This is a genomic window from Bhargavaea ullalensis, from assembly GCF_042432615.1.
Taxonomy (GTDB): Bacteria; Bacillota; Bacilli; order Bacillales_A; family Planococcaceae; genus Bhargavaea; species Bhargavaea ullalensis.
In genome coordinates, this window is the sequence record NZ_JBHLWY010000042.1 from 1 (window position 1) to 57,671 (window position 57,671).

General features: G+C 56.6%; 50 protein-coding genes, 1 pseudogene and 1 riboswitch (1 of these 52 running past the window's edge). Of the genes and pseudogenes, 45 read left to right on the forward strand and 6 right to left on the reverse strand.

Annotation, left to right across the window (positions count from 1 at the left end; all coding sequences use genetic code 11):
• Positions 1-508, forward strand: a pseudogene (locus tag ACFFIY_RS10090) (transposase); the annotation flags it as partial.
• Between the two features lie 196 nt (positions 509-704).
• Here the strand turns inward: ACFFIY_RS10090 and ACFFIY_RS10095 are convergent.
• Complete coding sequence (locus ACFFIY_RS10095; RefSeq protein ID WP_354195568.1) at positions 705-1,529, reverse strand: EcsC family protein; 825 nt, start codon at positions 1,527-1,529, stop codon at positions 705-707.
• A gap of 153 nt (positions 1,530-1,682) precedes the next feature.
• Here ACFFIY_RS10095 and ACFFIY_RS10100 point away from each other — a divergent pair, with 153 nt between their 5' ends.
• From ACFFIY_RS10100 to ACFFIY_RS10125, 6 genes are all read left to right on the forward strand, one after another.
• The gene (locus tag ACFFIY_RS10100; protein WP_354195566.1) at positions 1,683-2,804 is read left to right on the forward strand and encodes an NAD(P)/FAD-dependent oxidoreductase; all 1,122 of its coding nucleotides are present in this window, start codon (positions 1,683-1,685) and stop codon (positions 2,802-2,804) included.
• Positions 2,805-2,817: 13 nt separating this feature from the next.
• Positions 2,818-4,035, forward strand: coding sequence for an MFS transporter (locus ACFFIY_RS10105; protein WP_376837255.1), 1,218 nt, complete (start codon positions 2,818-2,820; stop codon positions 4,033-4,035).
• A gap of 88 nt (positions 4,036-4,123) precedes the next feature.
• Positions 4,124-4,225, forward strand: a riboswitch (purine riboswitch).
• Positions 4,226-4,380: 155 nt separating this feature from the next.
• Positions 4,381-4,968: a xanthine phosphoribosyltransferase gene (locus ACFFIY_RS10110; RefSeq protein WP_354195564.1), complete on the forward strand. Its 588-nt coding sequence runs from the start codon at positions 4,381-4,383 to the stop codon at positions 4,966-4,968.
• Entirely contained in the window at positions 4,965-6,296 is a 1,332-nt protein-coding gene (locus ACFFIY_RS10115) for a nucleobase:cation symporter-2 family protein (protein ID WP_354195562.1), read from the forward strand. The genes ACFFIY_RS10110 and ACFFIY_RS10115 overlap by 4 nt, the downstream gene beginning before the upstream one ends.
• Before the next feature lie 151 nt (positions 6,297-6,447).
• Positions 6,448-7,308 carry a YitT family protein gene (locus ACFFIY_RS10120; protein ID WP_354195560.1) on the forward strand — a complete coding sequence of 287 codons (861 nt, stop codon included), beginning with the start codon at positions 6,448-6,450 and terminating at the stop codon, positions 7,306-7,308.
• Between the two features lie 378 nt (positions 7,309-7,686).
• Positions 7,687-8,901 (forward strand): NupC/NupG family nucleoside CNT transporter, encoded by a 1,215-nt coding sequence (locus ACFFIY_RS10125; RefSeq protein ID WP_354195558.1) that lies wholly within the window; start codon positions 7,687-7,689, stop codon positions 8,899-8,901.
• A 345-nt stretch (positions 8,902-9,246) separates the two neighbouring features.
• On the opposite strand, the gene ACFFIY_RS10130 is transcribed toward ACFFIY_RS10125, so the two are convergent.
• Positions 9,247-10,980, reverse strand: coding sequence for an ABC transporter ATP-binding protein (locus ACFFIY_RS10130; RefSeq protein WP_354195556.1), 1,734 nt, complete (start codon positions 10,978-10,980; stop codon positions 9,247-9,249).
• Between the two features lie 164 nt (positions 10,981-11,144).
• Here ACFFIY_RS10130 and ACFFIY_RS10135 point away from each other — a divergent pair, with 164 nt between their 5' ends.
• The 8 genes from ACFFIY_RS10135 (at position 11,145) to ACFFIY_RS10170 (ending at position 21,082) form a co-directional block, all read left to right on the forward strand.
• Entirely contained in the window at positions 11,145-11,780 is a 636-nt protein-coding gene (locus tag ACFFIY_RS10135) for a GGDEF domain-containing protein (protein WP_354195554.1), read from the forward strand.
• An 81-nt stretch (positions 11,781-11,861) separates the two neighbouring features.
• Positions 11,862-12,923, forward strand: coding sequence for a dual-specificity RNA methyltransferase RlmN (gene rlmN, locus ACFFIY_RS10140; protein WP_354195552.1), 1,062 nt, complete (start codon positions 11,862-11,864; stop codon positions 12,921-12,923).
• A gap of 277 nt (positions 12,924-13,200) precedes the next feature.
• Positions 13,201-14,742, forward strand: coding sequence for an aldehyde dehydrogenase (adh, locus tag ACFFIY_RS10145; RefSeq protein WP_354195550.1), 1,542 nt, complete (start codon positions 13,201-13,203; stop codon positions 14,740-14,742).
• 19 nt (positions 14,743-14,761) lie between these two features.
• The gene (locus ACFFIY_RS10150) at positions 14,762-15,118 is read left to right on the forward strand and encodes a DUF779 domain-containing protein (protein ID WP_354195548.1); all 357 of its coding nucleotides are present in this window, start codon (positions 14,762-14,764) and stop codon (positions 15,116-15,118) included.
• Between the two features lie 154 nt (positions 15,119-15,272).
• Positions 15,273-15,725, forward strand: coding sequence for an OsmC family protein (locus ACFFIY_RS10155; RefSeq protein WP_354195546.1), 453 nt, complete (start codon positions 15,273-15,275; stop codon positions 15,723-15,725).
• Complete coding sequence (locus ACFFIY_RS10160) at positions 15,712-16,707, forward strand: helix-turn-helix transcriptional regulator (RefSeq protein WP_354195544.1); 996 nt, start codon at positions 15,712-15,714, stop codon at positions 16,705-16,707. The genes ACFFIY_RS10155 and ACFFIY_RS10160 overlap by 14 nt, the downstream gene beginning before the upstream one ends.
• A 119-nt stretch (positions 16,708-16,826) precedes the next feature.
• Positions 16,827-17,999, forward strand: coding sequence for an exonuclease SbcCD subunit D (locus ACFFIY_RS10165; protein WP_354195542.1), 1,173 nt, complete (start codon positions 16,827-16,829; stop codon positions 17,997-17,999).
• Entirely contained in the window at positions 17,996-21,082 is a 3,087-nt protein-coding gene (locus ACFFIY_RS10170; protein ID WP_354195540.1) for an AAA family ATPase, read from the forward strand. The genes ACFFIY_RS10165 and ACFFIY_RS10170 overlap by 4 nt, the downstream gene beginning before the upstream one ends.
• A 94-nt stretch (positions 21,083-21,176) precedes the next feature.
• Here ACFFIY_RS10170 and ACFFIY_RS10175 read toward each other — a convergent pair whose 3' ends face one another.
• Positions 21,177-23,474, reverse strand: a complete 2,298-nt coding sequence (locus ACFFIY_RS10175; RefSeq protein WP_354195538.1) for a YhgE/Pip domain-containing protein — start codon at positions 23,472-23,474, stop codon at positions 21,177-21,179.
• A gap of 183 nt (positions 23,475-23,657) precedes the next feature.
• Between ACFFIY_RS10175 and ACFFIY_RS10180 the strand changes: the two genes are divergently transcribed.
• Positions 23,658-24,941 carry a serine hydrolase domain-containing protein gene (locus ACFFIY_RS10180; RefSeq protein ID WP_354195536.1) on the forward strand — a complete coding sequence of 428 codons (1,284 nt, stop codon included), beginning with the start codon at positions 23,658-23,660 and terminating at the stop codon, positions 24,939-24,941.
• Positions 24,942-24,997: 56 nt separating this feature from the next.
• Here ACFFIY_RS10180 and ACFFIY_RS10185 read toward each other — a convergent pair whose 3' ends face one another.
• Positions 24,998-26,230, reverse strand: a complete 1,233-nt coding sequence (locus ACFFIY_RS10185) for an MFS transporter (RefSeq protein ID WP_354195598.1) — start codon at positions 26,228-26,230, stop codon at positions 24,998-25,000.
• Positions 26,231-26,455: 225 nt separating this feature from the next.
• Here ACFFIY_RS10185 and ACFFIY_RS10190 point away from each other — a divergent pair, with 225 nt between their 5' ends.
• The 8 genes from ACFFIY_RS10190 to ACFFIY_RS10225 all read left to right on the forward strand — a co-directional run bounded on the left by ACFFIY_RS10190 (position 26,456) and on the right by ACFFIY_RS10225 (position 34,160).
• Positions 26,456-28,342: an ABC-F family ATP-binding cassette domain-containing protein gene (locus ACFFIY_RS10190; protein WP_354195534.1), complete on the forward strand. Its 1,887-nt coding sequence runs from the start codon at positions 26,456-26,458 to the stop codon at positions 28,340-28,342.
• A gap of 22 nt (positions 28,343-28,364) precedes the next feature.
• Positions 28,365-29,498, forward strand: coding sequence for a conserved virulence factor C family protein (locus ACFFIY_RS10195; RefSeq protein ID WP_354195532.1), 1,134 nt, complete (start codon positions 28,365-28,367; stop codon positions 29,496-29,498).
• A gap of 3 nt (positions 29,499-29,501) precedes the next feature.
• Complete coding sequence (locus ACFFIY_RS10200) at positions 29,502-29,936, forward strand: BrxA/BrxB family bacilliredoxin (protein ID WP_354195530.1); 435 nt, start codon at positions 29,502-29,504, stop codon at positions 29,934-29,936.
• Positions 29,933-30,715, forward strand: a complete 783-nt coding sequence (locus ACFFIY_RS10205; RefSeq protein ID WP_354195528.1) for a class I SAM-dependent methyltransferase — start codon at positions 29,933-29,935, stop codon at positions 30,713-30,715. The genes ACFFIY_RS10200 and ACFFIY_RS10205 overlap by 4 nt, the downstream gene beginning before the upstream one ends.
• 483 nt (positions 30,716-31,198) lie before the next feature.
• Complete coding sequence (locus ACFFIY_RS10210) at positions 31,199-31,777, forward strand: YpjP family protein (protein ID WP_354195526.1); 579 nt, start codon at positions 31,199-31,201, stop codon at positions 31,775-31,777.
• A 178-nt stretch (positions 31,778-31,955) separates the two neighbouring features.
• Complete coding sequence (locus ACFFIY_RS10215) at positions 31,956-32,900, forward strand: thymidylate synthase (RefSeq protein WP_354195524.1); 945 nt, start codon at positions 31,956-31,958, stop codon at positions 32,898-32,900.
• Positions 32,901-32,926: 26 nt separating this feature from the next.
• Complete coding sequence (locus ACFFIY_RS10220; RefSeq protein ID WP_354195522.1) at positions 32,927-33,415, forward strand: dihydrofolate reductase; 489 nt, start codon at positions 32,927-32,929, stop codon at positions 33,413-33,415.
• Positions 33,416-33,599: 184 nt separating this feature from the next.
• Complete coding sequence (locus ACFFIY_RS10225; RefSeq protein WP_354195520.1) at positions 33,600-34,160, forward strand: lysophospholipid acyltransferase family protein; 561 nt, start codon at positions 33,600-33,602, stop codon at positions 34,158-34,160.
• Positions 34,161-34,176: 16 nt separating this feature from the next.
• On the opposite strand, the gene trhA is transcribed toward ACFFIY_RS10225, so the two are convergent.
• Entirely contained in the window at positions 34,177-34,806 is a 630-nt protein-coding gene (gene trhA / locus ACFFIY_RS10230; protein WP_354195518.1) for a PAQR family membrane homeostasis protein TrhA, read from the reverse strand.
• A gap of 162 nt (positions 34,807-34,968) precedes the next feature.
• Between trhA and ACFFIY_RS10235 the strand changes: the two genes are divergently transcribed.
• From ACFFIY_RS10235 to ACFFIY_RS10300, 14 genes are all read left to right on the forward strand, one after another.
• Positions 34,969-35,808: a fatty acid kinase binding subunit FakB gene (locus ACFFIY_RS10235; protein ID WP_354195516.1), complete on the forward strand. Its 840-nt coding sequence runs from the start codon at positions 34,969-34,971 to the stop codon at positions 35,806-35,808.
• Positions 35,809-35,871: 63 nt separating this feature from the next.
• Positions 35,872-36,681 (forward strand): SGNH/GDSL hydrolase family protein, encoded by an 810-nt coding sequence (locus tag ACFFIY_RS10240; RefSeq protein WP_354195514.1) that lies wholly within the window; start codon positions 35,872-35,874, stop codon positions 36,679-36,681.
• A 14-nt stretch (positions 36,682-36,695) separates the two neighbouring features.
• A complete protein-coding gene (locus tag ACFFIY_RS10245) occupies positions 36,696-37,271 on the forward strand; it encodes a YpmS family protein (RefSeq protein ID WP_354195512.1) in 576 nt (191 codons plus the stop codon).
• A gap of 11 nt (positions 37,272-37,282) precedes the next feature.
• On the forward strand, positions 37,283-37,810 hold the full coding sequence (msrA, locus tag ACFFIY_RS10250; RefSeq protein WP_354195510.1) for a peptide-methionine (S)-S-oxide reductase MsrA: 528 nt from the start codon (positions 37,283-37,285) through the stop codon (positions 37,808-37,810).
• Positions 37,811-37,812: 2 nt separating this feature from the next.
• Complete coding sequence (msrB, locus tag ACFFIY_RS10255) at positions 37,813-38,250, forward strand: peptide-methionine (R)-S-oxide reductase MsrB (protein ID WP_354195508.1); 438 nt, start codon at positions 37,813-37,815, stop codon at positions 38,248-38,250.
• A gap of 27 nt (positions 38,251-38,277) precedes the next feature.
• Positions 38,278-38,496 (forward strand): YozE family protein, encoded by a 219-nt coding sequence (locus tag ACFFIY_RS10260; RefSeq protein ID WP_354195506.1) that lies wholly within the window; start codon positions 38,278-38,280, stop codon positions 38,494-38,496.
• Between the two features lie 94 nt (positions 38,497-38,590).
• Complete coding sequence (gene deoD, locus ACFFIY_RS10265; RefSeq protein WP_354195504.1) at positions 38,591-39,295, forward strand: purine-nucleoside phosphorylase; 705 nt, start codon at positions 38,591-38,593, stop codon at positions 39,293-39,295.
• 90 nt (positions 39,296-39,385) lie between these two features.
• Positions 39,386-40,879 carry a lmo1851 family serine protease gene (locus tag ACFFIY_RS10270; RefSeq protein ID WP_354195502.1) on the forward strand — a complete coding sequence of 498 codons (1,494 nt, stop codon included), beginning with the start codon at positions 39,386-39,388 and terminating at the stop codon, positions 40,877-40,879.
• A gap of 55 nt (positions 40,880-40,934) precedes the next feature.
• Positions 40,935-41,834 carry a CobW family GTP-binding protein gene (locus tag ACFFIY_RS10275; protein WP_354195500.1) on the forward strand — a complete coding sequence of 300 codons (900 nt, stop codon included), beginning with the start codon at positions 40,935-40,937 and terminating at the stop codon, positions 41,832-41,834.
• On the forward strand, positions 41,827-42,075 hold the full coding sequence (gene yoyC / locus ACFFIY_RS10280) for a protein YoyC (RefSeq protein WP_354195498.1): 249 nt from the start codon (positions 41,827-41,829) through the stop codon (positions 42,073-42,075). Before ACFFIY_RS10275 ends, yoyC begins: the two co-directional genes overlap by 8 nt.
• A gap of 181 nt (positions 42,076-42,256) precedes the next feature.
• Positions 42,257-43,153 carry a CAP domain-containing protein gene (locus ACFFIY_RS10285; RefSeq protein WP_354195496.1) on the forward strand — a complete coding sequence of 299 codons (897 nt, stop codon included), beginning with the start codon at positions 42,257-42,259 and terminating at the stop codon, positions 43,151-43,153.
• Between the two features lie 335 nt (positions 43,154-43,488).
• Positions 43,489-44,892, forward strand: a complete 1,404-nt coding sequence (locus tag ACFFIY_RS10290; protein WP_354195494.1) for a spore germination protein — start codon at positions 43,489-43,491, stop codon at positions 44,890-44,892.
• Positions 44,889-45,920 (forward strand): GerAB/ArcD/ProY family transporter, encoded by a 1,032-nt coding sequence (locus ACFFIY_RS10295; protein WP_354195492.1) that lies wholly within the window; start codon positions 44,889-44,891, stop codon positions 45,918-45,920. Before ACFFIY_RS10290 ends, ACFFIY_RS10295 begins: the two co-directional genes overlap by 4 nt.
• Positions 45,917-47,011 carry a Ger(x)C family spore germination protein gene (locus ACFFIY_RS10300; RefSeq protein WP_354195490.1) on the forward strand — a complete coding sequence of 365 codons (1,095 nt, stop codon included), beginning with the start codon at positions 45,917-45,919 and terminating at the stop codon, positions 47,009-47,011. The genes ACFFIY_RS10295 and ACFFIY_RS10300 overlap by 4 nt, the downstream gene beginning before the upstream one ends.
• A 76-nt stretch (positions 47,012-47,087) precedes the next feature.
• Here the strand turns inward: ACFFIY_RS10300 and ACFFIY_RS10305 are convergent, their stop codons facing one another.
• Positions 47,088-48,467 carry an MATE family efflux transporter gene (locus ACFFIY_RS10305; RefSeq protein ID WP_354195488.1) on the reverse strand — a complete coding sequence of 460 codons (1,380 nt, stop codon included), beginning with the start codon at positions 48,465-48,467 and terminating at the stop codon, positions 47,088-47,090.
• Between the two features lie 114 nt (positions 48,468-48,581).
• Between ACFFIY_RS10305 and murG the strand changes: the two genes are divergently transcribed.
• The 7 genes from murG to ACFFIY_RS14380 all read left to right on the forward strand — a co-directional run.
• On the forward strand, positions 48,582-49,664 hold the full coding sequence (gene murG / locus ACFFIY_RS10310) for an undecaprenyldiphospho-muramoylpentapeptide beta-N-acetylglucosaminyltransferase (RefSeq protein WP_354195486.1): 1,083 nt from the start codon (positions 48,582-48,584) through the stop codon (positions 49,662-49,664).
• Positions 49,665-49,924: 260 nt separating this feature from the next.
• Positions 49,925-52,735, forward strand: coding sequence for a 2-oxoglutarate dehydrogenase E1 component (locus ACFFIY_RS10315; RefSeq protein WP_354195484.1), 2,811 nt, complete (start codon positions 49,925-49,927; stop codon positions 52,733-52,735).
• A 33-nt stretch (positions 52,736-52,768) separates the two neighbouring features.
• On the forward strand, positions 52,769-54,019 hold the full coding sequence (odhB, locus tag ACFFIY_RS10320) for a 2-oxoglutarate dehydrogenase complex dihydrolipoyllysine-residue succinyltransferase (protein WP_354195482.1): 1,251 nt from the start codon (positions 52,769-52,771) through the stop codon (positions 54,017-54,019).
• Between the two features lie 192 nt (positions 54,020-54,211).
• Positions 54,212-54,409, forward strand: coding sequence for a DUF6501 family protein (locus tag ACFFIY_RS10325; RefSeq protein ID WP_354195480.1), 198 nt, complete (start codon positions 54,212-54,214; stop codon positions 54,407-54,409).
• Positions 54,410-54,466: 57 nt separating this feature from the next.
• The gene (locus ACFFIY_RS10330; RefSeq protein WP_354195478.1) at positions 54,467-55,330 is read left to right on the forward strand and encodes an ATP-binding protein; all 864 of its coding nucleotides are present in this window, start codon (positions 54,467-54,469) and stop codon (positions 55,328-55,330) included.
• 7 nt (positions 55,331-55,337) lie between these two features.
• Positions 55,338-57,221, forward strand: a complete 1,884-nt coding sequence (locus ACFFIY_RS10335; protein ID WP_354195476.1) for a vWA domain-containing protein — start codon at positions 55,338-55,340, stop codon at positions 57,219-57,221.
• A gap of 50 nt (positions 57,222-57,271) precedes the next feature.
• A protein-coding gene (locus ACFFIY_RS14380) for a universal stress protein (RefSeq protein ID WP_435521450.1) crosses the window boundary here: on the forward strand, positions 57,272-57,671 show its 5' portion. The gene runs 269 nt beyond the window's last position; only the first 400 of its 669 coding nucleotides appear in the window; it begins with the start codon at positions 57,272-57,274; the stop codon falls past the right edge of the window.

Consider the following 57,671-nt stretch of genomic DNA (forward strand, 5'->3'; position numbering starts at 1 on the left):
TCGACCTTTGGAAAAAACTACGAACGCCGTTTCAAAGACACCGATCTTTTTGAACAGATCTTCTACCAAATCTTGAAACAGGTGGCGGATAAGGGGCTTCTTCGGGCAGAGCATATGTTTATCGACTCCACACACGTCAAGGCCAGCGCAAACAAGCACAAGTTCACCAAAAAGGTGGTCCGCAAGGAAACACGGGCTTACCAGTCCCTGCTTGAAGAGGAAATCAACGCGGATCGTGTAGAGAACGGGAAGAAGCCATTTCCTGAGGATAGAGGGGATCGAGAAGAGGAAAAAGAAATCCAAGAAAGCACGACTGACCCGGAAATCGGTTATTATGTGAAAGACGGGCAGAGAAGAATGTGCGGGATGCCCTCTGTTAGCACAGTGTACACAGAGTCGGAATCATGTAAAGGTCATCACCCGGCATGTCTGGGAAGATTATCTTGACCAAGCGGAAGCACTGAGACTCACTCCGGAAAACAAGGAAATTTACGCAGGGCGGAAAGAGATTTAAAAAGACGGGCCTGCTCGACATGGAAAGCACCAAACCCGGCCAGACGGCCGGTTGCTCATCAGCAACCCGGGGACCCAACGCTAATTTTATTTCCATAAAAGCAGCAAATCAGGTCCGGCAAACACTTCCGGACCTGATTTGTCTGCAGTCTGAAGGGACTGGCAATAGTTGCCGGTCCCTTTTCTGTGATTCAGGCTTCCTGATGCACTTCATACCATCCGAGCCGTTCTTCGATCTTCCGTTTCCGGTAAAAGACTTCAGCAGTTTCCGCCAGTTCCCGGATGACATTCCGGTTGGTGATTGCGCCGAACAACAGCCCGGCGACCGGCACCATCTGGAACAGCTTTTTCCAGCCCCAGCGGTCACGATAAGAGTAGACCACTTCCCGCCATCCCTGCAGTTCGGAAATGACTTCTTGACGGGCGGCCCCGGGGTCTTCCGTGATCTGGCGGGCCTGGCGCAGCACGAGCTTTTTGCCTGATGCATCCGACGAGATGAATTGGAGCACCTTGACGATGAACAGACGTTCCTCCGGCAACTTCGGATCGAACCCGTAACACATGGCGATGTCCTGCACGGTTTTCAGCTGCAGGCCGAGAAGCAGGGGAATGTCGATCGACAGCGTAAAGATTCCGCCGAAACCGGTGGATGCGCCCTGGACGGCGGCCGCTTTTCCCCGGGTCGAAGCGACATGCTCCGCGGCTGCATCCATCTGGCGGACCGGCAGACGGGAGACATCCGACAAAGTGCGGATGCGCTCATCTTTGAAGAAATTGGTCACGGCTTTCTCTGAACTGAGGTAGCCGCCCCCCGTCTGGACGAATTTTCCGAGCTCATCGAGCGCCGTCCCGATTTTTCGGTGGATGAATTCGGGCGTCAGTTTGTCCAAAATCTTAAACGGGATTTTTCCGATGCGCTGCCAAAACCAGCTTCCTCCCTGAGAGCGTTCCCACTTTTGGTTTTTTCGCAGCTCCTGTTCAAGCCAGTCTTTTGTTTCCATGTGAAATGAGTCCATAAACGCGCCTCCTTCCGGCAACTCCTTCTTCTTACGTAATGTTTACCCGAAAAGTTGCACAAGAACGCAGCGGCCGGATATCCTTCTCTTTTCCCAAACTGTCTTGTTCCGATACAATAGGACAGGAATCCACAAAGAAACAGGTGTAGATGAATGAAACCAATATTGATTATCGGCAGCGGGATCCTCGGCGCCTCCGCTGCGTACCACCTTGCGAAATCGGGACAGCCGGTGACAATCATCGACCGGCATGAACCCGGACAGGCAACGGGCGCCGCCGCCGGGATCATCAGCCCATGGCTGTCGCAGCGGCGCAACAAAGCCTGGTATGCACTGGCAAAAGGCGGGGCGGCGTTTTATCCCGAACTGATCCGTTCGCTTGAGAGCGACGGGGAAACCTCGACAGGTTACAAACAAGTCGGGGCACTGAGCGTACATTCCGATCCGGCAGTGCTGGACCTTGCGGAAGAACGGGCGTATGACCGGCGCAAAGAAGCCCCCGAAATCGGAGAAATCCGCCGCTTGACGGAGGAAGAGACGAGAGAGAAGGTGCCGGTTCTTGCCGAAGGATTCGCTTCGGTCTGGATCGGCGGAGCGGCCCGCGTGAACGGCCGCCAGCTCCGCGATTCGCTGTTGTCGGCGGCCGTGAAGCACGGAGCACGGATTTTGAGCGGTTCAGCGGTCGTTTCGGCCGGAGAAGGCCGGGTGAAAGGCGCGGTTGTGGACGGCCGGCTGATTGAAGGGGAGAAAGTTCTTGTGACGGCCGGAGCCTGGGCGCCGGAAGCGCTCGCACCGGCAGGCCTGCAGGTGGAAGTGCAAGCGCAGAAAGCCCAGATTCTCCATCTCGACCTTGGAGACCCGTCAACGGGAGACTGGCCGGTCATCATGCCCCCGCGCCGTCATTATATCGTGCCGTCCGACGGCGGCCGGATCATCGTCGGAACAACACACGAGGACGACCATCATTTCGAGCTGGACGCGACGGCGGGTGGCATTCATGAAATGCTCGACAAAGCGCTCGTGACCGCCCCCGCTCTGTCCAGGGCCGCGTTCTCCTCTGCAAATGTCGGTTATCGGCCCTTTACCGCGGACAACCTGCCGGTGATGGGTCCGCTCGGCGGCATCGACGGGCTTTATTTTGCCAATGGACTCGGTTCAAGCGGGCTGACGGTCGGGCCTTTCCTCGGCACGCAGCTTGCCAAAATGGCGGCGGGAGAGCCGCTGGATATCGACCCGGCGCCGTATGATCCGTCAAAAGTGCTGCTGGGCCACTGATCTGGAAGGAGGGATGCCCTTGGCTACCGCAACTGCCGCCGGGCGGATGCCCGCACCGGTTTATCCGGTCATGTTCGCGATCGGCGCATGCCATCTGTTTAATGACGCCATTTCAGCGGTCGTCCCGGCGATGTACCCGATCCTCAGGGAGGCGAACGGCTATACGTACACCCAGCTCGGGGCCATCACATTCGTCCTTCAGATGCTGTCCTCGGTCATGCAGCCGGTCGTCGGCATCCTGAGCGACCGCAAGCCGAGGCCGGCGATGATGCCGGCTGCAATGGTGCTGGCTTTCGCCGGAGTCGGCCTGCTCGCATTTTCACCGAGCTACTGGCTGCTGCTCGCGGCGGCGGTGTTCCTCGGACTCGGGTCCGCGATTTTCCACCCGGAAGGCTCGAGGGTCGCTTATATGGCGGGCGGCAGCAAGCGGGGAATTTCCCAGTCGATCTTCCAGGTCGGCGGGAATTCCGGCCAGGCGCTCGCCCCGATCATCACCGCGCTCATTTTGATCCCGCTCGGGCAACACGGGGCCGCCTGGTTTCTGATGATCGCGGCAGCCGGAGTGTGGATTCTCCTGATCATCGCCCGCTGGATGAAAAGACGGCTGGCGGAGGAAGCTGCTCTGCCGGGCAAGCGTCCGGCACCTGCGGGGATCGCGTGCCTCACCAAAAAACGGGTCCGTGCAGCGCTTTTGCTTCTCATGCTCGTCATCATCGTCCGTTCGTTCTACGTGGTGAACATGCAGGGGTACTTTGTCTTTCACTTGACGGACAAATATGGACTGACCATCCGGCAGGCACAGTATTTCATTTTCATGTTTCTCGCGCTCGGCGCAGCCGGAACATTTTTCGGAGGGCCGTTCGCGGACAAATATGGCCGCAAGCGGCTGATCGCGGCGTCGGCGCTCATCCCGATCCCGCTTTGCCTCGCCTTGCCGCATCTGCCGATTTACCTGGTGGCACCGGCGCTTGGCATCATCGGGTTTGTTCTCATGTCGAGTTTCTCCGTGGCCGTCGTTTATGCGCAGGAGCTTGTGCCGGGGAAAATCGGGACGATGGCCGGACTGACAACAGGATTCGCGTTTGGAGTCGGCGCGGTCGGCTCTGTCGCAATCGGGGCGTTCATGGACGCGGCGGGGGTGCCAGCGACGATGCTCGTGATCTCCGTTCTCCCGATTCTCGGGATCGCTTCCATCTGGCTGCCCGATGACCGTTCCTCGGCGCTCGGATAGGCCCGCCGGCTGAAACCGCTTCCGGTATTCTACGAATTTCGTCAATTTTCTTCTTTCTTGTTTTCACAAGTCAGCATGTTATACTAGGTCCAATGAAACCATCGACGCTCATATAATCGCAGGGATATGGCCTGCAAGTTTCTACCGGTCCGCCGTAAACGGACCGACTATGAGAGGCAGACAAATGATCGAAACGGCGGGCTTTCCTTCCGTCTTTCTTTCGTTTATTGGCCCGGCATTCATTGCGCCCGGCGGCTGTCCCTCATAACCGGGGGAGGCCGCCGGGCGTTTTTCCGGTCTTGCAGAGCGTACGCAGAGATCATATCGGGAGGAGTCCGTACAAATATGAAAATGCTTCAGGAGAAAATCACCCATGAAGGCATCGTGCTGTCCGAAGAGGTGTTGAAAGTCGATTCGTTCCTGAACCACCAGGTGGATCCGCAGCTGATGCAGGCGATCGGACATGAATTTGCCGAGCGGTTCGGCCAGGAAGGCATCACGAAAATCCTGACGATCGAGTCGTCCGGCATCGCGCCGAGCGTGATGGCGGGACTGACGCTCGGCGTCCCCGTGATCTTTGCCAGAAAGCGGGCATCACTCACACTGAACCAGAATCTTCTGAGCGCCGAAGTGAAGTCGTTCACAAAAAAAGAGACGAACACGATTTCTGTGTCCGGAGACTTTCTCACGGCCGGCGACACGCTCCTGATCATTGATGATTTCCTCGCCAACGGCCAGGCGGCACTCGGTCTTCTGGACATTGCCGAAAAAGCGGGAGCCAAAGTGGCCGGAATCGGAATCGTCATCGAAAAGGGCTTCCAGCCAGGCGGACAACTGCTGCGGAACCGCGGCGTGAGAGTGGAGTCCCTCGCCATCGTCGAGTCTCTCAACGGCGGCCATGTCACCTTCCGCAAGGAGGCTCAACCCAAGTGAAACAGGCACTCCGTGAGACCACGCTCGGCATCCAGCACCTGCTCGCCATGTATGCAGGCGCCATTCTCGTCCCGCTGATTGTCGGCGAAGCACTCGGATTGACGACCGAACAGCTGACTTATCTTGTGGCTGTCGACATCTTCATGTGCGGGGTGGCGACGCTTCTCCAGATCATGACAAACCGGTTTTTCGGCATCGGTCTTCCGGTTGTGCTCGGCTGCACATTCACCGCCGTGGGTCCGATGATTGCGATCAGCGGCGACTACGGGATTTCAGCTCTTTACGGGTCGATCATCCTGTCGGGACTGTTCATTGTTCTCATCAGCCCATTCTTCGGCATGCTCGTGAAATTCTTCCCGCCGGTCGTCACGGGTTCAGTCGTGACGATCATCGGTCTTACCCTGATCCCGGTCGCCATCAACAACATGGCGGGCGGGCAAGGGTCGCCCGACTTCGGCTCCAACACGAATATCATGCTGTCGTTCGGCACATTGCTCATCATTATCCTCGTTTATAAATTCACGACAGGTTTTGTCCGTTCGATCTCGATTCTGATCGGTCTGATCGCGGGAACGGCTGCCGCTGCAGCGATGGGCGCCGTCAGTTTCGGTAACGTCCGCGATGCTTCCCTGTTCCATATGCTGGAGCCGTTCCATCTCGGTACGCCGACGGTCGTCTGGCCGGCCGTCATCACGATGTGCCTCGTCAATATGGTGTCACTTGTTGAATCCACGGGAGTTTACTTCGCGCTCAGCGACATTACGGGCAAAAAGCTCGATCAGCGCGATCTGTCCCGCGGCTACCGGGCGGAAGGGATCGCCGTCATGCTCGGCGGGCTGTTCAACGCCTTCCCTTACACGACCTTCTCCCAGAACGTCGGGCTGATCCAGATGTCCGGCGTGAAATCCCGGCGGATCATCCTGATCACGGCCGGTATGCTCATCACGCTCGGCTTCCTGCCGAAAGTGGCGGCTGTCACGACGATCATCCCGACATCGGTGCTCGGCGGCGCGATGCTGGCGATGTTCGGCATGGTGGCTACGCAAGGCATCAACATGCTGAGCCGCGTAATGGGCGAAAAGCCGGAAAACGCAATGATCGTCGCCTGTGCAATCGGCCTGGGCCTCGGCGTCAGTGTGGTGCCGGATCTGTTCCAGGCGCTTCCTTCCGGCGTCCGCCTTCTGACGAGCAACGGCATTGTCGCGGGAAGCGTCACGGCCATCGTCCTGAACATCGTCTTCAATATGATCCCGGGCAGGCAGGAGCAGGCCGATACGCTGTCTGCTGAGGAGCCGTCCGTAATGGCGGAGCACGCCCGCGAAGCCTGACCTGAAGTAGAATCATCCGAATCCAGCGCCCAGACCGGTCAGTACCGGAGCGGGGCGCTTTTCTTTTTCGGTTCATCAGGCTAAAGGAATTCAGAACTTCCCGTCCGGCGGTGTCTGATAAAATAGGGAAGTCAAACAGGAGGGAATCAACGTGGGAAATCATCCGTTTACAAAATCACCCGCTTATGACTATGTGCTCGTCATATTCGGCGCCGCGCTCGTCGGCCTCAGCTTCAACCTGTTCCTGCTGCCTACACGGATCGCCGCCGGCGGAGTGTCCGGCATCAGCACGATTTTATACGAAATGTACGGATGGAATCCGGCTTTCGTCCAGTGGTCCATCAGCCTGCCGCTGTTCGTGCTGGCCATACTCCTTGTCGGCAAGGAGTTCAGCATGAAGTCGCTCGTCGGCACATTTTTCGTGCCGTTCACGATCTGGGTGACCGGCGGGCTGAAACTGCACGTCGAGAATCCGCTGCTCGGTTCGATCTACGGCGGGATCCTGCTCGGCATCGGCCTCGGGATCGTTTACCGCGGCAACGGGTCGACGGGAGGGACGGCGATGATCGCCCAGATCCTCAAGAAATTCACCGGGATCTCAAGCGGATTCGCACAGCTTCTCGTCGACGGCTTCGTGGTGCTTGCTTCTGCATTCGTATTTGACTTCGAGTTGGCGCTTTATGCGCTCATGTCCATTTACGTGACGAGCAAGGTGATCGACTTTGTCCAGCTCCGGACTTCGCCGACGAAGCTCGTGCTCATCATCACCGACAAGGAAGCCGAAGTGCAGTCGGTCATCCGGGACGAGATTGACCGCGGCCTGACGAAAATGCGGGTGGTCGGCGGCCATTCCGCAAAAGAGCGGACGATGATCCTCTGCGTCGTCGAGCAGTCGGAAGCGGTCTACCTGAAAAAGCTGCTCGAGGAAAAGGAACCGTCCTCGTTCGTCATCTTCCTCAGCGCCTCGGAAATCCTCGGCAGGGGATTCTCGTCGGCGAGAATCTATGAGTGAGGACCCTTCCTTCAGTTGGTGATTTTTTTGTTGCCGGACATTGGGGAGAGGCTGCCTGATATCCGAGGAGGATTGCCCGACGTTCGGTGAGTCTTTCCTGACATTCAAGCAGGTGATCCCGGCATTCGGGCGGGCTTTCCCGACATTCGGAGCTTCCGGAAACGTCCGTTCCGCCATCGGTGGTTTGATTCGTGAAAAAACAGGGGAGAGTCGAAGCAATGCGCTGGCAGATGCTTCGGGCAATTCCGGATATAAGGGCGGCGTGCATTCACTATTGAATTCACCCGCCCTTTTTTGGTACGGTTTAATTTGTCTGATGTCAGACCATCATTGAAATCAACCGCCTTCGGTCGGTATCGGAATGAAGAGGGATCAGCTATGAATAATATCTTGTGGGGTTTGCTTGGAATCGCAGCCGTACTCGGCCTGGCGTTCCTCCTGTCGGACGCCAAGCGGTCGATCAAGCCGAGAACGATAATCGGAGGCCTGGCCATCCAGCTTTTGTTCGCGTTTGCCGTCTTGAAATGGGAAGCGGGAAGAAAAGGGCTGGAATGGTTTTCCGGCGTCGTCCAACAAGTGATCGACTATGCGGGGGAAGGCATTGCATTCGTATTCGGACCTGCGGCGGACGTTGAGAACTTCGGCTTCGTCTTTGCGTTTAACGTCTTGACGATCATCATTTTCTTCTCGTCGCTCATTTCTGTTCTTTATTACCTCGGCATCATGCAATGGGTGATCAAACTCCTCGGCGGCGGGCTGTCCAAACTGCTCGGAACGAGCAAGGCGGAGTCAATCTCGGCCGCGGCGAACATTTTCGTGGGCCAGACGGAAGCGCCGCTCGTCGTCCGTCCGTTCATCTCCGGAATGACACGTTCCGAGCTGTTTGCGGTCATGACCGGGGGACTGGCATCGGTCGCCGGGTCGACTCTCGCCGGATACGCGCTTCTCGGTGTCCCGCTGAAGTATCTGCTCGCGGCCAGCTTCATGGCGGCGCCGGCCGGGCTCATCATGGCGAAAATCATGATTCCGGAGAGGGACAAGCCGAATGAGGAATCATTCGAGATGGAAAAGGACAACGAATCGGCCAACGTCATCGACGCGGCGGCGAAAGGTGCGGGCGACGGGCTCCACCTTGCGCTCAATGTCGGGGCGATGCTGCTCGCCTTCATTGCCCTCATCGCGCTGCTCAACGGGATTCTCGGTTTTGCCGGCTCGTTCCTCGGCTTTGAACACCTGACGCTTGAAGGGATTCTCGGCTATGTGTTCGCCCCGCTTGCGTTCGTGATCGGCGTGCCGTGGGAGGAAGCCATGCAGGCAGGCAGCTTTATCGGCCAAAAGCTCGTACTCAATGAGTTCGTTGCGTATTCGTCGTTCGCGCCGGACATCCCGGATCTTTCGCCGAAGACGGTCATCGTCGTTTCGTTTGCGCTGTGCGGATTCGCCAATCTGAGCTCGCTCGCCATTCTGCTCGGCGGTCTCGGCGGTCTTGCGCCGGACCGGCGGCCGGACATCGCACGCCTCGGCATGCGGGCGGTCGCGGGCGGCGCACTCGCATCGCTCCTGAGCGCGGCCATCGCCGGTATGTTCATCTGAATGAATTGGAAAAGGGATGCGTCCGGCCAAAGCCGGAGCATCCCTTTTTGCGGTAACGTTCTTTTTGAATCAAATCGATTTTCCCTTTTGCCCCGGCATCTGTTTCGCCGGTGGCTTATTTGCCGCGGTGTGATCCATCCACATGACAACTTAAGCAATGCAATCCCTGCCTGCTATTGCATCCTTGCGGCCCTGAAGCCGCGCCAGTGTGAATAAGTCCTCTCCGAATCATCCGGATGGACGCCAATCTCGCCGATTCCGTTCATCATGAAGCATTACATCTAACCATTATACATGGTCTTGGCAGGATTGTAAAGCAATCAGCCCGAATGTGTGGACGATCCGTCATACGAGCTGCTGTTCAGCATACTCCCGGTATACCGGATGGGTACGGAGCAATTCCTGGTGCTTCCCGATCCCGGTCACACGCCCGCCTTCGATGAAGACGATTTTGTCCGCATCCACGATGGTTGAAAGTCGGTGGGCGATTGCAAATGTGGTCCGTCCGGCCATGAGCCGGGAAAGGGCATCCTGGACCATCGCTTCCGAATGGCTGTCCAGGCTGGCCGTCGCTTCGTCCATCATCAGGATGAGCGGGTCGCGGAGAAATGCCCGGGCAATGGCAATCCGTTGCCGCTGGCCGCCCGACAGTTTGATTCCCCGTTCTCCGATCTCCGTGTCCAGGCCATCGGGAAATTCCCGGATGAATCCGTCGGCATATGCCATTTCAGCCGCAAGCCAAAGCTTATCGTCTTCGGGCCGCCCGGTGCTGTCCATCCCGTAAAGCAGATTGTCGCGGATCGTCCCTGACATCATCGAGCTGTCTTGTGCCACATAACCGATCTGCCGGCGCCAGTTTTCCAGAGAAACCCGGGAGATCGGAGTGTCGCCGATGAGGATTCGGCCGCTGTCCGGCTCATAAAAGCGCTCAAGGAGTGCAAACAGCGTGGATTTCCCCCCGCCGCTCGGACCGGCGAACGCGATCATTTCACCGGGATTCGCGGTGAAACTGACTTCATTCAATACCGGTTCTTCCGGGTTGTAGGAGAAGCTCACCCGGTCAAGGGTCACCGGCTTGCCGGCCACGTCCGCACTGATGCCCGTCTGCCCGGGTTCCGGTTCCAGCCCGAGAATATGGATGATTCGTTCTGTCGCACCTTTCGCCTTCTGAAGCTGTGTGAAAAACATCGCGAATGAAGTGACCGGCATGATGATCTGGAACAGATAGAGCAGGAAGGCGACGAGCGTGCCGGTCGACATGGAGCCACCTGCGACCCGGACGCCGCCGTACACGATGATGCAGACGATCACCGTCATGAGGACCAGGTTCATGAGCGGCCCGATCAGGGAAACGACTTTCGCTTCCCGAAGGCCGAACTGCATGAGCCGTCCGATGCCTGCGACACCTTTCTTTTCCTCGTCCGCTTCTGCGTTCGATGCCTTCATGAGCCGGATTTCACTGATTGTCTGCTGGATGCTTCCGCTGAAGGCGGCAGTTTCATCCTGCATGCCCCGGGAAATCTTCGCCATCCGCTTTCCGAGCGGAATCATGATGATCACGGTGACCGGCACTGAAACGAGCATGACGAGCGTCATTTTCCAGTCCATGATCAACAGGAGCGTGACCGCACCGATGATGGAAATAATGCCGCTGACGAACTGGGGCACATGATCGGAAATCAGTTCCCGGACGATGCCGGTGTCATTGACGACCCGGCTGACGGTGCCGCCGCTCGGTTCGGTGTCAAAATGGGACACCGGGAGCCGGAGAAGCTTCCGCCACATCCGTCCGCGCAGTTCGGCCACGACTTTCTGTCCCGAATAGCTGAGCAGGTAGTTCGACACTCCGCTGATGGCTGCCTGCAAAATGAAAGCCGCCGCAATGGCTCCGATGAGCGGCGCACTCAGAGAGGAAACGGAAAATCCGTCCACAAGACTGCGTGTGAGGAGCGGGATGGCCAGTGAGACGAGCGTTGTGATGAGAAATCCCGCCAGTCCGGCGCTCATCGCAGCCTTTGGAAGCCGCGTCGTCTTCATCAGCCGAAGAAACGAACGATTGCTGGTTTTGTTTTCTTTCATGCTTTGAATCCCTTCTTTCTGCACCTGAACGGCCGGATTCCGCCGACGGGAATCAAACGATTCTAAATGGCCTGAATTTCTCCGGTCCGCAATGAAAAACCGGAGACGCGCTCCCGAATATGCTATACTATTTGGCATTGTGATTCCATTAGGGGGACGCACGTGTGGGGATAAAGGGGAGATTGTCGGCAGCCGTCATCGTCGTCCTTTTTAATATTGTTCGCTATTTCTACTATAATGTCCATTTGGGACTGCCGTTTGGTGCGGATTTTTTCATTCTGACGGCGTTTTTCCTTTCGTTCGCCCTGTACGGAGGATACCAATACGACCGTGCGGATTACATGGCCAGGCGGGATCCTCTCACCGGGGCATACAACCGGAGATCACTCGGGGAGCATGTCCGCCGTCTCGCCGGCAGGAGAAAGAGTCAGTTCGCGGTTGTTTTGTTTGATCTGGACGACTTCAAGGAAATCAATGACCGGTTCGGGCACGAGACCGGGGACATGGTCCTGATCACTTTCACAAAGGCACTGAAGTCGTTCCTGGACAAGAGGGGCATCGTCGCAAGATGGGGCGGCGATGAATTCCTTGCCGTGGTGCAAGATCCGCAGGAGAATTTTAAAACGGAATTCCCGATTGAGACAATGAAGCAGATCCATGCCCTCTCATTCAACGGCGGACAGGCGATCGGGGTGTCATTCGGCATCGCGGTTTTTCCGGAAGACGGAAAAGATCTGGAAGCGCTCGTGATTGCAGCGGACCGGGAGATGTACGAAAATAAAGCCATTGCCAAATATTGAAGTCAAGGCTAATTACTTGTCGATACAAACGATATCCTTTACGATAAAATAATGATATTTTATGGAATGAGGCAGAAATCAATGAAACAATCGATCTACGGATTGACATTCGACGCCATGCAGGAATGGATGTCTGCAAACGGCCAGCAGAAGTTCCGCGCCAAACAAGTGTGGGACTGGCTTTATAAGAAGCGCGTCAAAACTTTTGATGAGATGAAGAACGTCAGCAAGGAATGCCGGGGACTTCTTGAAGAACAGTTCGAGATCCGTTCAATGGAAACGGCGGTCAAGCAGGAATCGGCCGACGGGACCGTGAAGTTCCTCTTCCGGCTCCAGGACGGCAACCTGATCGAAACGGTGCTCATGCACTTCAGCTACGGCCACTCGGTCTGCGTCACGACCCAGGTCGGCTGCAACATCGGCTGCAGCTTCTGTGCGAGCGGACTTCTCCGCAAAAGCCGCGACCTGAAGGCAGGCGAGATTGTCGAGCAGATCATGAATGTCCAGGAATACCTTGACGGATTCGGCGAAGGCGGCCGTGTGTCCAATATCGTCGTCATGGGCATCGGCGAGCCGTTCGACAACTACGACAATCTGATGGCGTTTCTGCGGATCGTCAACGACGGCGACGGCCTGTCGATCGGCGCCCGGCACATCACCGTATCCACAAGCGGCCTGGTAAAAGGCATCCGTGCCTTTGCCGATGAAGACTTGCAGGTGAACCTGGCACTGTCGATCCACGCACCGAACAATGAGCTGCGCACGCGCATCATGAAGATCAACAAAGCCTTCCCGCTTGAGCAGGTCATGGAAGCGATCGACTATTTCCTTTCAAAGAAAAACCGCCGCATCACGTTTGAATACATCCTGCTCGATGATGTGAACGACCATCCGGAAGAAGCCCTGCAGCTTGCAAAACTGCTGCAAAACAAGAAACACCTAAGCTACGTGAACCTGATCCCGTACAACCCGGTGGATGAACACGACCAGTACAAGCGGAGTTCGAAAGAATCGATTGAACTGTTTGAGAAAACCCTCAAGCAAAAGGGCATCCAGTGCGGCGTGCGCCTGGAACACGGCACCGACATCGATGCCGCCTGCGGACAGCTGCGCAGCAAGCAAATCAAGAAATCCGTTTCCTGAAGCGGATTCCATACAGACGGCCGGAGCAAACTGCTGCTCCGGCCGTTTTCTTTTTGTCGGTCCGTCGGCGATGAGACGGCCTATTTGACTGAATATATAAACTTCCTCATTTGGCGAATAGCTTTCCGTCCGGCACAATATAGTTTTTAGAGGCTGGAAAAAAACAACCGGCCGGCCTGCTTGAGAAATTAATCAAGTAAAGGTTGAAATGTTCCGTGCTTTCTGACAATATAGAAGGAGAGTCAGATGAAAGCGCATACAATGAGGAGGAATGGAAATGGTAGAAGCGATGAAGTCGCAGGTCTATGCAAATCCGAACACTGACGGGGCAAAGGTGAACTTCAAAGAGCGCTATGACAACTTTATCGGCGGACGGTGGGTTCCTCCCGCAAAGGGCGAGTACTTCGACAACATCACGCCGGTGACAGGGAAAGTCTTTACACAAGTGGCCCGCTCGACGGAAGAAGACATCGAAAAGGCGATTGATGCAGCCCATGAAGCGAAAGAGGCATGGGGCAAGACATCGGTTGCCGAGCGGTCGAACATTCTCCTGAAGATTGCGGACCGGATCGAGGAGAATCTGGAAATGCTTGCAGTTGCCGAGACGTGGGACAACGGAAAGGCCGTCCGCGAAACGCTGAACGCGGACCTGCCGCTTGCTATTGACCATTTCCGCTATTTCGCCGGCGCCCTCCGTGCCCAGGAAGGCGGAATCAGCCAAGTCGACGACAATACCGTCGCCTATCACTTCCATGAACCGATCGGTGTCGTCGGCCAGATCATTCCCTGGAACTTCCCGCTCCTCATGGCGGTCTGGAAGCTTGCGCCGGCACTTGCCGCGGGCAACTGCGTCGTCTTGAAACCGGCCGAACAGACGCCGGCTTCGATCATGGTGCTCGTGGAACTCATTGAAGATCTGCTTCCTGCCGGCGTGCTGAACGTTGTCAACGGATTTGGTCTGGAAGCCGGAAAGCCGCTTGCGTCCAACCCACGCATCGGCAAAATCGCCTTCACGGGCGAAACGACGACCGGCCGCCTGATCATGCAATATGCTTCTCAAAATCTCATCCCGGTGACACTCGAGCTCGGCGGCAAGTCTCCGAACATCTTCTTTGAGGATGTATTTGAAGAAGATGATGCGTTCCTCGACAAGGCGGTCGAAGGATTCGTCATGTTCGCACTCAACCAGGGTGAAGTGTGCACATGCCCTTCACGCGCACTCATCCAGGAATCTATTTACGACAAGTTCATGGAGCGCGCAATCAAGCGTGTCGAGGCGATCAAGGTCGGCAATCCGCTTGATCCGGAAGTGATGATGGGCGCACAGGCGTCGACCGAGCAAATGGAAAAGATCCAATCCTATCTCAAGATCGGCAAAGAAGAGGGCGCCGAGTGCCTGACGGGCGGAGAGCGAAACGAACTGGATGGCGATCTCAAAGACGGCTACTATATCAAGCCTACCGTCTTCAAGGGCGACAACAAAATGCGCATCTTCCAGGAAGAGATCTTTGGCCCGGTTGTCGCTGTGACGACTTTCAAGGACAAAGAAGAAGCACTTCAAATCGCAAATGACACGCTGTACGGCCTCGGCGCGGGCGTATGGACCCGGGACATGAACACCGCCTACCGGTTCGGCCGCGGCATCCAGGCCGGCCGAGTATGGACGAACTGCTACCATGCCTATCCGGCGCATGCCGCATTCGGCGGTTACAAAATGTCCGGCATCGGTCGCGAGACGCACCAGATGATGCTCAGCCACTACCAGCAGACGAAGAACCTGCTCATCAGCTACGATGAGAACAAGCAAGGTTTCTTCTGATCAGAAGGGAGGCGGCACCATGGTCGAACGGGTGGTTGCAACCGACGCGGCACTTGAACTGATCGGCATGCTCCGGGAAAAGCACGGGCCGGTTATGTTCCACCAGTCCGGCGGCTGCTGTGACGGCTCCTCGCCGATGTGCTATCCGGACGGCGATCTCCTCATCGGCAGCCGGGACATCCTTCTCGGTGAAATCGGGGGAGCCAAGTTTTATATGAACAAAGATCAGTATGATTATTGGAAGCACACACAAATCATCATCGACGTCGTCGACGGCCGGGGAGGCATGTTTTCCCTGGAAGGCGTCGAAGGCAAGCGGTTTCTCTCCCGTTCACGCGCATTTTCAAAGGAAGAAACGGAAGCACTCGGCATCTGACCGCCGGGCGTTCCGGTCGGCGGTTCTGTCTACGGACGGAATCGCCTTTTCGCATGAGAGAACGGATATTTGGACACATGCCGGTTTCCGCGGGTTGCCGAGTCGGTTCTGCTGTTCTACGATGGACTGTAGAAGAATGGAAAGGATGAGGGACGTGGCAGAGCATTTATTCAAGTTGACGGCAGACTGGCCGGGCAAGCGAAATGACGTCGGAACCATTGAAGCGGATCAACTCAAGACAAGCATATCCATCCCGCGGGAAATGGACGGACCTGGCATCGGCACGAACCCGGACGAAATGCTTCTCGGCGCAGCGGCGACCTGCTATATCATCACGCTGGCTGCAATGCTGGAGCGGGCGGGCATCCAAAAGGAGTCTCTGCGGATGGAGTCGGAGGCGGCGGTCGATGTGACGGGCGGCGTCTTCACCTACTTGCGCATCATTCACAGGCCGGAGCTGGTCCTCGCGCGCACGGCGGACGAGAGGAAGCTGGAGCAGGCACGCCGTCTTGCGGTGAAAGCGGAGGAATCATGCATGATCAGCCGGGCGGTGCGCGGAAACGTGGAAATCCGTCTTGAGGAGAACGTCTCGCGTGCAGGCGAATGACGGTAAGACCAAGCTGAATTCACGTGAGCGGCTCCTGAAGGTTGTCCACTTGCTCATGGAAGAGACCGATGAGCGGCATCCGCTTACCATTCATGAAATCCACGCCCGGTTCGACGGGCTCGGCGTCAGCTTGAAGGCCCTCAGAGAAGATGTTCAGGCTTTGGAAGAGTCGGACGATTTTCCGGTGGCCGCCGTCCAGGAAAAAGAGGGAACGGTCAAACAATACTTTTTCGACGGCCGACGGTTTCGGGTCCATGAACTCCGGCTTCTTCTTGACGCCATTTCCGCCGCAAAATTCATTCCCGAACAGCTCACCCAGTCGCTGCTCGGAAAAATCCGCAAGCTGACGAGCCGGCCGCTTGCCGATCAGCTGAACAACGAACTTCATGTCGCAGCCGATTCCGCCGATGTCACGGATACGGCTGCGGCCGTCCAGACCTTGCATGAGGCCGTCCAGAACCGCCTCAGGATCGCGTTCAAATACGGCCGCTACACCCCCGACCTGGATTTCAGGCTGTCGAGGGACGGCGGCGACTATGTTGTTGAGCCGTACGGGCTGGCCTGGAACAATGACAAATACTACCTTATCGCTTACTTTCCGGAGAAGGAAGAGATCCGGCAATACCGGGTCGACCGGATGCGCGGAATCCGGCTTGCCGGCGGTGATTTTGTCGCGGATCCCGGGTTCAGCCTCCAAGCTTATCTGGGCAGCGCTTTCCATATGTACAGCGGAGAGGCGATTTCGCTTGAAGCCCGGTTCGAAAACCGGCTCATCAATGTTGTCGTCGACCGATACGGGACTTCGGCGAACATCCGCCGGGACGGGGAGGGCCATTTCATCCTGAAAACACAGGCCGCGATGAGCGACGGGCTGGTCCGCTGGCTGCTCGGCTGGGGCGCCGGCGTGTCGGTCTTGCATCCGCCGCAGCTCACTGGGAGGATGCGGGAAGAGATCAAGAGAATGAATGAACTTTACCGATAAAAAATCACGGCAGGCGAACCGGGGGCGGATGTTGGCGGATCGGTCTTCCGTACACAACCCGGGTCGCTTATAATAGTGAAAAAGGAAATTGTTTTCATTGATTGCGAGGAGGGTTATCCATGAAGTTTTTTCATACTGCCGACTGGCACCTCGGGAAAATTGTCCAGGGCGTCCATATGACGGATGACCAGCGTTTCGTGCTGGAGCAGTTCGTCGAGGCGGCCAGGCAAGAACGTCCGGACGCCATTGTGATCGCCGGCGATCTGTACGACCGGGCTGTTCCGCCGACTGATGCAGTCAGGCTGTTGGACGACGTGCTGTCTGAAATCGTCCTCGGGCTCGGCATCCCCGTCATCGCGGTGGCGGGAAACCACGACAGTCCGAACCGTCTCCACTTCGGCAGCGGGTTCATGAGGCAGAAAGGGTATTTCATCACAGGACTGCTGGAGCGGGGCGGTCAGCCGGTCATCCTGTCCGATGCAGACGGAGAAGTCCACTTTCACTGCATCCCGTTTGCCGACCCGTCGATCGCCCGGGGCGTCTATGAAAAAGAGGACGTCACGGGCCATGACGCCGCGATGGGCTGCATCGTGGAAGACATTTCCAATTCGATGGACAGCCGGGCCCGCCACGTGTTCGTCGGCCATGCTTTTGTGACCCCGGGGGCAGAACCGGAAGAAAACACGAGCACTTCCGAACGGCCGCTGTCTGTCGGAGGCGCCGAATATGTGGATGCCGGAAGGTTCGCCCCATTTCATTACACCGCGCTCGGCCATCTTCATCGCGCCCACTCGGTGGGAAGCGGGACCGTCCGATATTCCGGTTCTCCTCTGAAGTACTCGATTTCCGAAGAATCTCACCAGAAGGGCTTCCTTTCGGTTGAGCTGGACGGCGACGGAGAAGTGAAGGTGGAGCACCGGACTCTGACGCCGCGACGGGACATGCGGACAGTGGAAGGGACGCTGGCCCAACTGCTGGAAATGCCCCCTTCCGAAGACTATGTGTTCGTGCGGCTCCTGGACCGTGCACCCGTGCTTTATCCGATGGAACGGATCCGCACCGTCTTCCCGAATGCCCTGCACATCGAACGCGTCATGCCGATCCACCGCGAAAGTGCCGTACGCTCCAAAGGCAGCCTCACGGAGATGGATGATCTGACCATGTTCCGCGCTTTCTTTGAAGAAGTCGAAGGTGGCACGCCGGATGCAGAGTCGGAGGAACTGTTCCGCGAGATGCTTGATGACCTGCTTCAGACGGAGCGGGAGAGCGGAAAGGAGACGGTCGGAAAGTGAAGCCGATACAACTTAAAATGACCGCATTCGGTCCGTACAAAGACTGTGAGACGATCGATTTCCGGGAGCTCGGCGGGCGGGGGCTGTTCGCCATTTCCGGTTCGACGGGATCGGGGAAAACCACCATTTTCGATGCGATCTGTTTTGCGCTGTACGGAAAGGCGAGCGGGGAGGAGCGCGACGACAAAAGCCTTCGCTCGGATTTTGCGGACGACGCGGTACATACTGAAGTGGAGCTTCTGTTTGAGGCGGCTGGAAGTGAATACAGGATCATGCGCCGGATGGCTCACGTAAAGGCCGGCAACAAAGGCGCAACCGGCGACAGGATCGAGCTGTTCCGGATCGCCGAAGGCAAAGAAGAACCGGTCACCGACCGCCAGATGACGACGGAAGTGAATGCGAAAGTCGCTGAGCTGATCGGTTTCACGCACGACCAGTTCAGCCAGATTGTCATGCTGCCGCAGGGAGAATTCCGGAAACTGCTCACCTCCGACACGGACAATAAAGAGAAAATCTTCCGGAAGATTTTCCGGACAAAAAAGTACAAAGACATGGAGGCCGTGCTGAAAGAAAAACGGGACCGAGTCCAATCAGAGTGGCAGGAAGCCGCAAACCGGATTTCCTGGCAGGCGAAGCATCTGCGGGATACGCTGCCCGGACTCACCGGGGAACTGAGCGCACAGCTGTCGGCCGAGCATCCGAACCCGTCTGTCATCATCGGCGAACTGCTCTCGGAACAGGAACGGATGAACAACGATCATTCAATGCTGGCCGGACAGACAATGAAATTGAAAGACCGGCTGCAGTTGCTCAGCGGCCGGCTGTCCGTGGCAAAGGAGACAGAGTCCCGGTTTGAAGAAAGGGCGGTCAAAGCGGAAGAACTGAGAAGGCTCGAGGATCTTCTTCCCGAGATCGCTTCGCTGAAGACCCGGGTGGCGGACGCAGGAATCGCCGCCAGGATTCTGCCGCTTGAAGAGAAGCTGTCAGACTGCAGGCGCGAGCTGCACACCGCCGAAAAGCGGAGCGAAATGTCCGGGCAGGAACTGCGAACCGCCAAGGAAGCGGAACAGCAGGCGCTGGCTGTTTTGGAAGAAGCGTCGTCAGGTGACGCCGAAGCGGAAAAATGGAAGCGGGAAGCGGACCGTCTGGATGAAATCCGGCCGCTGATCGGCCGTTGCCATGATGAGAAACAGGCATTGGCCGGCATCCGGTCCGAACAGGATACGCTGAAAAAAGAGATGGCCGTCGCCAAAGACGAACGGAAGAAGTTGCTGGACGAAGGAGAATCGGTGCGCGAAACGCTGCGCGGGCTGGAGCAGGAACTGGAGGGCGTGGAGGATCTGTACGGCCGCCTGAATGCGCTTGAACGCGATCTGGATCTGCTGGTCCGTTTTAAAGAGGCGTCGGAAAAAGCGGAAACGGCTGCCGCCAGGTCTGAAGCCGCTTCCCGGCTTTCGAAAGAAGCGGAAGACCGTCTCGATCAGGTCCGGCTCGAACGCCGTGAACAGCTCGCGTCCGAACTGGCGGGCCATCTGCATGACGGGATGCCGTGCCCGGTCTGCGGAAGCGCGGTGCATCCGGCTCTTGCAGATCATCAGGAGAGCGGGGCGGATGAAGGACAGCTTCGGGAAACAGAGTCGGCGTGGCGGAAAGCCCATGCAGTTTCGGTGGAAGCCACCGGATCTTTCCGCATGCTCCTCGAACAGCAGGAAGACCTCTCCGGGCAGCTGACGGACAGGGGCATGAATGCTAACGAAGCCGGACATCTGACGGAAAACAGGCGCTCCGCCGTGAATCGCTGCAAAGAAGAAATCGCCGCAGCGGTCAAACAAAGAGATATGCGGACTAAAATCAGAAGCCGTTTGGAAACCATTGAGCGGAAGACGGAAGAGGCCGCGCATCGTCTGGAGAATTTGGATTCCCGATTTCGGCAGCTTGCAATGCGTGCTGCCGAATACGAAGGTTCCATTCGGGCAATGGAAGCATCCATTCCTGCAGAACTGCAGGATCCCGGCTCACTCGATGAACGGCTTGCGTCCTTAAAACAGGCGTTGGAAAAGCAGGCCCGGATGAAGGCGGCCGCCGAACAAGCTGCGGCAGAAGCAGCCGACCGCAGAAAACGTGCCGAGCAGAATCTTTCTTTCTCGGCTGAACAGCGCGAAAAAGAAAGGCAGCGCACCCTGGAAGCCGAAGAAGCGTTCAGGCAGGCGGTCAGCCAGTCGAAATTCACCGGCGAGGAGGCATACCGTGCGGCCATCTTGCCCGAGAGCAGGATCATGGAGATGGAACAAGCAATCGGTTCATACGAACGGGCGGTACATGCCGTCCGCGTCCGCCTGCAGGAATTGGAGACTTCTCTTGAAGGGGCCGAGCGGCCGGATCTTGATAAGCTTTCGGCCGAGGAAGCGGAATGCCGCATTGAACACGAAGAGGCCCAAGAACAGCTGATCCGCTCAAAGACTTTGATTGAAAATGTTTCCAGAGGCATCGCCGACATGCGCGAAGCGGCGGGAGATGCGGAAGACCTGGAGCGCAAACGCGGAAAAGTCTCCGCACTCTACGATCTTCTCCGAGGGCAGAATGCCGACAAGCTATCCTTTGAACGCTACTTGCAGATCGAGTACCTGGAACGGATCCTTGTTGCGGCGAACGAAAGGCTGAAGGATCTGTCGAACGGCCAATTTGAACTGATGAGAAGCGACCGCCAGGAGTCCAGGGGGAAACAGAGCGGACTCGGCATTGACGTCTACGACGCATACACCGGTCAGGCGCGCGACGTCAAGACGCTGTCCGGCGGTGAGAAGTTCAATGCGTCGCTTTCGCTGGCGCTCGGCATGGCCGATGTCATCCAGGGATTCGGCGGCAATGTCCGGGTGGATACGATGTTCATCGACGAAGGCTTCGGCTCCCTTGATCCGGAATCTCTCCAAAAAGCGGTGGATGCCCTGATCGGACTCCAGCAGACCGGCAGGATGGTCGGCGTCATTTCCCATGTGGGCGAGCTGAAGGCCGCCATGCCGGCGGTGCTGGAAGTGTCCAAGTCAAAAGCCGGGCACAGTTCCACCCGCTTCATCTTGAAGTGAACATGAAAAGAGACAGTACGGAGAAGAATCAGCTCCGTACTGTCTCTTTTTTTGTCGGAAGGCGAACGACATCCCATGGGATTGCCTTGCTTCCTCAATGGAACAGCCCGGTCTCCCGGGACTTTTTCAGCAGCTTGTTCATGCTGTTCGTCAGCCGTGCCTTGAAGAAAGTGCCGATGAGGATGAAGACGATCGCCACTCCGAGCAGGACCGCCACGTCGCGCACCACATTGGACTGCACGGCACCGCCGGTCATTTCCCTCATCAGGTCGATTGCGTATGTGAACGGCAGGAACGGACTGAGCGCCCGGAAAAAGTCCGGCAGCAGGACGACGGGATACGTGCCGCCGGACCCCGCTATCTGCAGGACGAGCAAGACGATGGCCATCGCCTTGCCGACGTCGCCGAACACCGACACGAGCGTATAAACAATCGACATGAAGACGAGGGAGATGAACAGGGCGGATAAAATGAATCCGAGCGGTTCGGCCGCTTTGACGCCGAGGATGAGCAGGTCGCCGGTCGTCACGATGATGGTCTGCAGCAGCCCGATCACTGAAAATGTGAGGAGGCGTCCGAAATAGACGGTCCGCGGATGGAAGAGTTCTTCCTGGTGGACTTCCGTCGACAGCAGGGAAATCAGCAGCAGGCACCCGACCCATAGGGAGAGGACCGTATAAAACGGCGTCATCCCGGTTCCGTAATTTTTGATCGGGAACATTTTGTTTTCATGAAGGACGATCGGCTGCTCAAAGAAGTCTTTTTCCGTAGACGGATTGTTCAGCAGCAGGTCGACGATGTCGTTGATGTCCGTTTCGCCCTGCAACTGACGGATCCGGTCCGCCAGTTCCGTCACTTTCGAATACACATACGGATACTGATTGAGCACATCCTGGATCACCGTTTCCCCTTTGGCCAGATCACCGGCCGTGCTGTTCAGAACCTTCTCCGCCTCCGGAAGGGTGTTTTGAATTTCGGTCAGCATGTTCTTCGCTTCGGCCAGTGTCTTTTTGGCGCCGGCGATTTCCCGGTCGACCGTCGGCTTGATCGTATCATGGTATTCCTTCGAATAGCTGTCGATGCTGACAGAAACGTTTTGGGTGATCTTCTGGGTGTCGCTGATCCATCCTTTTGCCTGTTCTGCGTAGCCGGTGGCCGCTTCGTCGACCGCACGCGCATTCATCTGGGCTTCCTGGAGCAGCGCCTGAAGATTGCCGGTCGACTCGATGGCCTGATCAATCAGGTTTCTCCGCTCGGGCAGAGTCACATCCGGCTTGATATCCGGAAGATCGACGTCCGGCGCAATCGGCGGGGCTGTCGCATCGCCGTCCTCCGGCTTCACCGGGAGATCCGGCACAGGAGTATTGCCGGGAGAAACGGGATCCGGAGCCGCGGCGGCCAGTTCTTTCAGATTCTTCAGTTGATCCTGGATATTGCCGACAGAAGTGATGGCACGAGTCATCCGGTCGTCCATCCGTTTTTTTGCATCATCCAGCTGAGTTGTATCCAATTCGGCATTTTGGATTTTTGTCAGCATGTCATTGATCTCCTTGGACACCCGGGAAGCCGTCGCCAGGTCTTTGTCGATCTGGGGAGCGATGGCGGCGAGCTGCTTTTCGGCGGAGTCCAGGTAGCCGAGTGTCCGGTTGATCGTTCCGAGACCTTCCGACGTGAGCCGATTCGCCTCCGGCATGGCGGCTTGTGCCTTGCTGATCATGGCATCGGCATTTTCCGCATCTTTGTTAGCAGACTCAAGGAGATCATGCATACCGGGCAATTCTTTTTCGGCCGTAAACACATACTGCTCGAACTTTTCGATATCCGGGAGGTCTTTTTCGATCTCCAGGCCGATCTGGTTGAACATGTCGAAAATCACGTTGTTCACGGTTGCGGTGAACTCGCTGCTCAATGTTTCCACCACTGACGTGGCGCCTTTTTCCGTAATCTTCGGAGCGATCGAGTTGATCTTTTCATTTACGTAGTATTCCATTTCGGCTTTTTGGGGTTCTCCCGTCACAACAGTCGCGAGCTTTTCCGAAAAATCGTCCGGCACGACGATGGCCGCGAAATACTCGCCTTTCTCCACGCGGTCCATGGCATCGTCCCGGCCTGTAAACTTCCAGTCAATGCTGTGATTCTCTTTTAAAGAATCAACGAGCTGACGGCCGACATCAATATGTTCATCCCTCACGTCGGCTCCCCGGTCCTCATTGACGACGGCGACCGGAAGCCGGTCGGTCCGGCCGTAAGGATCCCATGAAGCAAAAATATTAAACCATGCATAAAGCGAAGGCAGGAAAATCAGCCCGCCGATCAAAACAGCCGCCACCCAGTTGGTGCCGATGTTCCGGAAATCCGTTTTTGCAATCTTGAACGCGTTGCGCATTGGCATCCCTTCTCCTCTGTCTGAAATCGTCACTTCATTATATCGTACCCCTGCCGGTTGCTTAAAAACCGCAATCATCGACGAGGATTGCGATGCAGGAGCGGCTGATCCGGCGAAAATAAAGGAAAACGTGCCGGCTGTCTCGAAAGACGTTGTAGAACGGGGGAGAAGCTGATGAAAAGAGGTTCAATGGCAACATTTGCTGATCAAGAACAACAGGCACAAAACATACCCGGCATGGCGGTCGCGCTTTTGCGGGAAGGGGAACAAGCGGAATACGGCTGCGGCCGTCTGGAGCCGGGAGGGCAGCCGGTGACGGCAGACACGGTGTTCGGCACTGCTTCGGTGACCAAGTCATTCACCGCACTGGCGATCATGATCCTGCAGGCGGAAGGGAAGCTTTCCGCCGGGGACCGGATCGTCAGCCACCTCCCGGAACTGAAAGATGTGCCGGGAATCGGCCTCGCGCAAATCCGGCATCTTTTGTCGCATACCGCCGGCGTGCCGCCGCTCGCACGGAAGGAAGAACTGGACCGGTTCGAAGATCACTTTGACTATTTGAACAGGACGGAGATCGAGCCGCTCGGCCGCCCGGGGGAGAAGCTCAGCTACAGCAACGATTCGTTTCTCCTGCTCGGCGCCATCATCGGCCGTGCCTCCGGGATGGATTACCGGGAGTTCATCCGGGAGCGGATCCTCCTGCCCGCCGGCATGAAACGGACATCATTTGACCCGCCGGCGCAGGGGGCGTCCGGAAACGTTGCGGTTCAATTTGTTGAGGAGAATGAGCGGATGAAGGCGGTGGACTGGCCCGCACTCGGCAATTACGCAGTCGGCGGCGGCATCCGTTCTACGGTGAGGGACCTGATGAACTACTTGAAGCTTTACATAGACGGGGAATACCGCGAGAAGGTGCTCGGCGTGCGGGTGGAAGCGGAGGAGATGTGGAAAGACCCGCACCCGGTGAACCGGCATTCGGGATACGGTTTCGGGTTGTCCGTTTCGCCGGACTTCCATGGCCGGCTGATTGTTCATCACGGAGGCAGCCAGCCGGGTGTCTCCTCGGCGATCGGATTCCTTCCGGAAGAAAAGATCGCCGCAGCCGTGCTGACGAACCGGTCCGACTGTTCCGCGGACACGGTCCTCCACGGTCTGCTGAACATCGGGCTCGGCCTGGACCCGGCGGATGAAGCGTTCACCGAGCCGGAGCACGAGATGGACGGGAAAGAGTTGTCCGCATTCGAAGGCATTTACCGGAATGACGAAAACCCCGAAGGCTTTGAAATTCGAATCGGCGGTACGGGTCCTGAAATGATCGTCGGTAATGTGTCGGACCGTCTGAGGGCAAGCGGGCCGAAAACGCTCGTGAATATCCGAACCAACAAGACGATTGAATTCGAGTTCGGCGAAGACGGGAAAACAACCGCGTTCAGCGGGATGAGGATTTACTGGAAGGACGCGGGGAAGCAATGACGGGATGATAAAAAAGGAGCAGCCCGTCAAACTGGGTTGCTCCTTTTTCCATGCTGTTAAGGCTCCGGAACCGGGTCATAGCGTGAGGGATCCGGGACGAAGTAGAGGATAACCCCGCCGATGATGAACAGGATCACGAGGCTGAACACGCCGAAGTTCGTATTCCCCGTCAGCTGTGCCGTCACGCCGAGGAGGAGAGGACCCATGATCGAGGCGAACTTTCCGAAAATGTTATAGAAGCCGAAGAATTCGTTGGAGTTCTCTTTCGGGACCAGACGTCCGAAGTAAGACCGGCTGAGCGCCTGGATTCCGCCTTGGGAAGTTCCGACGAGCATCGCGAGGATCCAGAAGTCCAGGACACTGTCCATGAAATACGCGTAGATGCAGACGCCGGTGTAGACGGCGATCCCGACATACAGGATCTGCTTTGTCCCGAACCGGTCGGCGAGACGGCCGTACAGGAACGCGAACGGCGCAGCGATCACCTGCGTCATGAAGAGGATCAGCAGCAGGCTCGTCGAACTGATGCCGAGGTCCGTTCCATAAGCGGTCGACATGGAGATGATCGTCCCGACGCCGTCGATGTAGAAGAAGTAGGCAAGCAGGAACAGGAACAGTCCCCGGTATTTCCTGATTTCCCTGAACGTGCCCGCGAGCCGCCTGAATGAATTGAGGACCGGGCGCGGCTCCGGATCGATGAAGTAGCGCTGCTTCACATGCTTGAACATCGGAATCGAGAAGACGATCCACCAGACGGCCGTGATGAGGAATGCGGTCCGGCTGGCGTTGGTCATCGACAGCGGGATCTTGTCGAATTGGGCAAGCATAATGATGGCGATGGAAAGGATGAACGGGATGCAGCTTCCGATGTAGCCGATGCCGTAGCCGAATGAGGACACGCGGTTCATCCGTTCGGATTCGGAAACATCGGTCAGGAACGAATCATAAAACACATTCGCGCCCGTCGATCCGAGGGCGGCGAACGTATAGACGATGAGCAGCAGCAGCCAGTTGTCCGCAGGCACGAAAGCCAGCAACGCCGTCGAGCCTGCGCCGAGGACGAAGAAGAACGTGAAGAACTTTTTCTTCATTCCTTTATAATCGGCGATCGTGCCGAGGATCGGTCCGAGCATGGCGAGGATGAACGTGAAAATGGAAATGGTGTACCCGAGATAAGCCGTCGAATCGGACCCGCTGATTCCCGCGTCGGTCGCCGCAGCCTTGTAGAACAGCGGAAAGACGGCGGTCGTGATGATGATGGAATAAGCCGAGTTGGCCCAGTCGTACATGGCCCAGCTTTTCTCTTCTGTTGTCAGCCGGAGTTTCAACCCAATCCCCCCTTTGGATGGTGGTCGTTTTGTTCATTGTATCAATTGCACGCTTTAAAGAGGAGAAGTTTCAGAAATTAAAATGACCCGGGCGGTTCGGCCTGTTCCGCTTTGATTCAGCCGGATGGAATGGATCGCTTCTTTCTTGTATGATGGAAGGTGACATATCGGATTGGAAGTGGGGACATGAGCCAACTCATCGTATCGGACCTGACAAAAACCGTCGGGGATAAAACACTGTTCAAAACTATCAGCTTCACCATCACGCAGGGCGACCGGATCGGATTGATCGGCGTGAACGGGACCGGCAAGTCAACTTTGCTGTCGATCATCGCAGGCGATTTGTATGCGGACCAGGGGACGTTTGACCATCCGAATGATTACCGGATTGTCCATCTGCCGCAAGATCCCGAGCTGGATCCTGAACAGACCGTTCTGCAGACGGTGTTCGCCGGCGATTCACCGCTCATCCGGCTGAACCGGGAGTATGAGGTGGCACTCAATGCATTGTCCTCAGATCCCGATTCCACCGTCGCACAGGAGCGGTTCGCCGTGCTGCAAAACCGGATGGACTCGGAGGGCGGCTGGGATCTCAATGCCCGGGCGAAGATGATTTTATCGAAGCTTGGCCTGCCGGACGCAGATGCGAAGACAGGCACGCTGTCGGGCGGGCAGAGAAAACGCGCGGCGCTTGCACACGTGTTGCTCGAACCGGCGGATCTTCTTCTGCTCGATGAACCGACCAACCATCTGGACGTCCGTTCGATCGAGTGGCTGCAGGATTATCTCAAGCAGCTTGGCAGCAGCCTGATTTTCATCACGCATGACCGTTATTTTCTGGATGCGGTATCCACACACATCTATGAACTGGCGGACCGGACGCTCTACAGTCACCGGGGCACCTACTCGGACTTTCTTGAGGCGAAGGCGCTCCGTCTTGAACAGGCGGCTGCGACACGGGAGAAAGACCGCAACCGCTACCGCAATGAACTCAAGTGGATCCGCAGGGGCGCCAAAGCCCGCTCAACAAAGCAGAAGGCGCGGATCGGCCGTTTTGAAGAGCTTTCCGACAAAGTGAAAACCGAGCAGGAGCAGGATCCGCTCGACCTGGCGCTCATGACAACCCGGCTCGGCAAGAAAGTTCTGGAAGGCGACCATGTGACGAAGCGGTACGGGGAACGGGCCATCATCGATGATTTCTCTTTCCTCCTGCAGGGCGGTGACCGGGTCGCGGTCATCGGGCCGAACGGAGCCGGGAAGTCAACGCTCGTCAATCTTCTCGCCGGCAGTGTCGATCCGGACGGCGGAGAGATTTTGAAGGGCGAGACTGTCCGGATCGCCCATTTCACGCAGCACCTGCCGCAAATGAATGAGGGACAGCGGATCATCGAGTATGTGACCGAGGCTTCAAACGACATCGCCAGACAAGACGGCGCCCGTTATTCTGCCGTTCAGATGCTGGAGCAGTTCCTGTTTCCGTCGAACGTCCACGGCACGCTCATCGGCAAGCTGTCCGGCGGCGAGCGGAAGCGGCTTTATTTGCTGAGATTGCTGATCGAACAGCCGAATGTCCTGTTGCTTGACGAGCCGACGAACGACCTGGACCTGGAAACGCTGTCCGTGCTCGAGTCATTCATCGACACATTCCCGGGCGTCGTGGTCACCATCTCGCACGACCGCTTCTTCCTTGACAGGACTTCAAGGAAGCTCTGGATTCTGGACGGATCGGGGCTGGTGAAACAGGAGCTCGGAATTTATTCGGATTATCTTGAAAAGGCGGGTGCGGAACCTGTCGCTGCAAGTGCAAAAACGGACAAGACGAAGGAAACGGAAGTTGAAAAGCCGAAGAAGAAAAAGATGACGCTCGGCGAAAAAAAGGAATGGGAAGAAATACCCGGCAGGATCGAATCGGTCGAGCAGGCGATCATGGCTGCCGAGGAAGAACTGTCGGGAGCCGGCGCGGACTACGGAAAGGTGAGCGAAATCTCGGGCAGGCTCGACGAATTGAACGCCGAGTACGAAGCGCTCATCGAACGGTGGTCGCATCTTGAGGAACTGGCCGGTTCCCTATGAAAGATCGGGAGGGAATGCTGAAATGAAGATCGTCAATATTGAACCGACGCCGAGCCCGAACTCGATGAAGATCGTTCTCGACCGGGAATTGCCGTTCGGCAAGGCGCACAATTACAAAAAAGAAGAACTGGACGGGGCACCTGACTTTATCCGACAGCTGTTTGAGATAGAAGGCGTGAAGGGGATTTATCATGTCATGGATTTCCTCGCCATTGAGCGGAACGGCCGGTTTGACTGGGAGCCGATCCTGGCCTCTGTCCGTGCGGTGTTCGGCGAGGACACCGGCGAAAGCGGCGAAGCATCCGAAGCGGATGATCACTTTGGCGAAGTGTACGTGCATGTGCAGGAGTTCAAGGGCGTGCCGCTGCAGGTGAAAGTGTTTGACGACGCAGGCGAAGAGCGGTTCGGCCTTAGCAAGCGGTTTATCGATGCGATGAACGCCGTCATGCAGGAAGACGAGGAAAATTACATTCTCCAGCGGAAATGGGCCGATTACGGCATCCGCTACGGGGACAAGAAAGTAATCGGGGAAGAGGTCGTGAAGGAGATCGAAGCGGCTTATCTCCAGGAAAGACTGGACGCCATCGTCGAACGGGGCAATGAGACGAAGGAAGCACCGGTGCTCGGACGCCGTGCGGTCTCGCTTGATGAATACAAATCGGCGGACACGTGGGAAGAGCGGTTCCGCCTGCTCGACCAGATGCCGGATCCGACAATGGACGATGTCCCGCTCCTCATGGAAGCGCTGGCCGACGAAAAGATGTCGGTCCGCCGCCTTGCGGTTGTTTATCTCGGCATGATCGAGGATCCGGCGGTCGTCCCGTACATCGGCCGGGCGATGGAAGACAAGAGTGCACCGGTCCGGCGTACGGCCGCGGACGCGATGAGCGATCTCGGCTTCCCGGAATTCGAAGCACTCGCCATACGGGCGCTGACGGACAAAAGCAAAATTGTCCGCTGGCGGGGCGCCATGTACTTGTACGAATCGGGAACGGAAAACGCTTTGCCGGCACTCCGCGAAGCGGAGAACGATCCGGAATTCGAAGTGAAGCTGCAGGCGAAAATGGCGGCGGCGCGCATCGAAGGCGGAGAAGAAGCGAAAGGGTCGATCTGGAAGCAGATGACCGAACTGAGAACAGGGGCGAAAGGGGAATGAATGATGGAAGCATATGAAGCGTATATGAAACAGATGGCCGAGCCGATGAGACGGGAACTGACCGAAAACGGCTTCCGCGAACTCACGACCGCAGAAGAAGTGGACAAGTTCATGGATTCGGCCGAGGGTGTCTCGCTCGTCGTCATTAACTCCGTATGCGGATGTGCCGCGGGCCTCGCACGCCCGGCGGTCATCGGAGCGGTGGAGGAGCTGGATAAAAAGCCCGCCCACCTCGTCACGGTATTCGCGGGACAGGACCGGGAAGCGACGGAGCAAATGCGCGGACATTTTGAAGAAGTGCCGCCGAGCTCACCGTCGATTGCCATCCTTGAAGGAAACGAACTGAAATATTTCATCCCGCGCGAACAGATCGAAGACCATGACCTTGAACAGGTGCAGGAACACCTTGCCGGCGCTCTCCGCCAGATGATCGGGTGAACCGGCCGCTCGTCACGACGGGCCAGCATCCCGATGAACGGAGCGAAGAACTCGCACGCCGGGTGGCCGGTGAGCTCGGCAGTGAGTTCGTTCCGCGGAAAAAGAGGTCCGTCCGAAAACTCATGAATGAATACGGCTGTCCGGTCGTCGTGGCCGGCAAGGATCGCTATGAATACCATACAGATCCCGATGTGCAGCCGCTGTTCTTTCATCCCGGCCTGGCCGCCATCCGGATCAAGCGGCTTCGGGACGGCGGAAGGGACGTCATGGCGGACACTTGCGGGCTCCGGCCCGGGGATTCCTTCCTCGACTGCACGCTTGGACTCGGCACCGATTCGACCGTTGCGTCATTCATCGTCGGAGCGGAAGGAAGGGTGACTGGCTGTGAGGCCGACCCGGTCGTCGCCTACATCGTGTCTCAAGGGCTGGAAGGGTACACGGATTCCGAGCCGGAGGTGCTGGAAGCGATGAGGCGGATTGAGGTGCGCTCGGAAGAAGCGGGGGAATACCTCGCCGGCTGCCCGGACAACAGCCGGGACATTGTCTACCTTGATCCCATGTTTGAAGAAGCCATCGAAGAATCGGCCGCCTTCGCACCGCTCCGCTCCGCCGGTGTCCACGGCCTCCCCGGAGACCGCCTGTTTGAAGAAGCCCGGCGAGTCGCGCGGCGGAGAGTGGTCATCAAGGCCCACTTCAAATCTGCGCTCTTCGACCGGTATGGCTTCCGGCAAATCGAACGCCCGAACACGAAGTTTCATTATGGAGTGCTGGAGGTTTAAGGAAGTGCGGGGGCGGGAGGATGTCTGGGACGTGAGCGAATGTCGGGAAACGACAGGTGAATGTCGGGATTACGCCGTTGAATGTCGTAATTATGTCGCTGAATGTCCGGAAAGCATCCTCCGATCGGCCGAATCATATTAAAACCACAAAAAACCGCCCTCACATAAGTGTCGGCGGTTTTCTGTACGTTCAAAAGAGAGCAAAAACCCCCTGAACCTATCAGGTCCAGGAGGCCGGCTATGTAAGGTTCAGCCGATCAGTGCGTGAAGTTAAAGTAGCTCAGGTATGCAATAAGGGCAAGGAAGCCGATGCCAATCCAAGTGCTTGCGTCCAACTTAATAACCTCCTTTTAAATAAACGAAGGGACTTTATGATGATTTCATTTACACATGAACTATTGTACAATGAATGCAGGAATAAAGAAACCTCTGACTTATCTCTTCCCGGAATTAACACGAATCTGACTGAACGGGTGATTTAAGATGAAGAAATGGATCCAGAAATCGCTGATGGTCGGAGTGGCGCTCCTGACGCTCGGCTTCATTCCGCCCAGCCATGAAATGTGGGACTCGATCCTTGACGACAAGGGCCACCGGGAAATATCCGGTTCGGCGGTCCATGCCGAGGTGCTCCAGAAGCCGGAGATGCTCGCAGAAGAGCCGTCGTTCACGGACATGGCCAAAGTGGCAGCCAAAGACCAGGCGTTCGAGAAGTTCGGCAACCGGATCGGTCCGGTCATTTCCGATGAATTCGAATCGGTGATCCTGCCGAAAATCGAGGAAGCGATCGACATGACCCTCGTTACGCTCGGTCCGGACGCCGTGCGCGATCTCGCCATCACCGAGCGCCCCGCCGGCGGTTACAGCGAAAAGATTTTCCACATTTTCGACCGCGAAACCGGCAAGGACGTGATCCGGTTCCATGTACGCACCGATAAGCGCCCGCTGGACGGCTACTACTTCAACTTCCACTACCATACGGCGGAGGACGGGTTCAGCCGCCATATCGCGCTCGGGGACATTTACTGGTCGAAAAACACACCGCCGAAATGGCTTTCATGATGACACAGCCGCGAATCCCTCCTTGCAGGGCCGCGGCTGTTTTTTAATTGGATAACCGGCCGTCTACTGATAGAATGAAGGAAATCCCGCGTGCCCAGCCACCGGGCTTTCCAATTAAAAACAGATCATTTTGGCGAGGAAGGGGAAGACTTCCCCGCCTGCTACGGAGGCCGACCGAATGGAACCCTATTTACAGCTTTGCAGAACGATCATGGAGAACGGGACCGATAAGGGCGACCGGACGGGAACGGGGACGAGAAGCACGTTCGGACACCAGATGCGGTTTAACCTGGAAGACGGATTCCCCCTCCTGACGACCAAGAAAACCGCATTCCGGCTGATTGTGTCGGAACTGCTCTGGTTCCTCAAGGGCGATACGAATGTCCGGACGCTCATGCAGGAGAACAACCGGATCTGGGACGAATGGGCTTTTGAAAAGTGGGCGGCAAGCCCCGAGTATGACGGTCCGGACATGACAGACTTCGGCCGGCGTGCAGCGTCGGACCCGGCGTTCAAATGGACGCTCGATGAGGAAATGGAGAAATTCCGCGGACGGATTCTCTCTGACGACGGGTTCGCCCGCAAATACGGGGATCTGGGACCTGTTTATGGCCGGCAATGGCGCTCTTGGCCGGACGGAAAGGGCGGCACGATCGACCAGATCAAGAACGTCATTGACTCCATCCAAAACAATCCGGATTCGCGGCGGCACATCGTGTCAGCGTGGAACCCGGCGGAAGTCGAAGACATGGCGCTCCCGCCTTGCCATACACTGTTCCAGTTTTACGTCGCAAACGGCAAACTCAGCTGCCAGCTTTATCAGAGAAGCGCGGATGTGTTCCTCGGCGTTCCGTTCAATATTGCGTCTTACGCGCTTCTGACACATTTGATCGCACGGGAAACGGGGCTTGAGCCGGGAGAGTTCATCCATACGCTCGGAGACGCCCATATTTATTCCAATCATTTCGACCAGGTGACAGAGCAGTTGACGAGGACTCCGAGACCCCTTCCGGAACTTGTGATTGAAGCACCGGCTAAAAGCATCTTCGACCTTGAAACAGGGGACATCCGGGTTGAAGGATATGATCCTCATCCGAAGATCAAGGCCCCGATCGCGGTTTAAACTGCCCCGGCCGAAAGGAGAAAAAGATGATTTCATTCATTGTGGCACATGATCCCGACCTGGTGATTGGAAAAGACAATCAGCTTCCCTGGCACTTGCCGGGCGATCTCGCTTATTTCAAGAAAATGACGATGGGCAAGGCGATGGTGATGGGCCGGAAAACGTTCGAGTCGATCGGTCGCCCGCTGCCCGGCAGGCTGAACATCGTCGTGACGAGAAATGAAGAATTCAGCGCCGAGGGGGCCGTCGTGGTCCACTCGGTTGAAGAGGCAATCCGAAAAGCGGAGGAATTTGCACCGGAAGTGATGGTGATCGGCGGTGCAGGGCTGTTCGGCTCGATGCTCGGTCAAGCCGACCGCCTCTATGTCACCCTCGTCCACGAACGGTTTGACGGGGACACACATTTCCCGGAATACCGGGATGACTGGTCACTTGTCTCCAAGTCCGAGACCGAGCAGTCCGAAGACGGGACAACCTATGACTACCGGATCTATGAAAGGACGCTGACTCTTTGAACCCGGTCCGCTCGCTCCGGACATTCGCCTATCTGTTCGGCTACTTGCCCCTGACCATTCTGCGCTGTACCAACTCAAAAAACTCAAACCCGAGGAATCCCCCGAAGGCTTTGACCGGCGCGTCTCACTTGAGCCGAAGAAATGGGCGGCCGGCATCCTGAAGCGGACAAAGAGCGAAATCCGCGTGGAACTGCATGCCGAGCTTCCTGAAGGGCCGGTGCTGTTCGTGGCAAACCATGAAGGAAACTTCGACGTTCCCGTGCTCATTTCGGCCTTGCCGAAGCCGTTCGGGTTCATGTCAAAGGCGGAAGTGAAAAAGCTTCCGGTGATCCGCAAGTGGATGGTTGAGATGAACTGCGTGTTTATCGAACGGGCGGATCGCCGCAGTGCGGTCCGGGCGATCCGCGAAATGTCGGACAAGCTGCGGGCAGGCCATTCGATGCTGATCTTTCCAGAAGGAACCCGGAGCAGAGGACACGGACTTGGGGAATTCAAAAGCGGATTTGTCCGGGTGGCGAAAGATGCGGGCGTTCCGGTTGTGCCGGTGGCCATACGCGGGACATCCGCCATCATGGAGCAAAACGGCAACTGGATCCGGCCGGCTACTGTGACGGTTGACATTTTGGGAGCGATCCAGCCAGTATCCATCAAACAGGCCGGTGCGGCCGAAGTTGCGGCAGCTGCAAGAGACCAGATCACCCGGCGGCTGGAACGGCGCTTGAACGAAAACACGGCCGCCTCATAAAAGGACGGCCGTGCATTTATGCATAAAGCAATACGGAAAAATACATTGCGGCACTGCCGCCAAGCACGAACAGATGCCAGATGGCATGGTTATAGGGGATTTTCCTCCAGGCATAAAAGACGGCGCCGACCGTGTAGAGAATGCCGCCGATGACGAGCAGCGTGATGCCGGGTGTGCCGAGCTGGGCATGGAGCGGGCGGATGGCGAAGATGATCAGCCACCCCATGACGATGTAGAAGATGAGCGAGACGGCCTCAAAGCGGTGGATGAAGAACACCTTGAACAGGATGCCGAGAATCGCCAGACCCCAGATTACCCCGAACAGGGTCCAGCCGAGCGTTCCTCCGAGTGACACGAGAAGCAGCGGCGTGTAGGTCCCCGCGATGAGGATATAGATGGATGAGTGGTCCAGAATGGAAAAGAATCGCTTGTATTTTTCGGGCATACTATGAAGCAACGTGGACATGAGATAGAGAATGAGCATGGAAGAGCCGAAAATCGTGAAGGCCGTCACCTGGAGGGCCGACCCGCGCTCACTTCCTTTCAGGATGAGGAAAACGAGCGCCGGGATGCAGAGGACGAATCCGATCCCGTGCGTCACCGCATTCCACCACTCTTCTTTCCGGTTTTTATAATCAAAGGCCAATATCCTTCACCTATCTTTCTTGACTTGTCTCCGGCAGGGTCCTATTCTTCTCTTACCGGCCCGCCGATTCGATTCTCAAGCAACAACGCGATACACTTTAATGAAGCGTAACTCATTATAGCACGATACTAATTTTAACGTGAAACAGGGAAGGGCGATTACATGGCAACAGTGCACATCGTGACCGATTCCACCGCGGACATCGGTGAAGGAATCGCAGCGCAATACGGAATCCATATCGTTCCGCTTTCAATCCATGTCGGGGGGCAATCGTATCTCGACCGGATTGAAATCACTCCTGAGGAGTTCCTGGAAAAGATGAAGGCATCGGATGAGCTTCCAAAGAGCTCCCAGCCGCCTGTCGGTGTTTTCAAAGAATTGTACGACCGGCTGGGAGAAGACGGGAAGCCGGTCCTCTCAATCCATATGACAGGCGGGATGAGCGGGACGGTGGAATCCGCCCGGTCCGCTGCCGAACTGACAAGCTCCAATGTTACCGTCATTGATTCACAGTTCATCAGTTTTGCGCTGACATTCCAGGTGGTGGAAGCCGCCAAGATGTCCCATAACGGAAAGTCGCTCCGCGAAATCCTGGAACGTGTGGAGACCGTACGAAAAAACACGGCTCTCTTCGTGGTTGTCGACACCCTTGAAAATCTAGTGAAAGGCGGACGGATCGGCAAAGGGAAAGCCATGATCGGCTCCCTCCTGAACATCAAGCCGATCGCCGCGCTCAAAGACGGCGTCTACACGCCGGTCGGCAAGGCCAGGAACCACAAGCAGGTCGTGCGGCAGCTGTTTGACCAGTTCAAGGAACATACCCTCGGGAAAACGGTCAGAGGGATCGGCATCTCCCATGCACATGGATTGGCCATGGGCGAGCCGCTGAAGCAGCTGATCGAGGATGCCGGCTACCCGGACACCAAACTCATGTTCACTTCGCCGGTCATCAGCACCCATACCGGTCCGGGGGCCATCGGCTTTATGTACTACTGGGACTAAGTCCGGTCTTGGCGGGGGCCTGCATCCCCGCCGTTTTTAAATTCAAATAGGGGAGCGAGAGAGATGAGAAAGGGGATTGCCACACTGTTCCTTGCCGCCATCCTTCTTGCCGGGTGCGGAGCGGGGGGCCTGCACGGGGACTTCAGCGCGGCACCTCCGCTCGGTTTCGACGACTACGACATACCGAGAACGTTTGTCCCCCGCATCGTGACGCTGGTCGGTCTCGGGGATTCGCTCACGCAGGGAGTGGGCGATGAACGGAAGAAAGGCGGCTATGCCGGCAGGCTGGCGGTGGAAATGGATACATGGAAAGGCGTAAAGGAAGTCAGGATCGAAAACCTGGCGAAAAGGGGCAGGAGAAGCGACCAGCTCGTTGCCCAGCTGAAACGGGATGATGTGCAGGAGGAGATCCAAAAAGCGGATCTGATCACTTTGACGATTGGCGGGAATGATGTCATGAAGGTCGTGAAAAGCAACTTCTTCGACCTGAAGCCGGATCCTTTCCACAAAGAGATCGACCCGTTCACGGAGCGTCTCGCTTCTTCGCTGTTCATGATCCGGCGTGCAAATCCCGATGCGGTGCTCGTCATGGTCGGGCTTTATAATCCGCTGACCGTCGTCACCGATGAAGCAAGCGAGATGGACGGCATCATAGAAGAATGGAACGAAGTGATTGAAGACGCTGCGGCGGCGGACGGGAGAGCCTGCTTTGTGCCCGTCGATGATTTATTTGTGACCAATGAAGATCTGATCTACCATACGGATTTTTTTCATCCGAACGCGAAAGGATACGATCGGATGACGAAGAGAATTGAGGAAACCCTTGCCGATTGCGGTTTGAATGAGCTGTCCGGAGGGGAATTGGAGTTTTGAGGAGATGAAGCCGGTTGAATAAGTGGAAAATCGCCTTCTTCCTGCTTGCGGCGCTGATCGTCACCGGGGTGATTGCGCTGGCCGTGTGGATCAGCCGGCCGGTGCCGTCGGTGGATATCCCGTCGGCCCAGGCTGTGGGGAAGGAAGCGGATCATCTGACGGTGACCGCGACAAAAGAAGACCTGCAGGGCATCGCCAACACTTACATCGCGCAGGCAATCGGCAGCAACCGGATCCCGGTCGACCTCGTCATCGAAGATGATGTGCTGCTCGTTTCGGAGCTGACCGTATTTGCGGTCCAGCTGCCGGTCATCATGCATTTTGATCCGGAAGTGATGGAAGACGGGAACCTCCTGCTGAAACAGAAATCGGTGGAGGTCGGAAATCTGAACATTCCTCCGTCGACTGTGCTGAAACTGCTGGGAGATACGGTGGATCTTCCGGGATGGATGATTGTCCGCCCGAAAGAGGAAGAGCTGTTCATCGATCTGAGCCGCCTTCCGGTTTCGGGAAATGTGAAGGTGAAAGCGAAAAAAGTAGATCTGGCAAACGATGACATCGAGCTGGAGATTCTGATCCCGAGAAAATAGGAGGGATACAAATGGCAGAAGAAAAAGCGACATTCGCCGGCGGCTGTTTCTGGTGCATGGTGAAACCATTTCATAAATATGAGGGCGTGACAGCGGTCGTGTCCGGATACACGGGAGGGCATGTCCCGAATCCGACCTACGCCCAGGTCTGTTCTGACCGGACCGGGCACTACGAAGCCGTTCAAATCACGTTTGACCCCGATGCGATCTCCTTCAGGGAGCTGGTCGATCTGTTCTGGCGCCAGATCGATCCGACCGATGCGGGGGGGCAGTTCTACGACAGAGGATCCTCTTACCGGCCGGCCATCTTTTTCCATTCGGATGAGCAGTGCCGCATCGCCGAAGCGTCCAAGGAGGAACTGGAGAAATCGGGACGGTTCAACGAGGCGGTCGCCGTGGAGATCCTTCCTGCGAAGCCGTTTTATCCGGCGGAAGAAGAACATCAGGACTATTATTTGAAAAACCCGGCACACTACAACCGGTACTTTGAAGGTTCCGGCCGAAAAGCATTTCAGGAAACCTCATGGAAGGAGAAATGAACATGAAACGGGACAAAGAAGAACTCCGTCAGAAACTGACGCCGATGCAGTATAGCGTCACACAGGAAAACGGGACCGAGCCACCGTTCCAAAACGAATATGACGCCCATTACGATGACGGCATCTACGTGGACGTCGTATCGGGGGAACCCCTGTTTTCTTCGACGGACAAATACGACGCGGGCTGCGGCTGGCCGAGCTTTACGAAGCCGATCGAGAAAAAAGAAGTGACCGAGCATTTTGACACGAGCTTTGGCATGAGGCGGACCGAAGTGCGCAGCAAGACGGCCGACTCCCACCTCGGCCATGTGTTCCCGGACGGGCCTCAGGAAGCGGGCGGTCTTCGTTACTGCATCAATTCCGCCGCGCTTCGGTTCGTTCCAAAAGACCGGCTCAATGAGGAAGGATATGGGGAATATGCAGCGCTGTTTGACGAATAAAGCGCCGGAACAGGCGGTGACTTCCTCGTGAGGAGGACCTTTTACCAGTACCTCATGACACACCGCGGCGGGCCGAAAGATGATCCGAGGTCTTCTTTTGCGGATGCGGCGTTTCTTGACCACGAGTTCCCGAAGACGGAAACGGCATTCGACCCGCTCTCGCGCTACTTGGAAGAGCGTGCGGATCCGGAGATGCCGTCGGCACTTTTTGACTCGCTTTGGGAAGAATATACGGAATCAGACTGAGGCAGGCGTTCTTATGGAGCGCCTGCCTCGGCGTTGCGGAAGGCGCGGAAACGCGATATGATGGAAAAGAATTTGTGAAAGCGGGGTTATATCGATGAGTGTACACATTGGTGCGAAAAAAGGCGAAATCGCCGATACGATTCTCTTGCCGGGTGATCCGCTCCGCGCAAAGTATATTGCGGAGACATTCCTTGAAGATGCCACATGCTACAATGAAGTCCGGAATATGTTCGGCTACACGGGCACTTACAAAGGAAAGCGTGTTTCGGTGCAGGGAACCGGGATGGGCGTCCCGTCCATCTCCATTTACATCACCGAACTCATGCAGGAGTATGATGTTCAAAAGCTCATCCGCGTCGGCACATGCGGTGCGATCCAGAAAGACGTGAAAGTCCGCGATGTGATTCTTGCGCAGAGCGCCTCGACCAACTCGAAGATGAACGAAATCATCTTCAAAGGCATCGACTTTGCACCGACCGCCGACTTCGATCTGCTCTTGAAGGCGTACCAGGCAGGAAAAGAAAAAGGGCTTCATCTGCAGGTCGGCAACGTGTTCACGGAAGACCTGTTCTACAGCGACGATTCCGATCACGAAAAATGGGCTTCGTTCGGCGTTCTCGCCGTTGAAATGGAGACGGCCGCCCTTTACACGCTGGCCGCCAAGATGGGTCGCCAGGCACTGTCCGTACTGACGGTGAGCGACCACATCCTGACCGGCGAAGCGACGTCTTCCGAAGAACGCCAGACGACATTCAACGAAATGATCGAAGTCGCACTCGACGCGGCAATTCAGGACTAAGCGCGGCATGACTGCCATCGGGCCGGTGGCGGTCTTTTCTGCCTGCCGGCCCGGCATCCGCCGGGCCACCGGATGAAAGTGGTGAACCAGATGGACGAAAACGAAAAGGACCAGAACACGCAACAACCGCCTGAAAAACAGCCGGATCCCGGAGGCCGGAGATACGTCAAGATCAAGCCGTTCGTGCTTCTCATGATGGCATTCGGCCTCATCCTCGCCACTGCCGGAGTGACCTTTTTTGCGCTGACGGTCGGCGATGACAAGGTCGTCGAAGTGGTGTCGCCGCAGACGGACCGGACGCAGTTCAAAAAACTGTTCGACGCATACGACGCGGTGAAAAAGGACTACTACGAAGACATCACCGACGAAGAACTCGTCAACGGGGCGATCAACGGGATGATCGATTCCCTGAAAGATCCGTACTCGGATTATCTGGATGAGGTGGAGGCGGAACATCTCAACGAAAGCATCTCCTCCAGCTTCGAAGGGATCGGAGCGGAAATCCAAGAGCGCAACAGCCACATCGTGATCGTCTCCCCGATCAAAAACTCGCCGGCTGAAAAAGCCCATCTTCAGCCCGATGACGTCATCCTGGAAGTGGACGGGAAAAGCCTGCAGGGCGTCAGTTCCTCGGAAGCCGTCCTGATGATCCGCGGAGAGAAAGGGACGAGCGTCAAGCTTAAGATCCAGCGGGCCGGCATGGACGAGCCGATTGACGTCACCGTCGTGCGCGACGTGATTCCAATCGAAACGGTTTATGCGGAAATGCTCGATAATCAGGTCGCTCATATCCAAATCTCCAGTTTCTCCGAAAACACGTACAAGGAGCTTCTGGATGCGATCGACGACATGGAAAAAGACGGCATGGAAGGCATGATCGTGGACGTCCGGCAAAACCCGGGCGGTCTTCTGAACAGCGCGATCGATATTTCCAACCTGTTTGTCGAGGAAGGGAAGCCCCTGTTCCAGATCGAAGACAAAGGGAAAAAACCGGAGATCTATTATGCAAAGTCCGGCCGGAAGATCAAAACACCGGTTGTGCTCATGATCGACGGCGGGAGCGCCTCCGCATCCGAAATCCTGACCGGCGCCATGAAGGAATCGGCCGGGATCAAGAGCGTCGGCGAGCACTCCTTCGGCAAAGGGACGGTCCAGACGCCTCGCCAGTTCAAGGACGGTTCGAACTTGAAACTGACCACGTCCAAGTGGCTGACGCCGGACGGCAACTGGATCCACGAAAAAGGCATCGAGCCTGACTTCCCGGTTGACCAGCCAGAATACGCCAAACTGCCGTACATCAATCCTGAAACCTCAATGGAGGAAGGAACCACTTCAATGACCGTCCTGGCAGCGGAGGAAATGCTTGAAGCGGTCGGGTATGATCCCGGCAAAGCGGACGGCATCTTCGACGAACAGACGGAGGAAGCCGTCAAGAGCCTTCAGAAGGATGAAGGCATTGAAGCGGACGGAGTCCTGTCGGGCGACACGACCTACGCTCTCATGGACAAGCTCCGCGAGAAGATCAAAACTGACGACCCGCAGCTGAAAAAAGCCGCAGAACTCGTCCGTGAACAATTGAAATGAACAAAAAGCGGGATCCAACCGGATTCCGCTTTTTTGTCGGAAAGGATGAAGGAACATGACGGAAGTTTATATTTTCAGCGGGTTTCTCGGAAGCGGGAAGACCTCGCTCCTCACCCATGCCATCCGGCAGGCAAAAGAGGAAGGGCTGAAGCCGGGCGTGATCATGAATGAACTCGGGCAGCTGGCCTTTGACTCGGCAGCCGTCGACGGCGACGTGCCGCTCCGGGAGATCCTCGACGGCTGCATCTGCTGCACCGGTTCGGAAAAGACGGAAGCGCAGGTGCAGGCGCTCCTGCATGAGCAGGTGGACATCATCTTCATCGAGACGACGGGCGCTGCCCATCCCGTCGAAGCGCTTGACTCGATCCATTCACCCCTGTTCGGGGATGCGCTCGATATCCGGGGCATTGTCACGGTGGCGGACGGACGCCGCTGGCTCGGGAGAAACTCCATGTCACCGCAGGTCAGGATGCTGTTTCTTGAACAGATCCGTCATGCATCAGTCATTCTGCTCAATAAATCCGATCTGCTGACGGATGCGGAACGGTCATCGTCTGCCGCTGAAATGCAGGCCATGAACCCGGAAGCGCCGATCCTCGAGACGGTGAACGGGAAAGTGCCGCTTGACTATCTTCGGAAAGTGGCAAAGGGAGGCAGGCGCGCACCCGTGCAACAGGCCGCCATCGGAAAACAACTGCCGATCTCCTCGCGCCTCGTGTCGATGGATGAGCCGGTCGAGCGGGAAGCCTTTGAAGCATGGGTGAAATCCCTGCCGGATACGATTTACCGGATGAAAGGATATGTCCGGCTGGAGGGACACCGTTACCCGTCGCTGTTCCAGTATGCCTACGGGATGGTTCAATGGATTCCCGAGTCCATGAACATGCCGGGCAACCTGGTCATCATCGGGGAAAATCCCGGGGCGCTTGAGGTACCCGGGAACAGCCATGTCTAACCATGCGCTCGCGGAGGCGTACCGCCGCTTTTGGCAGGGACGGTCTTCTGCAGGTGCGGTGAGGACGGACGATCAGGCAATCCGTGAAATCTCCGATGATCTCGACGACCTGCGCACACACCCCCGGCTCCGCAAAAAGCGGACGGAAAAACTTGCGGAGATCGAACAAAGGATTTCGGCATCCTCTTTGTCGGCAGAGCAAAAGGCGCTGCTCATGGAAGCGTTCCGATCGGCCCTTTGAGAAGGCTGTCAACAGGATGAAACATGAAATAAGCAGGCGGGTTGCCGGAACTTTCCTCTGAAAGTGCGGCCGACCCGCCTGTTTCATAGTCTTGAAGAAGCAGCTGGTCATCCCACCAATCTTTGGCAGGAATCACGTCCCATCCGGCATGTACGATATGGCGGAAGGGAGGAATAAGCAGATGAAAAAATCGCTTTCAATCATCGCAATGAGCACGGCACTCCTGTTGCCGGCAGTTACTGCAGAAGCTTCTCAACCGGAGGTCGACTCCGCTCAGCCCGTCAAAGTCCAGGTGGAGGGAACCGCTTACAAGGCCATCATCCATGGCCAGCCGATCCGTTGGGAAGGCGGCAAATGGAACGAGCTGGACTTGAATAAACTGATCCAGCAAATCCTGAATTCCAACAGCCGTCCATCCGTCCAACCGCCGGTGACTGGTGATCAGCACGTCCAGCAGCCGGAAACTCCGAAACCGGAAGCACAGAAACCGGAAGCCCCAAAACCGGAGAAACCGGAAACACAGAAACCGGAAACGCAAAATCCGGCACAAAAGCCGGATACGGAAAAACCTTCCGATCAGCCGCAGGCCAATCCGCAGGCTCCGGGAGCGACCGAACAGCCGTCTGCCCAGCCTCCTGCCAAGCCGCAGCAGCCGGAACAGACCGCACCGGAAAAACCGGCTGCAGGCCAGAACGCCGGACTCAGCGCCTTTGAACAACAAGTGCTCGACCTGACAAACGCAGAACGGACAAAAGCGGGCCTCAAGCCGCTCGCAGCGGACGCCAAACTGATGGATGCCGCCCGTGAAAAATCCGCCGACATGAGCAAGAACAACTACTTCTCGCATACAAGCCCGACACTCGGTTCCCCATTTGACCGGATGAAGGCACTCGGGATCAGCTACCGCTCCGCGGCGGAAAACATCGCCATGGGCCAGCGCTCTCCCGAAGAAGTCGTCAAAGCCTGGATGGACTCCCCGGGTCACCGCCAGAACATCCTGACCCCCGGATTTACACACATCGGCATCGGCTATGATGCGAACGGCCACTACTGGACGCAGCAGTTCATTCAGAAGTAAGGACCGTGCCCCACGGGCCGGCTCTTCGGGAACAGGGCACTTTGTGTTCCGCAGGCCATTAAAACACCATCGGTTTTTCAAGATAGATTAAGAAAGAGGAGAGGCGGCACCCGTTTTCCGGGTAGCCGTCTCTCCTCTTTCTCGTCTGAACAGAGAACCGGGCGGTGCCCGTCATCCCCTTTCAGAAGGCTTGGGAGTCTTGCGGCCGGTCCTTTGTTGCAGGCGAAGCGTTTGTTTTTGCAAGACTGCATGGCATTCTAGCCGCTTCCTCTGCCGGGTCAACCGAGAATATTCTCCGGACAAACCGCCGATACTGGCGGGGAGGAGTGAACAAGATGAATGCGCATAACGTACAGACCATCAAAAACCTATTTATGAATTCCTCTGATTTTGTGATCAAGGAAGTCGAGGTTGCCGGGGAAAAGGCGCTCCTCTGTTTTTATCTCTCTTTGATTGATGCATCAGAGGCGGATCGCCAGCTTGCATTGATCGGAGCCGGTGCTCAAAACAAAATTGAATCGTGGGGGGGCAGCACTTCATCCACCGTCTATCCGTTCAGCAAAGAAGGCCTCTTAAAGGAGGTGTGCACCGGAAACGTGGTGGTGGTGTTTCCAGATTCCAATTTGCTGGTCAGCATCAGTGCGCTGTCTGTGCCGGAACGCTCCCCGGAGGAACCGAAAAACGAAGAAGTTGTCAGAGGAGCGCACAACGGGTTTGTGGAAAATTTCAACCGGAACATCGGTCTGCTCCGAAAGAAAATGCAACGTCCGGACCTCGTTGTCCGCAGCTACCAGCAGGAAAACTCCAACAGCCAGATCAACCTCGTGTATCTGGACAAAGCCGCCCCTCCGGAAGTGGTGGCTGAAGTAGATCTGCGTCTCCAAAACATCCCGTTCCGCGAGTTTTACAGCACGGGGCAGCTGGAAGATTACCTGGAAGACACGATTTTCTCCCCGTTCCCGCAGTTCCTGAACACGGAACGTCCGGACCGGGTTGTCTACAACCTGCTGGAAGGAAAGGTTGTCCTGTTTTCCGACAGTTCTCCGACGGCCCTCATTGCCCCGGTCAATTTTTTCGCCTTCTATGAGTCGCCGGATGATTTCAACAGCCGGGTGGTGGTCGGCTCTTTTTACCGGATGGTCCGGCTAATGGCTTTTTTTGTAGCGATCCTGTTGCCGGCGTTTTACATATCGGTTGTGAGTTTCCATTCAGAAATTCTTCCGCTGGACCTGAGCAAGCACCTCATGGACCTTCTCAAGGAAGTGCCTTACCGGCCGCTGGTCGAGGCGCTGATCCTGGAGCTGTTCATTGAACTGATCCGGGAAGCGAGTGTCCGGCTGCCGCAGCGGATCGGACAGACGGTCGGTATCGTCGGCGGGATTGTCATCGGGGACGCCATTGTCAGCTCGGGACTCGTGACGAATCTGATGGTCATCGTGGTGGCCATGACCGCGATTGCGAGTTTTGTAGTGCCGTCCGCGGAGATGAACATGGCTGTGCGGATCCTGCGTTTTCCATTCATGATCCTGGCGGCAAGCTTCGGGTTCCTCGGCATGGTATTCGGTACGCTGCTGCTCTTTATCCACCTGCTGAATCTGTCATCGCTCAAGCAACCTTATCTGACACCGGTCATCCCGTTTGATCCTTCCCGTTTCAAGGATATCTTTTTCCGGGTGCCTTTTTTCCGGCCGGACCGCCAGCAGCCCACCTTTCAGTTCAGAAAGGGGCGGGATAAATGAAAGTCCGCATGGCGCCCGTCCAGATGTTTCTCATGCTGTTCATCGTCCAGACCGGAACCGTGTTCATCTCCTTCCAGACGAGGATGATCGAAGTGCTGGGCCGCGATGCCTGGTGGGTCCTTGTGGCGCTCGGTTTGTTGTATTTTCCGCATATCTGGCTGTTTGAGCGATTTCACCATTCATTCAGCTGGACGCCGGTCGTCTCGATCCTTTATGGGCTGTACTGGTTTTATACGATGGTAAGCTTTACAAGCTATACGGTTTACACGCTGAATGTGTGGGCGTTCCCGAAAACGCCGCTCGTCGTCGTGATTGTGATGATCACGATTCTCCTGTATGCCGCTTCCGTGTCCAAGCCGTCAACCGCGGTGAACCTGGGTGTGATCATGATGCCCCTGATCATCATCTTCATCGTCTTTCTGCTTTTTTCCGTAAAGAGTCTCGTCTGGACCAATCTGTTCCCGGTCGGCGAGTCGGATCTGAAAACATTGCTGAAGGGGATGGGGCCGAGCCAAATGCCGTTTATCGGGATTGAGCTGTATCTGCTGCTCAGACCCTTTACCAAAGGGAAGCTCACAAACCGGTCGCTGATTGTCTACAGCGGGCTCTGGCACTTGTTTTTCCTGTTCATGCTCGTGGTGCCGCTTGCCTTTTTCTCACTCAAGGAGTTTGAAATCGTCAATCATCCGATCATCTATATTCTGAAATCCCAATATGTCACATTCGTGGAGCGGCTCGACCTGATCTTTATTTACATCTGGATGGCCTGGTCCATCGTCACGCTATGCATATACGGATTTGCCATCATGCGGCTGATGGACCTCAACCACATCAAAAAACCGCCGCGGCTGGCCGCCTTCCTGTGTGTCCCGTTTGTCGCGATCGCGCTTTTTCTGGCCGTGAAGGAACGGATCACAATAGCCGCAATCCTGTTTCCCTATTTTCATCTGCTGTTTGCCTTCATCCTGCCGTTGATCGTCATTTTCTTTAACCGGAGAAAACAACGGAAGGAGGAAACGAGGCCATGAAACGGATGCTCATTGCGGTCTGGCTGTTGCTGGCGCTCCCCTTGCTTTCAGGTTGCTGGGATGAACTTTACTTCAAGGATCTGCAGATTGTGACCCTGATCGGCATCGGAGGGGGCGAAGATGACGTCACGGTCCACTTTTCCTATCCGATGTATACGGACTCGGAAATTGAATACATGACCTCCGAAGCGAGCGGCCGGTCATTTTCCGATGCGAGAAACAATGTGAACATGCGGGTCAGCAACGTGCTGGACATCTCGCAGCTTCAGGTACTCCTCATTTCGGACGAATCGGCAAAAGGACAGCTCTATGATCATCTGGACAACCTGTTCCGGACTCCCAAAAACCGTCTGGCGGCACATGTGGCCCTCGTTCAGGAGGAAATCGAGCCTTACATGGGCGGGGAGGAAGGGGCGCCGGGACTTCCGAAAAACGCGCCGGATTACTTGAACAAGATGCTGGCGACGGTCAAAGAATACTCGCTCACCTCGGATTATAATCTGCAGGAAACCTGCATGCTCCTCTTTGACGAGGGGAAGGATCTGTCGCTGCCGCTTCTGCATATCGCCGGGGAATCCGGACTGCCGGAACTGAAGGGGACCGCCCTGTTCAGGGGACAGTCTTACACCGGGGAATATCTCGACCCGAACGAAGGAAAGATGCTGAACCTGCTCACGGATGAAAGCGGGAAGTTTCTGAGAGAGACTTATATGGTCAAGCTGGGAGACGAGTCGGTACCTGTGACGATCGAGCTGATCGGGGCCCGGAAAAACTGGGATATCGGAGATTCTGCAATCCGTCTCCGGTATAAGATCCGTGTGGAGATCGATGAGTTCCCGCAGGGGCCCGTCATGAAGAAAGACCGGATCCATGAGCTGGAGCGGCAATTGACGGACGCGGTGGAGGCGGACATGGAAAAAACGGTGGACAAGCTGCAAAAAGCGGGCAGTGATGCGATCGGGGTCGGTAGACGGGTCCGGGCATTTCATCCGCGGCTATGGAAGAAAGGCGACTGGCACGACACGTTCTCGGAACTGGACATACGGGTGGAAGCGGAAGTCCGGATCGACCGCACGGGCATCCTCGACTGAACCGCGAATCACTTCAAAGCACAAAAGACCGCCCTGCCTGATGAAAAACGGCAGGGCGGTCTATGGGATGTCGTGGTTAAGCGTTGGTTCGTGTCCGCTTGTCAGAGACGGTCGTGAGGAAGCGGCGCTGAAGCAGGATCAGCCGGATGGACAGTGTGACTGCGCCCGCCGTCAGTCCGGTGATGAGCCCGATCCAGTACCCGAACGGCCCGAGATCCGTGAAGTTCGCCAGTGCGTATCCGACCGGAAGTCCGATCACCCAGTAGGAGATGATCGCCATGATGAACGTGACGTTGACGTCCTTGTATCCGCGGAGCGCGCCCTGGACGGGGGCCTGGACGGCGTCCGACAGCTGGAACAGCGCGGCGAACAGGAAGAACTGCACGGCGAGTTTGATGATCGCAGGGTCATCAGTGTAAAGCGAGGCGATGCCGTGGCGGAACGTCACCAGAATGAGGATGGAGACGAGGCTGAATACGATGGCCATCGCGACGCCGAGCCAGCTGTACTGGACGGCGTCTTTCCGTTTGCCTGCGCCTGCTGCCTGGCCGACGAGGATGGTCGCCCCCATCGACAGGCTGAGCGGAATCATATAAAGAAGCGAAGTGAAATTCAGGGCGATCTGGTGTGCGGAGATCGTGGCGGTCGTATAGGCGCTCATGAACAAGGTCACGACCGCGAAAATGCTCGTCTCGGTGAAGATGGAAATGCCGATCGGCACGCCGAGCGAGATGATCTCCTTCCACTTGGAGAAGGAAGGCTTCTGCCATCCGGCGAGCAGCCGGTACCCGGCAAACGGGCGGCCGCGGTGGACGACTCCGATGGCGATGAAAAACACAAGCCAGTATGTAATGGCGGAAGCCGCGCCCGCGCCGGCTCCGCCGAGTTCCGGAAAACCGCCCTTGCCGAAGATGAGCAGGTAGTTGAACAGGATGTTGATCGGCGCGGACAGCAGGGTGATCAACATCGTGACCCGTGTGGCCGCCAGTGCGTCGATGAACGAGCGGACCACATTGTAGGCAAACAGCGGAAGCAGACCAAGGCTCATCGCGAAAAGATAGCTTCCCGCGACTTCGCGCACTTCCGGCTCGACGGGCATATTGCCGAGCGCGAAACGGATGACGAGCTGGAGAATGATGAACACGGCGGCGGATAAGACGATGCTGATATAAATGCCCTGCTGGACGGTCGGGCGGACCTCTTTTTTCAGGTTCGCTCCGATTGCCTGCGCGACGATCGGCGTAACGCTCAGAAGGATGCCCGCAAGGCCGGTGTACACCGGGTTCCAGAAAGAAGAGCCGATCGTGACGCCGGCGAGGTGGATGGAGTCATAGCGGCCCGTCATGAGGATATCGAAAAAAGTGATCATGTACATGGCCACCTGGGTGACGAGGATCGGGAAGACAATGCGCCCGAAGACGGGGATCTTGCTTTTGATGGAAGTTGTTGCGGCCAATGTGCGGCCTCCTTTCGGCTGGTTGCGGACAGATGATGGCTTGCTTTCATCCGTGCTACGTTGGATAATGCTTTCATATGAATGTAAGACAGAACAGGAATAGAGGTTTTTGCGTTGGAATCACCCAAAATCATCTTGACCGGCGGCGGAACCGCGGGTCACGTCTCGCTGAACCAGGCCATCATCCCCCCATTGAAAGAAAAGGGCTACGACGTTCATTATATCGGTTCCAAAGATGGAATAGAAAAAAACTTGATAAGAGACTCGTTTCCCGGGCTTCCCTATCATGAAATCCAAAGCGGCAAGCTGCGCAGGTATTTCTCCATGAAGAACTTCACGGACCCGTTCAAAGTCGGAGCGGGGGTCCTGCAGGCATACAAACAGATCAAAAAACTGAAGCCGGCGCTCATCTTCTCCAAAGGCGGATTTGTCTCCGTACCGGTCATCCTGGCCGGGCGGATGGCGGGCGTTCCGGTCGTGATCCACGAATCGGACGTGACGCCGGGGCTTGCAAACAAACTCGCCATGCCGTTTGCCGACCACGTCTTCACAGTGTTCCCGGAGACGGTGCCGCATGTCAAAAAAGCAAGCGCCACCTGCTCGGGTCCCGTGATCCGCCCCGAGTTGTTCGACGGATCGAAAAAGGAAGGACTCCGTCTCGCCGGCCTTTCCGGAAAGCGCCCGGTCCTGCTCGTCATGGGCGGCAGCCAGGGATCCGCGGTGCTCAATGAAGCCGTGCGTTCAGGCCTTCCTCAGCTTCTCCGCTCGATGGACGTCATCCACCTGTGCGGGAAGGGGCACTTGGACAGGACGCTGGACGGGACCGAAGGCTATGCACAGTTCGAGTATGTCACCGGCGGCCTGAAAGACCTGCTGAAAGCGGCGGACGGGGTCGTCTCGAGGGCCGGGTCCAACTCGATCTTTGAATTCCTTGCCCTTCGCCTGCCGATGCTTCTCATCCCGCTTTCTGCGGAGAAGAGCCGGGGGGATCAGATCTTGAATGCGCGGCTGTTCGCGAAGTCCGGTTTCGCGGAAGTCCTGGAAGAGGAGAACGTGACGCGTGAGACATTCCTGGATGCGGTCGGATCCATGACAGAAAACGCGCAGCGCATGATCCTCTCAATGGAAAAAGCAGAGCCGCCGAAGACGCCGGAAGAAATGGCAGCGCTCATCCTGAAGTGCTCCAAAGGGGAATGAACAGCCGGACAATTCCCGTTTTTTTGCATGATGGCCGTACATTTGGGGTATTTATGGGGCATGTATCCGCTTACAGCGGGCATGCCCCGTTTTTCGGTAAAAAATGATTGTATTTTATCAGCACAGTAGTAAGATTGATATGGACAAATCGCACTCATCGCCCGGTATGCCGTTCCCTTTAAGTCCCGGGGCCGGCATGCTAAAATTAAGGCGGATCAAATAATTTCACGATGCCGTGCGAAAAAGTGGAGGGTATCTACATGTCAAACAACTTTGCCGCTCCCGGATCGCCTTGGGAATCTTTTTCAGGGCCGAACCTCGGGTATGTGATGGAGCAGTATGACCTGTACCGGGAAGATCCCGAACAGGTCGATCCTGAACTCGCGGAGCTGTTCAGGAAATTCGGGCCGCCGGCTGCGCCGGCACCCGTCGGAACGACTGTCAAAGGCGGAACAGGCGCAACATCGGCTGATATCGGCAAGGCGATCTCCGCCGTACTGCTGGCCGACGCAATCCGCGACTACGGCCACTTGGCAGCGGACATCTATCCGCTCAATGATTTTGAGAGGGATTCTTCCCGCATCGAACCGTCCGCTTACGGACTTGGCGATGCGGATCTTGCCGCGCTTCCGGCCACCCTGTTCTTCAAGGACATTCCGGCGGGCGTTGCAAACGGGCTGGACGCCATCCGGCATCTTCGCAGTGTATACACAGGCAAGGCGGCGTATGAATACGCACAGGTCATCGACCCGGAAGAGCGGGACTGGCTCCAGTCGTACATCGAATCCGGGCGTGTGAAAACAGTACTGAGCGACGAAGAGAAGAAAGCCCTGCTGGAACGCCTCACAAAAGTGGAAGGCTTCGAGAAGTTCATCCACCGCACGTTTGTCGGCGCCAAGCGTTTTTCAATCGAGGGACTCGACACGCTCGTCGTTCTCCTTGACGAAATCGCCCGCAATTCAGGCGAAAAGTCGATGAAGGAACTTCTCATCGGCATGGCGCACCGCGGCCGGCTGAATGTATTGACACATGTGCTTAACAAGCCGTATGAAATCATGTTCGCCCAGTTCGCCGGTCTCAATGATGAGCCGTTCATGCCGAAAGACGGGACGCTCGAACTGACACGCGGCTGGTTCGGCGATGTGAAATACCACATGGGCGCAACGTACAATTCGCCTGAAGGCCTGAAGATCAAGCTTGCCTATAACCCGTCGCACCTGGAAGTCGTCAATCCGGTCATCACCGGCCAGACACGCGCTGCCCAGGATGCGACCGACGAGCCGGGCCTGCCTGCTCAGCATGCCGACCGCGCATCCGCAGTCCTCATCCACGGGGACGCGGCATTCACGGGACAAGGCATCAATACCGAGACATTCAACTACAGCCGGACCCGCGGCTACAACACCGGCGGTTCGATTCATGTCATCGCGAACAACATGATCGGCTTCACGACGGAGCACTACGATTCCCGTTCGACGCTGTATGCATCCGACCCGGCGAAAGGCTATGAAGTGCCGGTCATCCACGTCAATGCGGACGATCCGGAAATGGTCGTCGCCGTCGCACGGCTTGCATTTGAATACCGCGAGCGCTTCGGCAAAGACATCCTCATCGACCTGCTCGGCTACCGCCGCTTCGGCCACAACGAAATGGATGAGCCGCTCGTGACGAACCCGGTCATGTACCACCATATCCACCAGCATCCGACAGTCCGCGAACTGTACGGCAAGCAGTTGGCGGAACAGGGGATCGTGACGGAGGAAGACGTCAAGAAACTTGACGAGCAAACATTCCAGCTGATGCAGGAAGCCTATGACCGGGTGAAAGAAACATCCGGCAAGGACACACCTGCAAACACCACGCCTGAAGAGATCATGGCCGGTTATCCGGGCGTCTCCACCGGTGTGGCGGAGGATCGCCTGCGGGCGATGAACGCCAAACTGCTCGAGTGGCCGGAAGACTTCCATGTGTTCAAGAAGCTGTCCCGTATCCTGAAACGGCGCGAGGAGCCGTTCAACGGGAAAGGGAAGATCGACTGGGCCCACGCAGAGACGCTTGCGTTCGGTTCCATCCTTCAGGACGGACATCCTGTGCGCCTTTCAGGCCAGGATGCCCAGCGCGGAACCTTTGCCCAGCGTCACCTCGTCCTTCATGATGAGGAAAACGGCACCGAATATGTTCCGCTTCATCACATCGACGGCTCGAAAGCCTCTTTTGCGGTGTATAACAGCCCGCTCAGCGAAGCATCGATCGTTGCCTATGAATTCGGCTATTCTCTTGAGAACAAGAAAGCGCTCGTTCTCTGGGAAGCCCAGTACGGCGACTTTGCGAACATGGCTCAGATGATGTTTGACCAGTTTGTTTCTTCCAGCATGTCGAAGTGGGGGCAGAACAGCGGACTTGTCCTGCTTCTCCCGCACGGCTACGAAGGCCAGGGGCCGGAACACTCCAGCGCACGGCTCGAGCGGTTCCTCCAGCTTTCGGCCGAGAACAACTGGACGGTCGCCAACCTGTCGAGCGCGGCGAACTACTTCCACATCCTGCGCCGCCAGGCCGAGCACCTCGGCGAGGAAACGAGCCGTCCGCTCGTCATCACCACACCGAAGTCGCTTCTTCGCCACCCGCTCGTCGGGGCCGATGTCGAAGACCTGACGGAAGGCAAATTCCAGACGGTTCTTGAACAGCCCGGCCTCGGCGGCAATCCGGAAAAAGTCGAACGGATTGCCTTTGCAAGCGGCAAGATGGCCATCGACCTTGCGGAACAGGTGGAAAAAGGCGAAAAACCGGACTGGCTGCACATTATCCGCGTGGAACAGCTGTATCCGTTCCCGGCAGACCGCGTTCAGGAAATCACGTCGCGCTTCCCGAATGTGAAGGAATTCATGTGGGTCCAGGAAGAACCGAAAAACATGGGCTCCTGGTCTTATGCCGAACCGCACATCCGGGACATTGCAGACGGCAAGGCAGTCGTCTACAATGGCCGCATCAAGCGTTCGAGCCCGTCGGAAGGCGACGGCAAGTCGCATAAGATCGAGCAGGACCGCATCATTCAAACCGCATTGAGCAAATGATCCCATTTGCATGACCATAAGGAGGAAACTACCTTGGCAGAAATCAAAGTGCCCGAACTTGCTGAATCCATCACGGAAGGAACGATCGCCCAGTGGCTGAAACAGCCGGGCGACACAGTTGAAAAAGGCGAATTCATCGTTGAACTTGAAACAGACAAAGTCAACGTCGAAGTCATTTCCGAGGAAGCCGGCGTTGTGCAGGAACTCCTCGCAGAAGAAGGCGACACGGTTGAAGTCGGCCAGACCATTGCTGTAGTCGGCGAAGGTTCCGGCGCTGCCGCTGCTCCTGCTCCAAAAACAGAAGCACCGAAGACGGAAGCACCGAAAGAATCGGCTCCAGCCGCTCCGGCCGCTGCGGAAGCCGCCCAGGAAGAATCTTCCTCGAGCGACCGCACGATCGCAAGCCCGGCCGCACGCAAACTTGCGCGCGAAAAAGGCATCGACCTTGCGTCGATCACGCCGGTTGACCCGATGGGACGTGTGCGCGTTCAGGACGTCGAAGCGGCAGCCGCTGCTCCGAAACAGCAGTCCAAGCCGCAGCAGCCCGCAGCAAAATCCGCAGCACCGACTTCAGACGAAGAATCCGGCCGCGTGACTCGCCAGAAGCTGTCCCGCCGCCGCCAGACCATCGCCAACCGCCTGCTGGAAGTCAGCCAGTCGACCGCGATGCTCACGACATTCAACGAAATCGACATGACCAACGTCATGGAACTGCGCAAGCGCAAAAAAGACGAGTTCGAGAAGAAATACGGTTCACGCCTCGGCTTCATGTCGTTCTTCACAAAAGCCGTCGTTGCGGCGCTGAAACAATATCCTGCCGTCAACTCGGAGCTTGACGGCACAGACCTGCTCATGAAAAACTTCTACGACATCGGCATCGCCGTGTCCACCGAAGAAGGCCTGGTCGTACCGGTCGTCCGTGACGCGGACCGCAAGAACTTCGCGGAAATCGAGAAAGACATCGCCGGCCTTGCAGCCAAGGCACGTGACAAGAAACTGGCCCTCTCCGACCTGAGCGGCGGCTCGTTCACGATCACAAACGGCGGCGTCTTCGGATCGCTGTTCTCCACACCGATCATCAACGGCACGCAAGTGGGCATCCTCGGCATGCACACGATCCAGAAGCGCCCGGTCGCAGTCGGCGACAACGTCGAAATCCGTCCGATGATGTACGTGGCCCTCTCGTATGACCACCGCGTCATCGACGGCAAAGACTCTGTCGGCTTCCTGAAGACCGTCAAAGAAATGATCGAAAACCCGGAAGACCTCCTTCTCGGCTCTTGATCATCAGTAAGTGAAAAGCCTCCTTCGGGGGGCTTTTTTTTGCGGGCTCAGGATACGGAAAAGGGAGAAGAAGATCCAAATGGCGTGCAGCCCGCCTGAATGACGGTTCACGCAGTGTTGCCCGCCTGTTTGCCTTTGAATTCACCCCGGTTACCCGTTATAATGAAGACAGTGAAAAGGGGGCAAAAGCCGATGAAATTCACGGAATGGAAAGAGGCCCCGGCAATCCGGACGGTCACATGCACGCATACCGATGCGTCGAAATACCTGGTATCAAACGTCCTGACGCCGGGCAACGAATATGAAGTGAAGAATGAAACAGACGAATTCATCTTCGTCAAAGACAATACCGGCAAGGTGGCCGGCTATTACAAAACGTATTTTGAATGAACCGGAGGTCCGGCGGGAAAACCGCCGGGCCTTTTCAAATAGAGAGGTGGATCTGGTATGGAGGCAATCATCGAAGAAGAACGAAAGGAACGGCTGTCCCGCCGGCACGGGGAGGATGAAGCATTACTCATCGGGACAGGGGGCTACGTGTCGCCCGATCCTCATCTATGGGAAGATGTCCTGACGGCCGTCGTCATTCGCCGGCCGGTTTTGCTGAAAGGGCCGACCGGGTCAGGCAAGACGAAGCTGGCGGATTCCATCTCGGCCTTTTTTGCGCAGCCGGCCCACCAGGTGAACTGCTCGGTCGATCTGGATGCAGAGGCATTGCTCGGCTACAAAACGATCATCCAAAAAGAGGGCCGGACAGAGATTGAATTCATCGACGGTCCGGTCATCCGGGCCATGAAGAATGGCCACCTGCTTTATATCGACGAAATCAACATGGCGAAGCCCGAGACGCTGCCGATCCTGCACAGTGTGCTCGACTACCGCCGGATGTTGACCAACCCATTCACGGGAGAAGTTATCCGCGCACATCCCGACTTCGGTGTCATTGCCGCGATCAACGAAGGGTATGTCGGAACCGTGCCGATGAACGAGGCGCTGAAAAACCGTTTTATCGCGTTCAAAGTGCCTTATCTCGGCATGCAGGAAACACGGGATCTGCTGGAAAGTGAATTTCCGGATGCGCCGTCAGTCCTCATCGAAACGATGCTCGACATTTCGGAAGATCTCCGCGAACAGGTCCGAAACGGGTTGCTGGAAGATGAGGCGGCCTCCATCCGGAGCCTGATCGACGCGACCGAACTGGCGCTGCACATCGGTCCCGAGCGCGCGATCCGGTACGCGGTGGCCGAAAAACTGGAAGACCGGGGCGAACGTCAGCTTGTCATGGACCTTGCCTGCACGAGGATCCGGTGAATCCGCCATGACACCCATCAAACGATTTATCGACTTCAACGACGAGCAGATCAATGCAGGGGAACGGCTTCGTCACGAGCGGCTCGCACGTGCGCTTTCCGGTGAACCCGACATCCGCCTGACAGAGCGTAAATTGCTGGAATACAGCCCGCAATCGCTTGAGATGGCAATGAGCGTGTTCTGGCGGCACCGTCCGGATGAGATCCGGGAAGCGGGCCGGCTGTCGGACATTTATTTGCTTTCATCGGGTTTTTGGACCGGATTTGATCTGGCCGCCTGGCGAAGATTCACCGGCGAAATGGAGCGGCATCCTCTTGAAAACCTGATGCGTCAGACGGTCCTCTTGATTGAAGAGCTCCGTCTGTCCGATCAGGTCATGAAAAGACGGCCGGGAACGAGAAGTGCGTTTGCAGTCAGGCGGCAGGCCTATGCGGACCTTCACCGAAATCAGTTTCCCGTGAATCTCCGGCACGCACACCGGGCGGATGCCCTGTTCAACCATTTTCATCTGATCCTGAACGGCAGCGGGGAAGCCCCGGCCGGAGAAATCACCGCGTTGACCGACCCGGTGATCTACAGCGGATTTGACTCCCGCTCGACAATCGATTCCATCCGCGTGGCGGAGCGCCTGTTGCCCATATTGGAAGGTCGGCTCAAAAAAGATCTGCTGCATACCTTCTACGCAATCGGAGATTCCGTGGCGGATCGGCGGTCCGGCTTTCACTACCACCGGGGTGTGAAGTCGGGTGAAGCAGGGGAAGAGGAAGAGAAGGAGACATTCCGGGAACTGTTCCGGACATGGCACGATGCCAACAAGTCGGAAAAGGGCCCCCATCTCGACTATGAACTTGAACACGGACGGCACGGCAAGTCTGAATCGTCTTCCTCAAGGGAAGGCCGGACAGGGATGGATGTGCAATCGGTGGGGAGGGGACGCTCTGCCGCCGATGAGCAGACGAACCATCTGCCATCCGCAAAAGAAGCCGGACAAGCGGCAGTGGAATGGCAACGCGCGAAAGGTTTCGGGAGCGAAAATGAGTCTGTCGTTTTCCGGGAAAGGGAAGCGGCTGCAGTGCCGGTTCGCGAAAACAAGGATACAATCCGGGAATGGCGGAACGAATCTGCTCCGTATGTCCGGTCAATTGAACGGGAAATGAAGAAAAGAATCGAACGAAAGCGGGAGGACCGGCGTGACAGACTGCCGATGGGCCGTCTTTCCGGAAATCCGCTTGAGATCCTTTTATCCGAAAGACCGAAGCCCTTTTACCGGAAACAGCGGCCGTCCGAGCGGTTGGATGCCGTGTTTGGCCTTCTGGTAGACGGCTCGGGATCCATGGAGGACAAACTTCCCGAAACGAGAAAAGCCGTTCTTCTGTTCCATGACGTCCTGACCGCGCTCCAAGTGAAACACGGCATCGCATCCTACCAGGAAGATGCCGGGCTTGCGTCAAAAGAAAGTCAGCCGAATGAGTTTCAGTGGCTCCACCGTTTTGTCGATTCAGGAAAAGATGATGCAGACAAGATCATGGCGCTAGAGCCGGGAGATGACAACCGGGACGGCTTCGCGATCAGGTGGATGGCGAGGCAACTCATCCGGATGCCCGAACAGCATAAGTTTTTGCTGATCTTCACAGACGGGGAGCCGTCCGCGTTCGGTTACGGGCAGAACGGGATTGTGGATACGGCGGAGGCCGTGAATGAAGCGGAAAAGTCCGGAATCACGGTGATTCACCTGTTCCTGTCCGCACAACCCGTTGATGAACGCCAGCTGGAAACATTCAGGATGATGTATGGGAACCGCTCTGCCACGGCCGATTCCCTCGGACGGTTTTCGGAAGAGACGGTGCGCATTTTGCGGAAACTCCTGGCGCTTGCCACCTCCATGGATTAACGAGCGGCGGTATGTTAAAAATCTGAAGAAAGAGGAGATTAGAATTGGCTTTGTTTCAGCAGGTGCTCGTTGCGTATGATGGATCCGACTGCAGCAGGAAAGCCTTGGAGAAGGCGGCGGGACTGATCCGGGAAGGCCGGAAGATTCACGTCCATGTTATGCATGTATCGGACCCGCCCTCGATGGATCTGTATAGCCTGTTCGGCCCCTCACTCAGCCAGGACGTTCTACAAAAAATGGACGAAGCCGCCCGCAGAACGATCGGCGACGCGAAGAAAATCATGGCCGGCCATGAGGAAACCTGCTGCTTTGTCCAACAGGAAGGAAATGCCGGCGAGGCCCTCATCGACTACGCCAATGAACACGGCATCGACCTCATCATCCTCGGCAGCCGCGGCCTTGGTAAAAGGCACGCTTCTCGGCAGCGTCAGCCAATACGTCGTCCAATAT

Bases quoted from the DNA above. Each gene is read 5' to 3' on its own strand.
- ACFFIY_RS10095 (WP_354195568.1), bottom strand. From the start codon at position 1,529: ATGGACTCATTTCACATGGAAACAAAAGACTGGCTTGAACAGGAGCTG.
- ACFFIY_RS10100 (WP_354195566.1), top strand. From the start codon at position 1,683: ATGAAACCAATATTGATTATCGGCAGCGGGATCCTCGGCGCCTCCGCT.
- ACFFIY_RS10105 (WP_376837255.1), top strand. From the start codon at position 2,818: ATGCCCTTGGCTACCGCAACTGCCGCCGGGCGGATGCCCGCACCGGTT.
- ACFFIY_RS10110 (WP_354195564.1), top strand. From the start codon at position 4,381: ATGAAAATGCTTCAGGAGAAAATCACCCATGAAGGCATCGTGCTGTCC.
- ACFFIY_RS10125 (WP_354195558.1), top strand. From the start codon at position 7,687: ATGAATAATATCTTGTGGGGTTTGCTTGGAATCGCAGCCGTACTCGGC.
- ACFFIY_RS10130 (WP_354195556.1), bottom strand. From the start codon at position 10,980: ATGAAAGAAAACAAAACCAGCAATCGTTCGTTTCTTCGGCTGATGAAG.
- rlmN (WP_354195552.1), top strand. From the start codon at position 11,862: ATGAAACAATCGATCTACGGATTGACATTCGACGCCATGCAGGAATGG.
- adh (WP_354195550.1), top strand. From the start codon at position 13,201: ATGGTAGAAGCGATGAAGTCGCAGGTCTATGCAAATCCGAACACTGAC.
- ACFFIY_RS10150 (WP_354195548.1), top strand. From the start codon at position 14,762: ATGGTCGAACGGGTGGTTGCAACCGACGCGGCACTTGAACTGATCGGC.
- ACFFIY_RS10165 (WP_354195542.1), top strand. From the start codon at position 16,827: ATGAAGTTTTTTCATACTGCCGACTGGCACCTCGGGAAAATTGTCCAG.
- ACFFIY_RS10175 (WP_354195538.1), bottom strand. From the start codon at position 23,474: ATGCCAATGCGCAACGCGTTCAAGATTGCAAAAACGGATTTCCGGAAC.
- ACFFIY_RS10180 (WP_354195536.1), top strand. From the start codon at position 23,658: ATGGCAACATTTGCTGATCAAGAACAACAGGCACAAAACATACCCGGC.
- ACFFIY_RS10185 (WP_354195598.1), bottom strand. From the start codon at position 26,230: ATGTACGACTGGGCCAACTCGGCTTATTCCATCATCATCACGACCGCC.
- ACFFIY_RS10190 (WP_354195534.1), top strand. From the start codon at position 26,456: ATGAGCCAACTCATCGTATCGGACCTGACAAAAACCGTCGGGGATAAA.
- ACFFIY_RS10195 (WP_354195532.1), top strand. From the start codon at position 28,365: ATGAAGATCGTCAATATTGAACCGACGCCGAGCCCGAACTCGATGAAG.
- ACFFIY_RS10200 (WP_354195530.1), top strand. From the start codon at position 29,502: ATGGAAGCATATGAAGCGTATATGAAACAGATGGCCGAGCCGATGAGA.
- ACFFIY_RS10210 (WP_354195526.1), top strand. From the start codon at position 31,199: ATGAAGAAATGGATCCAGAAATCGCTGATGGTCGGAGTGGCGCTCCTG.
- ACFFIY_RS10215 (WP_354195524.1), top strand. From the start codon at position 31,956: ATGGAACCCTATTTACAGCTTTGCAGAACGATCATGGAGAACGGGACC.
- ACFFIY_RS10220 (WP_354195522.1), top strand. From the start codon at position 32,927: ATGATTTCATTCATTGTGGCACATGATCCCGACCTGGTGATTGGAAAA.
- ACFFIY_RS10235 (WP_354195516.1), top strand. From the start codon at position 34,969: ATGGCAACAGTGCACATCGTGACCGATTCCACCGCGGACATCGGTGAA.
- ACFFIY_RS10240 (WP_354195514.1), top strand. From the start codon at position 35,872: ATGAGAAAGGGGATTGCCACACTGTTCCTTGCCGCCATCCTTCTTGCC.
- msrA (WP_354195510.1), top strand. From the start codon at position 37,283: ATGGCAGAAGAAAAAGCGACATTCGCCGGCGGCTGTTTCTGGTGCATG.
- msrB (WP_354195508.1), top strand. From the start codon at position 37,813: ATGAAACGGGACAAAGAAGAACTCCGTCAGAAACTGACGCCGATGCAG.
- deoD (WP_354195504.1), top strand. From the start codon at position 38,591: ATGAGTGTACACATTGGTGCGAAAAAAGGCGAAATCGCCGATACGATT.
- ACFFIY_RS10270 (WP_354195502.1), top strand. From the start codon at position 39,386: ATGGACGAAAACGAAAAGGACCAGAACACGCAACAACCGCCTGAAAAA.
- ACFFIY_RS10275 (WP_354195500.1), top strand. From the start codon at position 40,935: ATGACGGAAGTTTATATTTTCAGCGGGTTTCTCGGAAGCGGGAAGACC.
- yoyC (WP_354195498.1), top strand. From the start codon at position 41,827: ATGTCTAACCATGCGCTCGCGGAGGCGTACCGCCGCTTTTGGCAGGGA.
- ACFFIY_RS10285 (WP_354195496.1), top strand. From the start codon at position 42,257: ATGAAAAAATCGCTTTCAATCATCGCAATGAGCACGGCACTCCTGTTG.
- ACFFIY_RS10290 (WP_354195494.1), top strand. From the start codon at position 43,489: ATGAATGCGCATAACGTACAGACCATCAAAAACCTATTTATGAATTCC.
- ACFFIY_RS10295 (WP_354195492.1), top strand. From the start codon at position 44,889: ATGAAAGTCCGCATGGCGCCCGTCCAGATGTTTCTCATGCTGTTCATC.
- ACFFIY_RS10300 (WP_354195490.1), top strand. From the start codon at position 45,917: ATGAAACGGATGCTCATTGCGGTCTGGCTGTTGCTGGCGCTCCCCTTG.
- ACFFIY_RS10315 (WP_354195484.1), top strand. From the start codon at position 49,925: ATGTCAAACAACTTTGCCGCTCCCGGATCGCCTTGGGAATCTTTTTCA.
- ACFFIY_RS10325 (WP_354195480.1), top strand. From the start codon at position 54,212: ATGAAATTCACGGAATGGAAAGAGGCCCCGGCAATCCGGACGGTCACA.
- ACFFIY_RS10330 (WP_354195478.1), top strand. From the start codon at position 54,467: ATGGAGGCAATCATCGAAGAAGAACGAAAGGAACGGCTGTCCCGCCGG.
- ACFFIY_RS10335 (WP_354195476.1), top strand. From the start codon at position 55,338: ATGACACCCATCAAACGATTTATCGACTTCAACGACGAGCAGATCAAT.